Origin of the sequence: Kitasatospora sp. NPDC097643 (assembly GCF_040302625.1) — a bacterium.
Taxonomy (GTDB): Bacteria; Actinomycetota; Actinomycetes; order Streptomycetales; family Streptomycetaceae; genus Kitasatospora.
Map to the genome: position 1 here is coordinate 1 of NZ_JBEOSA010000060.1, position 55,455 is coordinate 55,455.

Annotated in this window: 50 protein-coding genes and 6 pseudogenes (1 of these 56 only partly in view); 29 read left to right on the top strand and 27 right to left on the bottom strand. The window is 72.8% G+C overall.

From position 1 onward, the window contains the following. Positions 1 to 116: 116 nt before the first annotated feature. Entirely contained in the window at positions 117 to 1,775 is a 1,659-nt protein-coding gene (locus tag ABTY15_RS30150; protein WP_350602221.1) for an APC family permease, read from the bottom strand. Positions 1,776 to 2,190: 415 nt separating this feature from the next. Between ABTY15_RS30150 and ABTY15_RS30155 the strand changes: the two genes are divergently transcribed. The 6 genes from ABTY15_RS30155 to ABTY15_RS30180 are packed head-to-tail and all read left to right on the top strand — an operon-like array spanning position 2,191 to position 6,727. Then, entirely contained in the window at positions 2,191 to 2,493 is a 303-nt protein-coding gene (locus ABTY15_RS30155) for an urease subunit gamma (protein ID WP_350602223.1), read from the top strand. Continuing rightward, positions 2,490 to 2,837 (top strand): urease subunit beta, encoded by a 348-nt coding sequence (locus ABTY15_RS30160; protein ID WP_350602225.1) that lies wholly within the window; start codon positions 2,490 to 2,492, stop codon positions 2,835 to 2,837. Before ABTY15_RS30155 ends, ABTY15_RS30160 begins: the two co-directional genes overlap by 4 nt. After that, entirely contained in the window at positions 2,830 to 4,578 is a 1,749-nt protein-coding gene (locus ABTY15_RS30165) for an urease subunit alpha (RefSeq protein WP_350602226.1), read from the top strand. The genes ABTY15_RS30160 and ABTY15_RS30165 overlap by 8 nt, the downstream gene beginning before the upstream one ends. Before the next feature lie 13 nt (positions 4,579 to 4,591). Further along, complete coding sequence (locus tag ABTY15_RS30170; RefSeq protein ID WP_350602228.1) at positions 4,592 to 5,260, top strand: urease accessory protein UreF; 669 nt, start codon at positions 4,592 to 4,594, stop codon at positions 5,258 to 5,260. Then, on the top strand, positions 5,250 to 5,930 hold the full coding sequence (gene ureG / locus ABTY15_RS30175; RefSeq protein WP_502893629.1) for an urease accessory protein UreG: 681 nt from the start codon (positions 5,250 to 5,252) through the stop codon (positions 5,928 to 5,930). Before ABTY15_RS30170 ends, ureG begins: the two co-directional genes overlap by 11 nt. An 11-nt stretch (positions 5,931 to 5,941) precedes the next feature. Then, complete coding sequence (locus tag ABTY15_RS30180) at positions 5,942 to 6,727, top strand: urease accessory protein UreD (RefSeq protein ID WP_350602229.1); 786 nt, start codon at positions 5,942 to 5,944, stop codon at positions 6,725 to 6,727. Positions 6,728 to 6,751: 24 nt separating this feature from the next. Here the strand turns inward: ABTY15_RS30180 and ABTY15_RS30185 are convergent, their stop codons facing one another. Together ABTY15_RS30185 and ABTY15_RS30190 are read right to left on the bottom strand one after the other, a co-directional pair. Beyond that, complete coding sequence (locus ABTY15_RS30185; protein WP_350602230.1) at positions 6,752 to 7,372, bottom strand: hypothetical protein; 621 nt, start codon at positions 7,370 to 7,372, stop codon at positions 6,752 to 6,754. A 32-nt stretch (positions 7,373 to 7,404) separates the two neighbouring features. Beyond that, a complete protein-coding gene (locus ABTY15_RS30190; RefSeq protein ID WP_350602232.1) occupies positions 7,405 to 8,340 on the bottom strand; it encodes a threonine/serine dehydratase in 936 nt (311 codons plus the stop codon). Between the two features lie 364 nt (positions 8,341 to 8,704). On the opposite strand from ABTY15_RS30190, the gene ABTY15_RS30195 reads away from it, so the two are divergent. After that, positions 8,705 to 9,607 (top strand): DMT family transporter, encoded by a 903-nt coding sequence (locus ABTY15_RS30195; protein ID WP_350602234.1) that lies wholly within the window; start codon positions 8,705 to 8,707, stop codon positions 9,605 to 9,607. Positions 9,608 to 9,720: 113 nt separating this feature from the next. Further along, positions 9,721 to 9,972, top strand: a complete 252-nt coding sequence (locus ABTY15_RS30200; protein WP_350602236.1) for a hypothetical protein — start codon at positions 9,721 to 9,723, stop codon at positions 9,970 to 9,972. 49 nt (positions 9,973 to 10,021) lie between these two features. Here the strand turns inward: ABTY15_RS30200 and ABTY15_RS30205 are convergent, their stop codons facing one another. Both ABTY15_RS30205 and ABTY15_RS30210 read right to left on the bottom strand, forming a co-directional pair. After that, a complete protein-coding gene (locus ABTY15_RS30205; protein ID WP_350602237.1) occupies positions 10,022 to 10,351 on the bottom strand; it encodes a hypothetical protein in 330 nt (109 codons plus the stop codon). Then, a complete protein-coding gene (locus ABTY15_RS30210) occupies positions 10,348 to 10,650 on the bottom strand; it encodes an SAV_915 family protein (RefSeq protein WP_350602238.1) in 303 nt (100 codons plus the stop codon). Before ABTY15_RS30210 ends, ABTY15_RS30205 begins: the two co-directional genes overlap by 4 nt. 236 nt (positions 10,651 to 10,886) lie before the next feature. Here ABTY15_RS30210 and ABTY15_RS30215 point away from each other — a divergent pair, with 236 nt between their 5' ends. The 3 genes from ABTY15_RS30215 to ABTY15_RS30225 all read left to right on the top strand — a co-directional run bounded on the left by ABTY15_RS30215 (position 10,887) and on the right by ABTY15_RS30225 (position 14,091). Beyond that, entirely contained in the window at positions 10,887 to 11,306 is a 420-nt protein-coding gene (locus tag ABTY15_RS30215) for a helix-turn-helix domain-containing protein (RefSeq protein WP_350602240.1), read from the top strand. A 1-nt stretch (position 11,307) separates the two neighbouring features. Then, positions 11,308 to 11,658, top strand: coding sequence for a DUF4180 domain-containing protein (locus ABTY15_RS30220; protein WP_350602241.1), 351 nt, complete (start codon positions 11,308 to 11,310; stop codon positions 11,656 to 11,658). 213 nt (positions 11,659 to 11,871) lie between these two features. Next, entirely contained in the window at positions 11,872 to 14,091 is a 2,220-nt protein-coding gene (locus tag ABTY15_RS30225; RefSeq protein WP_350602243.1) for an NADP-dependent isocitrate dehydrogenase, read from the top strand. A 115-nt stretch (positions 14,092 to 14,206) separates the two neighbouring features. Here ABTY15_RS30225 and ABTY15_RS30230 read toward each other — a convergent pair whose 3' ends face one another. Together ABTY15_RS30230 and ABTY15_RS30235 are read right to left on the bottom strand one after the other, a co-directional pair. After that, on the bottom strand, positions 14,207 to 14,845 hold the full coding sequence (locus ABTY15_RS30230) for a YdcF family protein (protein WP_350602245.1): 639 nt from the start codon (positions 14,843 to 14,845) through the stop codon (positions 14,207 to 14,209). Between the two features lie 73 nt (positions 14,846 to 14,918). After that, positions 14,919 to 15,941 (bottom strand): cytochrome c oxidase assembly protein, encoded by a 1,023-nt coding sequence (locus ABTY15_RS30235; protein ID WP_350602294.1) that lies wholly within the window; start codon positions 15,939 to 15,941, stop codon positions 14,919 to 14,921. Between the two features lie 199 nt (positions 15,942 to 16,140). Between ABTY15_RS30235 and ABTY15_RS30240 the strand changes: the two genes are divergently transcribed. Further along, positions 16,141 to 17,115 (top strand): NAD-dependent epimerase/dehydratase family protein, encoded by a 975-nt coding sequence (locus tag ABTY15_RS30240; protein ID WP_350602246.1) that lies wholly within the window; start codon positions 16,141 to 16,143, stop codon positions 17,113 to 17,115. A 48-nt stretch (positions 17,116 to 17,163) separates the two neighbouring features. On the opposite strand, the gene ABTY15_RS30245 is transcribed toward ABTY15_RS30240, so the two are convergent. The 6 genes from ABTY15_RS30245 to ABTY15_RS30270 form a co-directional block, all read right to left on the bottom strand. Further along, a complete protein-coding gene (locus tag ABTY15_RS30245) occupies positions 17,164 to 19,293 on the bottom strand; it encodes a serine/threonine-protein kinase (protein WP_350602248.1) in 2,130 nt (709 codons plus the stop codon). 208 nt (positions 19,294 to 19,501) lie between these two features. Further along, positions 19,502 to 20,503 carry a 2-hydroxyacid dehydrogenase gene (locus ABTY15_RS30250; protein WP_350602249.1) on the bottom strand — a complete coding sequence of 334 codons (1,002 nt, stop codon included), beginning with the start codon at positions 20,501 to 20,503 and terminating at the stop codon, positions 19,502 to 19,504. 176 nt (positions 20,504 to 20,679) lie between these two features. Beyond that, entirely contained in the window at positions 20,680 to 21,705 is a 1,026-nt protein-coding gene (locus ABTY15_RS30255; protein ID WP_350602250.1) for a 6-phosphofructokinase, read from the bottom strand. 361 nt (positions 21,706 to 22,066) lie between these two features. After that, positions 22,067 to 22,795 (bottom strand): type 1 glutamine amidotransferase, encoded by a 729-nt coding sequence (locus ABTY15_RS30260; RefSeq protein WP_350602251.1) that lies wholly within the window; start codon positions 22,793 to 22,795, stop codon positions 22,067 to 22,069. 46 nt (positions 22,796 to 22,841) lie between these two features. Next, complete coding sequence (locus tag ABTY15_RS30265; protein WP_350602252.1) at positions 22,842 to 24,104, bottom strand: MurT ligase domain-containing protein; 1,263 nt, start codon at positions 24,102 to 24,104, stop codon at positions 22,842 to 22,844. 251 nt (positions 24,105 to 24,355) lie between these two features. Continuing rightward, entirely contained in the window at positions 24,356 to 25,075 is a 720-nt protein-coding gene (locus tag ABTY15_RS30270; RefSeq protein WP_350602255.1) for a GNAT family N-acetyltransferase, read from the bottom strand. A gap of 313 nt (positions 25,076 to 25,388) precedes the next feature. Here ABTY15_RS30270 and ABTY15_RS39875 point away from each other — a divergent pair. The 3 genes and pseudogenes from ABTY15_RS39875 to ABTY15_RS30280 form a co-directional block, all read left to right on the top strand. Continuing rightward, positions 25,389 to 26,813: pseudogene (locus tag ABTY15_RS39875) on the top strand (amino acid adenylation domain-containing protein); the annotation flags it as partial. A 1,413-nt stretch (positions 26,814 to 28,226) separates the two neighbouring features. Then, positions 28,227 to 29,429, top strand: a complete 1,203-nt coding sequence (locus ABTY15_RS39880) for a thioesterase domain-containing protein (protein ID WP_502893630.1) — start codon at positions 28,227 to 28,229, stop codon at positions 29,427 to 29,429. A gap of 152 nt (positions 29,430 to 29,581) precedes the next feature. Further along, on the top strand, positions 29,582 to 29,848 hold the full coding sequence (locus tag ABTY15_RS30280) for a hypothetical protein (protein ID WP_350602257.1): 267 nt from the start codon (positions 29,582 to 29,584) through the stop codon (positions 29,846 to 29,848). A 22-nt stretch (positions 29,849 to 29,870) separates the two neighbouring features. Here the strand turns inward: ABTY15_RS30280 and ABTY15_RS30285 are convergent, their stop codons facing one another. The 3 genes from ABTY15_RS30285 to ABTY15_RS30295 form a co-directional block, all read right to left on the bottom strand. Further along, complete coding sequence (locus ABTY15_RS30285; protein WP_350602260.1) at positions 29,871 to 30,779, bottom strand: aminoglycoside phosphotransferase family protein; 909 nt, start codon at positions 30,777 to 30,779, stop codon at positions 29,871 to 29,873. Positions 30,780 to 30,986: 207 nt separating this feature from the next. Further along, a complete protein-coding gene (locus tag ABTY15_RS30290) occupies positions 30,987 to 32,420 on the bottom strand; it encodes a trypsin-like serine peptidase (protein ID WP_350602262.1) in 1,434 nt (477 codons plus the stop codon). A gap of 168 nt (positions 32,421 to 32,588) precedes the next feature. Beyond that, the gene (locus tag ABTY15_RS30295) at positions 32,589 to 33,014 is read right to left on the bottom strand and encodes an ArsI/CadI family heavy metal resistance metalloenzyme (protein ID WP_350602263.1); all 426 of its coding nucleotides are present in this window, start codon (positions 33,012 to 33,014) and stop codon (positions 32,589 to 32,591) included. An 89-nt stretch (positions 33,015 to 33,103) separates the two neighbouring features. On the opposite strand from ABTY15_RS30295, the gene ABTY15_RS30300 reads away from it, so the two are divergent. The 4 genes from ABTY15_RS30300 (at position 33,104) to ABTY15_RS30315 (ending at position 35,227) form a co-directional block, all read left to right on the top strand. Further along, positions 33,104 to 33,484 carry an ArsR/SmtB family transcription factor gene (locus tag ABTY15_RS30300; protein ID WP_350602265.1) on the top strand — a complete coding sequence of 127 codons (381 nt, stop codon included), beginning with the start codon at positions 33,104 to 33,106 and terminating at the stop codon, positions 33,482 to 33,484. After that, positions 33,481 to 34,236, top strand: a complete 756-nt coding sequence (locus ABTY15_RS30305; protein ID WP_350602267.1) for an aquaporin — start codon at positions 33,481 to 33,483, stop codon at positions 34,234 to 34,236. Before ABTY15_RS30300 ends, ABTY15_RS30305 begins: the two co-directional genes overlap by 4 nt. 129 nt (positions 34,237 to 34,365) lie before the next feature. Then, the gene (locus ABTY15_RS30310) at positions 34,366 to 34,722 is read left to right on the top strand and encodes an arsenate reductase ArsC (protein WP_350602295.1); all 357 of its coding nucleotides are present in this window, start codon (positions 34,366 to 34,368) and stop codon (positions 34,720 to 34,722) included. 25 nt (positions 34,723 to 34,747) lie between these two features. Next, positions 34,748 to 35,227 carry a GNAT family N-acetyltransferase gene (locus ABTY15_RS30315; protein WP_350602268.1) on the top strand — a complete coding sequence of 160 codons (480 nt, stop codon included), beginning with the start codon at positions 34,748 to 34,750 and terminating at the stop codon, positions 35,225 to 35,227. Positions 35,228 to 35,303: 76 nt separating this feature from the next. Here the strand turns inward: ABTY15_RS30315 and ABTY15_RS30320 are convergent, their stop codons facing one another. Continuing rightward, on the bottom strand, positions 35,304 to 35,846 hold the full coding sequence (locus ABTY15_RS30320) for a TetR/AcrR family transcriptional regulator (RefSeq protein WP_350602269.1): 543 nt from the start codon (positions 35,844 to 35,846) through the stop codon (positions 35,304 to 35,306). A 112-nt stretch (positions 35,847 to 35,958) separates the two neighbouring features. Here ABTY15_RS30320 and ABTY15_RS30325 point away from each other — a divergent pair, with 112 nt between their 5' ends. From ABTY15_RS30325 to ABTY15_RS30335, 3 genes are all read left to right on the top strand, one after another. Next, a complete protein-coding gene (locus tag ABTY15_RS30325) occupies positions 35,959 to 36,465 on the top strand; it encodes a carboxymuconolactone decarboxylase family protein (protein WP_350602270.1) in 507 nt (168 codons plus the stop codon). Then, on the top strand, positions 36,462 to 36,665 hold the full coding sequence (locus ABTY15_RS30330; RefSeq protein ID WP_350602273.1) for a hypothetical protein: 204 nt from the start codon (positions 36,462 to 36,464) through the stop codon (positions 36,663 to 36,665). The genes ABTY15_RS30325 and ABTY15_RS30330 overlap by 4 nt, the downstream gene beginning before the upstream one ends. 369 nt (positions 36,666 to 37,034) lie before the next feature. Further along, a complete protein-coding gene (locus ABTY15_RS30335) occupies positions 37,035 to 37,619 on the top strand; it encodes an NADPH-dependent FMN reductase (RefSeq protein WP_350602274.1) in 585 nt (194 codons plus the stop codon). Positions 37,620 to 37,713: 94 nt separating this feature from the next. Here the strand turns inward: ABTY15_RS30335 and ABTY15_RS30340 are convergent, their stop codons facing one another. Continuing rightward, positions 37,714 to 38,706: an ADP-ribosylglycohydrolase family protein gene (locus tag ABTY15_RS30340; RefSeq protein WP_350602275.1), complete on the bottom strand. Its 993-nt coding sequence runs from the start codon at positions 38,704 to 38,706 to the stop codon at positions 37,714 to 37,716. A gap of 303 nt (positions 38,707 to 39,009) precedes the next feature. On the opposite strand from ABTY15_RS30340, the gene ABTY15_RS30345 reads away from it, so the two are divergent. Beyond that, on the top strand, positions 39,010 to 39,774 hold the full coding sequence (locus ABTY15_RS30345; protein ID WP_350602277.1) for an alpha/beta hydrolase family protein: 765 nt from the start codon (positions 39,010 to 39,012) through the stop codon (positions 39,772 to 39,774). 51 nt (positions 39,775 to 39,825) lie between these two features. Here ABTY15_RS30345 and ABTY15_RS30350 read toward each other — a convergent pair whose 3' ends face one another. Beyond that, a complete protein-coding gene (locus ABTY15_RS30350; protein WP_350602279.1) occupies positions 39,826 to 41,376 on the bottom strand; it encodes a hypothetical protein in 1,551 nt (516 codons plus the stop codon). A gap of 314 nt (positions 41,377 to 41,690) precedes the next feature. Here ABTY15_RS30350 and ABTY15_RS30355 point away from each other — a divergent pair, with 314 nt between their 5' ends. Further along, the gene (locus ABTY15_RS30355) at positions 41,691 to 42,062 is read left to right on the top strand and encodes a hypothetical protein (protein WP_350602280.1); all 372 of its coding nucleotides are present in this window, start codon (positions 41,691 to 41,693) and stop codon (positions 42,060 to 42,062) included. Positions 42,063 to 42,179: 117 nt separating this feature from the next. After that, positions 42,180 to 42,962: pseudogene (locus ABTY15_RS30360) on the top strand (IS5 family transposase). Between the two features lie 7 nt (positions 42,963 to 42,969). On the opposite strand, the gene ABTY15_RS30365 reads toward ABTY15_RS30360, so the two are convergent. From ABTY15_RS30365 to ABTY15_RS30375, 3 genes and pseudogenes are all read right to left on the bottom strand, one after another. Continuing rightward, positions 42,970 to 43,542 carry an SMI1/KNR4 family protein gene (locus ABTY15_RS30365; RefSeq protein WP_350602281.1) on the bottom strand — a complete coding sequence of 191 codons (573 nt, stop codon included), beginning with the start codon at positions 43,540 to 43,542 and terminating at the stop codon, positions 42,970 to 42,972. Positions 43,543 to 43,637: 95 nt separating this feature from the next. Next, a pseudogene (locus ABTY15_RS30370) lies at positions 43,638 to 43,754 on the bottom strand (IS5/IS1182 family transposase); the annotation flags it as partial. 9 nt (positions 43,755 to 43,763) lie between these two features. After that, a complete protein-coding gene (locus ABTY15_RS30375; protein ID WP_350602282.1) occupies positions 43,764 to 44,138 on the bottom strand; it encodes a hypothetical protein in 375 nt (124 codons plus the stop codon). A gap of 44 nt (positions 44,139 to 44,182) precedes the next feature. On the opposite strand from ABTY15_RS30375, the pseudogene ABTY15_RS30380 reads away from it, so the two are divergent. Both ABTY15_RS30380 and ABTY15_RS30385 read left to right on the top strand, forming a co-directional pair. Next, positions 44,183 to 45,002: pseudogene (locus ABTY15_RS30380) on the top strand (IS5 family transposase). A 94-nt stretch (positions 45,003 to 45,096) separates the two neighbouring features. Beyond that, positions 45,097 to 45,888, top strand: a pseudogene (locus ABTY15_RS30385) (IS5 family transposase). Between the two features lie 5 nt (positions 45,889 to 45,893). Here ABTY15_RS30385 and ABTY15_RS39885 read toward each other — a convergent pair. The 3 genes and pseudogenes from ABTY15_RS39885 to ABTY15_RS30400 all read right to left on the bottom strand — a co-directional run. Continuing rightward, positions 45,894 to 46,081: pseudogene (locus ABTY15_RS39885) on the bottom strand (IS5/IS1182 family transposase); the annotation flags it as partial. A gap of 250 nt (positions 46,082 to 46,331) precedes the next feature. Further along, positions 46,332 to 48,200 (bottom strand): amino acid adenylation domain-containing protein, encoded by a 1,869-nt coding sequence (locus ABTY15_RS30395; RefSeq protein ID WP_350602283.1) that lies wholly within the window; start codon positions 48,198 to 48,200, stop codon positions 46,332 to 46,334. A gap of 86 nt (positions 48,201 to 48,286) precedes the next feature. Continuing rightward, entirely contained in the window at positions 48,287 to 48,967 is a 681-nt protein-coding gene (locus ABTY15_RS30400) for a hypothetical protein (RefSeq protein ID WP_350602286.1), read from the bottom strand. 159 nt (positions 48,968 to 49,126) lie between these two features. On the opposite strand from ABTY15_RS30400, the gene ABTY15_RS30405 reads away from it, so the two are divergent. Continuing rightward, the gene (locus ABTY15_RS30405) at positions 49,127 to 51,451 is read left to right on the top strand and encodes a tetratricopeptide repeat protein (RefSeq protein ID WP_350602287.1); all 2,325 of its coding nucleotides are present in this window, start codon (positions 49,127 to 49,129) and stop codon (positions 51,449 to 51,451) included. A gap of 55 nt (positions 51,452 to 51,506) precedes the next feature. On the opposite strand, the gene ABTY15_RS30410 is transcribed toward ABTY15_RS30405, so the two are convergent. Further along, positions 51,507 to 52,472, bottom strand: a complete 966-nt coding sequence (locus ABTY15_RS30410) for an FAD-dependent oxidoreductase (RefSeq protein WP_350602288.1) — start codon at positions 52,470 to 52,472, stop codon at positions 51,507 to 51,509. A 138-nt stretch (positions 52,473 to 52,610) separates the two neighbouring features. Between ABTY15_RS30410 and ABTY15_RS30415 the strand changes: the two genes are divergently transcribed. Next, the gene (locus ABTY15_RS30415) at positions 52,611 to 53,498 is read left to right on the top strand and encodes a LysR family transcriptional regulator (protein WP_350602290.1); all 888 of its coding nucleotides are present in this window, start codon (positions 52,611 to 52,613) and stop codon (positions 53,496 to 53,498) included. Between the two features lie 81 nt (positions 53,499 to 53,579). Here ABTY15_RS30415 and ABTY15_RS30420 read toward each other — a convergent pair whose 3' ends face one another. Continuing rightward, positions 53,580 to 55,455: the final stretch of an AAA family ATPase gene (locus tag ABTY15_RS30420; protein WP_350602292.1), read on the bottom strand. Its footprint extends 2,609 nt past the window's final position; only the last 1,876 of its 4,485 coding nucleotides appear in the window; its start codon lies off the right edge, out of view; it ends in the stop codon at positions 53,580 to 53,582.

Below are 55,455 nucleotides of genomic sequence, written 5' to 3' on the forward strand. Positions count from 1 at the left end.
GCTACGAGTACGAGGCGCTGGCCTTTCACGAGAGCGTGCCCGGCCACCACCTGCAGAGGTTGCTGTGCAACCGGCGGGCCCGCCCCTCAGGTGGTGGGGTGCCTCAGTGGGACAGGTCAGTGACCGCCCGCGTCGACCACCTGGACGCCCTCGACGTTGGCCTCGATGACGTCGGCCGGCAGGGCCACGCGGATCGCCCAGTAGTAGATGCCGAGGGCGAAGACCGCCACCGCACCCATGTCCCACCACATCGGGATGGCGCCGGTGCCGTCACCGAAGCCGCCCTGCCAGGAGATCAGGCCGAGGCCGATCAGGTAGACCGGCAGCCACTGGGCGGCGCGCCAGTCCAGGCGCGGGGCGTTCGGCAGGCGCTTCTTGATCGCCCAGGCGGCGTAGCTGCCGAGCAGGGCGTAGCCGAGGATGATCGCCCCGCCCAGGCGCTCCAGGATGTGCCAACCGGACCAGTAGATGATCAGGCTGGAGACCACGAAGGCGGCCGGCGAGATCACGCCGCCGAGCGGCAGCTTGTAGGAGCGCTCGCGCGCCGGCAGGCGGCGGCGCAGGGCGCCGAAGGCCAGCGGGGCACCGGCGTACATCAGGACGCTGGCGGAGGTGATGAAGCCGACCAGCTCCTGCCAGCTCGGGAAGGGCAGGAAGCAGATGACACCGGTGATGAAGGACATCACCAGGCCGAACCACGGCACGCCGCGCTTGTCCAGGCGCTCGAAGAGCTGCGGCGCGTAGCCGTTCTTGCTCAGGCCGTAGGAGATGCGGGAGGTGGAGGTGGTGTAGATCAGGCCGGTGCCGCCGGGGGAGACGATGGCGTCGAAGTACAGGACGTACGACAGCCAGCCGAGGCCGACCAGGGTGGCGAGGCCGGCGAACGGGCCCTCGATGCCGGGGAAGTCGAGCTTGTCCCAGCCGTTGATGAAGGAGCTGACCGGCAGCGCGCCGATGAAGGCGACCTGGAGCAGGACGTAGATCAGGGTGCCGATGGCGACCGAGCCGAGCACGGCGCGGGGGATGTCGCGCTTGGGGTTCTTGCTCTCACCGGAGATCTGGATGGCCTGCTCGAAGCCGAGCAGCGCGAAGATGATGCCGCTGGAGCTGATCGCGGCGAGCACGCCCTTGGCGCCGAACGGGGCGAAGCCGTGCGAGGTGAAGTTCGAGCCGTGGAAGCTGTTGATCGACAGCGCCAGGATCGTGAGCAGCGGGACGCCGATCTTGAGCCAGGTGGCGATCGAGTTGGTGGCCGCCAGCACGCGCACACCGAGGAAGTTGACCGCGACGAAGACGCCCATCAGCAGCACCGCGACGATGAAGCCGCTGGTGGTGAGGGTGCCGTTCTCGTTCAGGAAGCTCTTGGCGAACTCCCAGTGACCGGCGTAGCCGATCATCGCCTCGACCTCGATCGGGGCGACGGTGGCGGCCTGGAGCCAGGAGAACCAGCCGAAGGACATGCCCGCGAGCCCGCCGAAGACGTAGTGCGGGTAGCGGGCGGTACCACCGGCGACGGGGAAGAGGCCACCGAGCTCGGCGTGTACCAGGGCGAGGAGCACGATCGCGACCGCGCCGATGCCCCAGGAGATGATCGCGGCCGGACCGGCGGCGACGACGGCGTTCTTGGCGCCGAACAGCCAGCCGGAGCCGATGATCGAGCCGACCGAGGCCCACATGAGGCCGATGAGACCGACGTGACGGCGGAGCGACTGCTGGGCGGGGGCCTTGGAGTCGGATCCGGTGCTCGGCGGCGAGATCTGGTTGAGGGATGCCATGCGAAGTCTCTCTGTGGGTGGGGGCCCCGGCCATCGGAGCGCGAGAGTTGCCACACAGTAGGCGTATTCATAGGCCTCTGCACAGATCGCTTTGCTGAATGTTTACCTACATTGCCCCTACATCCGTGCAGGTAGGGGGCATTCAGTTCATACATGTGTTACGTAACTGGCGAGTAGCTTCAGTATTTGAGCGGCATTTGAGCTTCGTTCCGCGATCAGGCAATCTTGACGGTGAATAGGGTCATACAAATGACGTCAACCGCATAACGATGCCGACCTGGCCAGGTGAGGTGGCCTGCCGCGAGGGTTGTTCGTCCGCTACGGTATGCGCCACGAGTCCGCACCCACGGGCTCCGACCCCCGCGGCACAGCGTCGTGTCCGCGCGCTCTTACCTCCCCTCGAAGGTGCGCGCAGATGAAACTCACCCCCCATGAGCAGGAGCGCCTGCTCATCCACGTGGCCGCCGACGTGGCCCGCTCCCGTCGAGCCCGGGGCCTGCGGCTCAACCACCCCGAAGCGGTCGCCCTGATCACCTCCCACGTCCTGGAGGGCGCGCGGGACGGGCGGACCGTCGCCGAGCTGATGGAGTCCGGTCGCAAGGTGCTGACCAGGGACGACGTCATGACCGGCATCGCCGAGATGATCCCGGACGTCCAGGTCGAGGCGACCTTCCCGGACGGCACCAAGCTGGTCACCGTCCACGGGCCGATCCAGTGACGGGCGCGCAGGCCGACGCGCCCGGGCAGCCCTTCGCCCCGGGCCAGGTCCTCCACGGCGACGGCGAGGTCAAGCTCAACCTCGGACTGCCGGTCACCCGCCTGGGTGTCCTCAATGCCGCCGACCGACCGGTGCAGGTCGGCTCCCACTACCACTTCGCCGAGGCCAACCCCGGCCTGGAGTTCGACCGTTCGCTCTCCCGGGGCCTGCGGCTGAACATCCCCGCGGGCACCGCCGTCCGCTTCGAGCCCGGCATCCCGGTCGAGGTCGAGCTCGTCCCGATCGGCGGCCGGCGCGAGATCGCCGGACTGCGCGGCGAGACCGGAGGGCCGCTCGATGACTGACACGCCTTCGCTGCGGCCCGCGCTCGTCCTGACCCGCGAGCGCTACGCCGACCTCTACGGCCCCACCACCGGCGACCGGATCCGGCTCGGCGACACCAACCTGCTGATCGAGGTCGAGGAGGACCGCTGCCGCGGCGGCGACGAAGCCGTCTTCGGCGGTGGCAAGGTCATCCGGGAATCCATGGGCCAGGCCCGCACCAGCCGCGCCGAGGGCGCCGCGGACACCGTCATCACCGGCGCCGTGGTGCTCGACCACTGGGGTGTGGTCAAGGCCGACATCGGCATCCGGGACGGCCGGATCACCGCGCTCGGCAAGGCCGGCAACCCCGAGACCATGGACGGCGTCCACCCCGAGCTGGTGATCGGCCCGGAGACCGAGATCATCTCCGGCAACGGCCGGATCGTCACCGCCGGGGCGATCGACGCCCATGTGCACCTGATCTGCCCGCAGCTCGTCGACGAGGCGCTCGCCTCCGGCGTCACCACCCTGGTCGGCGGCGGCACCGGGCCCGCCGAGGGCTCCAAGGCCACCACCATCACCCCCGGCGGCTGGCACCTCGGCCGGATCTTCGCCGCGATGGACGACCTGCCGGTCAACCTCGGCCTGCTCGGCAAGGGCAACACCGTCAACCAGGCCGCGATGCACGACCAACTGCGGGCCGGCGCCCTCGGGTTCAAGATCCACGAGGACTGGGGCGCCACCCCGGCCGCGATCGACGCCTGCCTGCGGGTCTGCGACCGGACCGGTGCCCAACTCGCCATCCACACCGACACCTTGAACGAGGCCGGGTTCGTCGGCGACACCCTCGCCGCGATCGCCGGGCGGGGCGTCCACGCCTACCACACCGAGGGTGCCGGCGGCGGCCACGCCCCCGACATCATCACCGTGGTCGGCCAGGCCAACGTGCTGCCCAGCTCCACCAACCCGACCAGGCCGCACACCGTCAACACCGTCGACGAACACCTCGACATGCTGATGGTCTGCCACCACCTCAGCCCGCACGTCCCCGAGGACCTCGCCTTCGCCGAGTCCCGGATCCGGCCCTCCACCATCGCCGCCGAGGACGTCCTGCACGACCTCGGCGCCATCTCCATCATCAGCTCCGACTCCCAGGCCATGGGCCGGATCGGCGAGATCGTGCTGCGCACCTGGCAGACCGCGCACGTGATGAAGGCCCGGCGCGGCGCGCTGCCCGGAGACGGCCGCGCCGACAACACCCGGGCCCGCCGCTACGTCGCCAAGTACACCATCAACCCGGCCGTCGCCCAGGGCCTGGACGGCGAGATCGGCTCGGTCGAACCCGGCAAGCTCGCCGACCTGGTGCTCTGGTCGCCGGCCTTCTTCGGCGCCAAACCCGACCTCGTCATCAAGGGCGGACAGATCGCCCGGGCGCAGATGGGCGACGCCAACGCCTCCATCCCCACCCCCCAACCCGTGCTGCCCAGGCCGATGTTCGGCGCCACCGGGCGCTCCGCGGCGGCCAACTCGCTCAACTTCACCGCACCCGCCGCGATCGAGGACGGACTGCCCGCCCGGCTGGCCGAACAGCTGGGCGTGCGCAAGGAGTTCACCGCGATCCGGAACACCCGCGGCGTCACCAAGGAGCACATGGTCAACAACAGCGCCCGCCCGGACGTCCGGGTCGAGCCCGACACCTTCACCGTCACCATCGACGGCGAGCCCGTCACTCCCGAACCCGCCGTCGAACTGCCGCTCGCCCAGCGGTACTTCCTGTTCTGATGGCCGCCGCCCGATGACCCCGTCCGCCGCGTTCCTGCTGCTCGCCGACGGACGGTTCCCGGCCGGCGGACACGCCCACTCGGGCGGCGCCGAGGCGGCGGTCAAGGCCGGACGGGTGCACGACACCGCCAGCATGACCGCCTTCCTCACCGGCCGGCTGCACACCACCGGCCTCGTCGCCGCCGCCCTCGCCGCCTCCGCCGCCGCCGGGCAGGACACCCTCCTGCTCGACGCGGCGGCCGAGGCCCGGACCCCCTCACCCGCCCTGCGCGACACCAGTCGGCGGCTCGGCCGCCAGCTCCTCCGGGCCGCCCGCGCGGCCTGGCCGCACCCCGAACTCGACCGGCTCGCCGGCGAGTTCCCGCGCGGCGCGCACCAGAGCGTGGTCCTCGGCGCCACCGCCCGCGCCGCCGGACTCACCCCCGCCCAGACCGCGTCCGTCGCCGCGTACGAGAGCGTCAACGGACCGGCCACCGCCTGCATCCGGCTGCTCGGCCTCGACCCGTACGAGGTCGCCGCCGCGCTCGCCCGCCTCGCGCCCCGGCTCGACGCCGTGGCCGACGCCGCCCTCGACGCGGCCCTGCGCGGCGATCCCGACGAACTGCCCGCAGCCTCCGCCCCGTTGCTCGACGTCTACGCCGAGCAGCACCGCTCCTGGAAGGTGCGCCTCTTTGCATCGTGACCACGTCGACCCCGTCGACGCCCCGATCCGCCACACCTACACCGACCACGGCCACCGCCGCGCCCTGCGGATCGGCCTCGGCGGGCCGGTCGGCTCCGGCAAGACCGCCACCGTCGCCGCGCTCTGCCGACTGCTGCGCGAGGAACTCTCGCTCGCCGTCGTCACCAACGACATCTACACCACCGAGGACGCCGAGTTCCTGCTGCGCAACGCCGTCCTGCCGCCCGAGCGGATCACCGCCGTCGAGACCGGCTGCTGCCCGCACACCGCCATCCGCGACGACATCTCCGCCAACCTGGAGGCCGTCGAGGACCTGGAGAGCGCGGTCGGCCCGCTCGACCTCGTGCTCGTCGAATCCGGTGGCGACAACCTCACCGCCACCTTCAGCCGCGGCCTCGTGGACCACCAGATCTTCGTCATCGACGTCTCCGGCGGCGACAAGATCCCGCGCAAGGGCGGCCCCGGGGTCTCCACCTCCGACCTGCTGGTCATCAACAAGACCGACCTCGCCCCGCTGGTCGGCGCCGACCTCGACGTGATGGCCCGCGACGCCGCCGCGCAGCGCGGCCCGCTGCCGACCGTGTTCTGCTCCCTCACCTCGGCCGACGGCGTCAGCCCGGTCGCCGCCTGGGTGCGCGCCCGGCTGGCCGACTGGCGGCAGGCCGCGTGACGGACGGCTTCGTGGCGGACGGGTTTGTGACGGACGGCTTCGTGACGGCCGGCCGCGTGACGGGCGGCCTCACCGGCCGGGCCCGGATCCTCGCCGAGCCGGACGGGCGGGGCGGCACCGCCCTGCCCGTCCTGGCCGGCGGGGGGCCGCTCGCGCTGCGCCGCACCCGCGGGGTGGACGCGGGTGCCCATGTGGTGATCGTCGGCTCGATGGCGGCGCCCCTCGGTGGCGACCACCTCGCCCTCGCCGCCGAGGTCGGCCCCGGCGCGGCGCTCACCGTCACCAGCGCCGCCGCGACCATCAGCCTGCCCGGGGCGGCCCCCGGGCCCGCGTACTACGAGGTCGAGCTGACCGTGGGGGAGGGCGGCCGGCTCGACTGGCGGCCCGAACCAGTCGTCGCCGCGAGCGGTAGCCACCTCGTCCTGCACACCCGGATCACCCTCGCCCCCGGCGCCCGGCTGCGCTACCGCGAGGTCCAGGTGCTCGGCCGCCAGCACGACTGGTCGCGCGGCGCCGGCCCCGGACGCCTCACCTCCCGCCTCACCGTCCGCCGGGCCGGGCGGCTCCTGCTCGACCAGCAGACCGACCTCGGCCCCGGCGCCCCGGCCTGGGACGGCCCGGCCGTGCTCGGCCCGCACCGCGCCACCGGCCAGCTCCTCACCGTCGGCGACCCGGCGCCGGCGCCACCGGCCGCCGAGGCCGACGCCGCCCTGCTCACCCTCCCCGGCGAGTCCGCCACGCTGCTCACCGCCGCCGCCCCGGACGCCCTGGCCCTGGGCCGGCTGCTGGGCGGGTGATCCTGGGAGCCGCCGGTCCGGGCGCTACCCGGCGGGCGTGCGGAGGGTGGCCCGGGAGACTCCGGCGGCCAGCAGTTCCTCGATCACGATGCGGATCACCTCCCGGGCGAGCAGCGGGTAGACGCCGTCCTTGCAGTCCAGCCAGATTCGCGGTGGGGTGCCGTCCTTGTTCTCGATGCCGACGAAGTTCGGGTTGTAGAAGTCGCTTTCGGTGGCGAGGGCGGTGTCGTACTGCTCGCGGGTGAGCTCCCGGCCGTCATGGCTGGTGAAAGGCAGGCGCTTCCGGGCGGCCTCCAGGGCGGCGACGGTCCGACCCCGGTCCTCGGCCTGCACGGTGACGCTCCAGTCCTGCCAGAGGGCGTAGCAGCCGTCGTCGGAGGTGATGACGGGCAGGAGCCCGGGGTCGACGGTGATCCCCGGCGGAGGGTTCAGCGCCGCGACGGCCCGCCGCATCATCGAGGCGGCGCGTCCGTCGGCGGCGTAGGACCAGGCCTGGGCCACCCGCCAGGGCATCTGCGGGTCCGGGCCGCGCAGGGCCGCGTCGAAGTGCCGCTCCGCGAGGTCCAGTTCGTCGCCGTGGCGCTCGATGATCAGCAGGCCCTGCTCGAAGGAGGCCTCGGGGTCTGGGAACTGAGGTGACGTCATGCCTCCTGCATACCAGTGGTGTCCGACAACTCCTAGGCGTCGGAGGGCTGTTCGACGAGGTCGGACGGGTCGGTGTTGGCGCCGCAGAGCAGGACGGCGATGCGGTCGCCGTCGGTCCGGTCGAGGGCCGCGAGGGCGGTGGAGGCCGCGTACTCGACGGCGATCCGGCGGTCGTCCCAGAGGTGCTGCCGGGCGCGGACGATGGCTTCCTCGGAGACCAGGACCGACCGCACCCCCTCGTACGCGGCCGCGTGCACCGCCAGGGCGGTGGCGCGGCGGGCGCCGAGGGCGTCCTGGGCGACCGACGCCACCGGGACGTCGACCGGGTGGCCGGCGGCGAGCGCGGCGTTGAGCGCCCGGCTGCCCTCGGGTTCCACCGCCACCACGCGGATGCCGCGCTCGCGTGCCGCGACCGCCACCCCGGCGAACAGTCCGCCGCCGCCCACCGAGACCACCACGGTGTCCAGCCCGGGCACTTCGGCGTGGATCTCGTCCAGCACCGTCCCCGCCCCGGCGGCGATCAGCGGGTGGTCGTAGGCGTGCGAGGCCAGCGCCCCGCTGCCGGCCGCGAACTCCTCGCAGGCGGCGAGTGCTTCCGCGTACTCCCGGCCGGTCAGGCGCACCTCGGCGCCGTACGAGCGCAGCCGGGCCAGCTTCACCGGGGAGGCCGTCTCGGGCAGGAACACCGTGGCCCGGACGCCGAGTTCGCGCGCCGCCCAGGCGCAGGCCAGCCCGGCGTTGCCGCCCGAGGCGATGGTCACCCCGGCGTCCGGGAGGGTGCCCGCCTCGGCGTGCGCGAGCAGGAAGTTCTGGGCCCCGCGCGCCTTGAAGCTGCCGGTGTGCTGGAGGAACTCCAGCGCCAGCCAGACCCGCCGGCCCTGGTCGCCGCGGGTCACCGTCACCGGCCGCACCCGCCCGGCGATCCGGCGCTCGGCCGCCTCGACGTCGTCGTAGGTCAACTGCTGCATGGTGCTCGCCCCTTCGCCGCTGGACCGGGCCGCCTGTACGGGCCGCCTGTACCGGGCCGCCTGTACCGGGCCGCCTGTACCGGGCCACCTGTATCAGGCCACCGCCCGACGGTACGGGCTCCCGGGCGGCGAGGGGAAGATCACGATCGGCCCGCCCGCGGTCAGGGCCGGGGTCGGGGCCGGGGTCGAGGCCGGGCGTAGGCTGACCCTCATGCGTCACGTGATCCTTCCGCCGCCGGTCCGCTAGCGGGCGGCGTACTTCACGGACCCCGGAGCCGGGCGGGTGTGCCCGCCGCCGGGGCGATGACGGCCGCCCGCGTCACCCGCGGACCTCATCCGGCTTCTCATCGTGGAGTACCGACGCATGACCTCGTACACCGCCGTGCCGTTCCGGCGCGGCCTGTTGTCGATCTCGGCCGCCGCCGTCGCCTGGGGCGTGGGCGGGGCGGTGGCCGCCCTGCTGCTGCGGACCAGCGGCCTCGGCCCGGTGGCCGTCTCCTGTTGGCGCTTCGCCGTCGCGGCGCTCTGTCTGGCCCTGCTGCCGTCCGGGAACTCCGGGAACTCCGGGAACTCCGGGAACACCCGGCACTCCCGGAACGGGGCGCCGACCGCGCGCCGGGCCGCCGTGCTGACCGGGATCGGGCTGGCGGTCAGCCAGTGCGCCTACTTCGGCTCGGTGCGGTACGCCGGTCTGGGCCTGGGCACGCTGATCACCATCGGCGCCGGCCCGGTGCTGACCAGCCTCGGCGGGCACCTGCTGCTCGGCGAGCGCCTCACCGGCCGGGCCCTCGCCGCGATCGGGCTCGCGCTCGGCGGGCTGACGCTGCTGGTGGCCGCCCCGGCGGCGGGGCCGCGGCCGGCCCTCGGGGTGGCGCTCGCGGTGCTGGCCGGGGCCGGGCACAGCGGGCTGACGCTGTGGGCCCGGGGCGGTGGTTCGGCACGGGCCAGTACCGGGGCGTTCACCACCGGTCTGGTCTGTCTGCTGCCGCTGGCCGCCGTCCAGGGTGTGCTGCCGAGTGCGGGCGAGCCGGCGCTGACCGGGGGCGCGCTGCTGTTCCTCGGGACGGTGCCGACGCTGTTCGCCTACCGCTGGTACTTCGCCGGGCTGACCGCCGTCCCGGGTGCCACGGCCGCCGTGCTGGTGCTGCTGGAACCGGCGACGGCGGCCGTGATCGGGGTGCTGTTCCTCGGTGAACCGCTCACCGCGGGCCTGCTGGCCGGTTCGGCGCTGCTGCTCGCGGCGATCGCGGCACTGGCGCGGGGATAGCGCGAGGGCGGGGGCGGCGCGACGGCGGGGCGGCGCGAGGACGGGGGCTGGCTCGGCGGCTCCGGGGCGTGTCGGCTTCGCCGGCTCCTCGGCGCCGTGCTGTCGTTGGCCGCATGAGCACCTCACCTCTCGCCCGGGTGGCCCTGACGGCCACCACCGCCGTTCTTCTCACGGCTGCCTCCGCCGCCGTCCCCGCCTCGGCCGCGGTGACCGGTCTGCGTGATGTCACCGCCCAGCAGTGCCGGGACGCCGGCGGGTGGGTGGAGGGCAGCGGCTACTGCGTGGGTGCCCTCGGCGAGGACGTCTGGGGGCAGCCCATCGACGGGCAGGCGATCAATCCGGATCCCCGTCCGGGCGAGGAGTGAGGGCCGGCTGGACCGGCCCGCCGGGCTCGCCCGAACGGGGGACGGTGCCTCAGGGCACCGGCCGGAGCGTGGGCGGGCCCGGGGTGAGGGCGCGCAGCACCAGGTCGATCCGGACCCTGGCGGCCCCGGCCCGGTGCAGGGCGGCGGCGACCGCCCGTAACTCCTCGGGGCCGGTGCAGGCGAGGCGGAGTTCCAGGTCGGCGTCCCCGGCGAGGGCGAGCCCGCTCCGGACGGCCGGGAGCTCCGCCGCCAGCCGGTCGAAGTCGAGCGGGACCGGCCCGTAGCTGACCCGGGCGAGCGCGTGCAGCTCCCGGGCCGGTTCCGGGGCGTCCTTGCCCAGTCGTGCGCCCTCGCCCGGGACCAGGTGGAGGGCGGTCACCGGTGCTGGAGCCGGCCGACCGGCGGGAGCGCGGGGATCCGGGGCGAGCCGCCGACGGGCGGGGCGACCAGGCGCGGGTCGAGCACGAGGGTGTCGACGCCGAGCGGGGCGGTGAGCGCGCGCAGGGCGGTTTCGCCGAGTTCGGTGAAGGCCTGGTCCGGCCCGAGCAGGGCGGTCAGCGCTTCGGGGGTGGAGAAGCCGACGGCGCAGCGGCGGCCGTCGCGCAGGCGGAAGAGGCGGAGGACGGTGGCGCCGGTACCGGGGTCGGTGACCGGGACGTGCCAGACGACGCGGGCCATGCGGATGCTCCCGAGTGGGGTGGTGGTGCCTGCCGGACGTGCTGCTTCGACGCTAGGCCCGGTTCCGCGGAGTGGCGCCGCTCCTGACGCGGCGTTGACCGAATGCGGTGGTGCGTTGACGCACTTCTGACGCCCGGTTCACCCGAGTGGACTACTCCACTCCTCATCCTTCCCTAAAAATCCCTATCCGATGATAGTTTGGGTGCCGATAGGGAAGCTTGAGAGGGTGTTCGCAGGTGGCGCAGTACTACTCGGTGGAACAGGTGGCCGACCTGCTCGGCCTGCACGTCCGGACCGTCCGCGGCTACATCCGCGACGGCCGACTCGCCGCGACCAGGATCGGCAAGCAGTACCGCATCGCCCGCGCGGACCTGGAGCTCCTCACGGGCGCCCCGGTCGCCGCGCCGGGCCCGGCGCGCCGCCGGGCCGAGGTGTCCGCCGTGGTCCGGATCGAGGACGTCGACCGCGCGGCCGCGGACCGGATCTCCACCGCCGTCCTCGCGGCCATCGCCGGCCCGCGGGACGGCGGCCGCCCGCTGCACGTCGAGACCGTGCACGAGCAGGAACGGGACACCCTGCGGCTGATCATCCTCGGCGACCCGGCCGACACCGCCGGCCTGCTCACCATCGTCCACGCGCTGACCAGGGAGAACTGAGATGACCGACCGCCCGAGCATTCTGCGGGTGCCCGTCGAGGGCGCGCCGATCCGCACCGAGCGGGACGCCGTCGACCTGATCGGCGACGCCTTCGGCCACGGCGCCGAATGGGTCGTGCTCCCCGCCGCCCGGCTGCACCCGGACTTCTTCGCCCTGCGCACCCGGGTCGCCGGCGACATCGTGCAGAGGTTCGTCAACTACCGCGTCGGCCTGGTCGTCCTCGGCGACATCACCGCGCAGGTCGCCGCGAGCGACGCCCTGCGCGACTTCGTCCGGGAGAGCAACCGCGGCCGGCAGCTCTGGTTCCTGGCCGACGAGGCCGAGCTCACGGCCCGGTTCGCGACGGTCTGAACGCGGCTCCGTCCGCCCTCCGCCTGCGCTCCGTCTGCTCTCCGCTTGCCCTCTGCCCGCCCCGGGACCACCGTGGAGCTGACCCCCGTCGCGCCCGCCGGAACACCCGGCGCGCGCTCCGGGGCGCGCTCCGTGGTGGGGGGGAGGTGGAGCGAGGGGCCCGTGACGAGATATCTTGACGTCAAGACGTTGGAGACGTGAAGCGGAGTACCGATGACTGACTCGACCATCATCTATACGCACACCGACGAGGCTCCGGCCCTGGCGACCTACTCGTTCCTGCCGGTGGTCCAGGCGTACGCCTCGACGGCGGGTGTGCGGGTGGAGACCCGTGACATCTCCCTGGCCGGGCGCATCATCGCGACCTTCCCGGAGCGTCTCGCCGAGGGCCAGCGGATCGAGGACGCCCTCGCCGAGCTGGGCGAGCTCGCCAAGACCCCGGGCGCCAACATCATCAAGCTGCCGAACGTCTCGGCCTCCATCCCGCAGCTGAAGGCCGCGATCGCCGAGCTCCAGGCGCAGGGCTACGCGCTGCCGGACTACCCGGACGACCCGCAGACCGACGAGGACAAGGACGTCCGCGCCCGCTACGACAAGATCAAGGGCAGCGCCGTCAACCCGGTCCTGCGCGAGGGCAACTCGGACCGCCGCGCCCCGCTGTCGGTCAAGAACTACGCCAAGACCCACCCGCACCGCATGGGCGCGTGGTCGGCCGACTCCAAGACCAACGTCGCCACCATGGCCGAGAACGACTTCGCCAGCACGGAGAAGTCCGCGGTGATCGCCGCCGACGGCGCCCTGCGCATCGAGCTGGTCGGCGAGGACGGCACCACCACCGTCCTGCGCGAGAAGGTCCCGGTGCTGGCCGGCGAGGTCGTCGACGCCTCGGTGATGCGCGCCGCCGCCCTGAACGACTTCCTGGCCGCCCAGGTCGCCCGCGCCAAGGCCGAGGGCGTGCTGTTCTCGGTGCACCTCAAGGCCACCATGATGAAGGTCTCCGACCCGATCATCTTCGGCCACGTCGTGCGCGCCTTCTTCCCGAAGACCTTCGCCGCCCACGGCGAGGCGCTGGCCGCCGCCGGTCTGAACCCGAACAACGGCCTCGGCGGCATCCTCGCCGGCCTGGACAAGCTGCCGAACGGCGCCGAGGTCAAGGCCTCGTTCGAGGCCGAGCTGGCCGAGGGCCCGGCCCTGGCCATGGTCGACTCCGACAAGGGCATCACCAACCTGCACGTCCCCAGCGACGTCATCGTCGACGCCTCGATGCCGGCCATGATCCGCACCTCCGGCCACATGTGGGGCCCGGACGGCCAGGAGGCCGACACCCTCGCCGTCCTGCCGGACCACAGCTACGCCGGCGTGTACCAGGCCGTCATCGACGACTGCCGCGCCCACGGCGCCCTGGACCCGGCCACCATCGGCTCGGTGCCGAACGTCGGTCTGATGGCCCAGGCCGCCGAGGAGTACGGCAGCCACGACAAGACCTTCGAGATCGCCGCGGCCGGCACCGTCCGCCTGGTCGACGCCGAGGGCAACGTCGTGCTGGAGCAGGCCGTCCAGCCGGGCGACATCTTCCGTTCCTGCCAGACCAAGGACGCGCCGATCCAGGACTGGGTCAAGCTGGCCGTCACCCGCGCCCGCGCCACCGGCGACCCGGCCGTCTTCTGGCTGGACGAGGACCGCGCCCACGACGCCGTCCTGATCGAGAAGGTCAAGACCTACCTGCCGGAGCACGACACCACCGGCCTGAAGATCGAGATCAAGTCCCCGGTCGAGGCCACCAAGCTGTCGCTGGAGCGCATCCGCCGCGGCGAGAACACCATCTCGGTGACCGGCAACGTGCTGCGCGACTACCTGACCGACCTGTTCCCGATCCTGGAGCTGGGCACCAGCGCCAAGATGCTGTCGGTCGTCCCGCTGATGGCGGGCGGCGGTCTGTTCGAGACCGGCGCCGGCGGCTCCGCCCCGAAGCACGTCCAGCAGCTGGTCAAGGAGAACTACCTGCGCTGGGACAGCCTGGGCGAGTTCTTCGCGCTGGCCGCCAGCTTCGAGCACCTGGCCACCAGCACCGGCAACGCCCGTGCCCAGGTGCTGGCCGACACCCTGGACCGCGCCACCGGCACCTTCCTCAACGAGGACAAGTCGCCGAGCCGCCGCCTCGGTGGCATCGACAACCGTGGCAGCCACTTCTACCTGGCCCTGTACTGGGCCCAGGAGCTGGCCCAGCAGACCGCCGACGCCGAGCTGGCCAAGGCGTTCGAGGGCCTGGCGAAGGCGCTGACCGAGCAGGAGCAGGCCATCGTGGACGAGCTGATCTCCGTCCAGGGCTCCCCGGTCGACCTCGGCGGCTACTACCAGCCGGACCCGGCCAAGGCCGCGGCCGTGATGCGTCCGTCCAAGACCTTCAACGAGGCGCTGGCCAACCTCGGCTGACGCCGATCGGGTTGAGGCGTCAGGGAGGCCCCGGGTCCACGACGGACCCGGGGCCTCCCGGCGTTGTCGGCGGTCCACGACGGGCTCGGGGCTCCCCGCGTCGTCGGTCGTCCCGTCAGGTGCGGGCGAGCAGCAGCCCCGCTCCGGTCAGCAGCAGGACGGCGGCGCCGTTGGCCCACGGGAAGGCCAGCGCCGTCCCGGCGGCGTCGCGCAGCAGTGCGTACGGCCCGTGGGCGAGCAGCCCGTCCGCGCCGAGCACCCGGCCGGGGACGCCGGCCCGGCGGGCGGCGAGCCCGGAGCGGACGGCGTGGAAGCCGCTGGTGACGACCGTGCACCGGTAGCCGGGCCGCTCGGCGGCCATCAGCTCCGCGCTGAACCGCAGGTTCTCGATGGTGTTCCGGGCCCGCTCCTCGCGCCGGATCCGCTCGGCCGGGACGCCCCGGGCGGCCAGGTAGCGGGCCATCGCGGCGGCCTCGGTGCAGGTCTCGTGCCGGCCCTTGCCCCCGGTGACCACCAGCAGCGGCGCGTACCCGGCGGCCTCCTCGGCGGCGGAACGTTCCAGCGCAGCGTCCAGCCGGGCCGCCAGCACCGGTGCGGGCTCACAGCCGTCCAGCGTGCCGCCCAGGACGACCAGGTAGTCCGCGCCGGGCGGGACGGGCCGGCGGCGCTCCCAGTGGGCCCGGCCGAGGAAGCCGAGCAGCCAGAGCAGGGCGTACCCGCCGAGCAGGACGGCGACGATCATCAGGGCGTGCATGTTCTCGGAACGGATGCGGCGGAACCCCCGTTCCGATCGAGAACGGGGGTTCCGCGGGGGAGAACGCGCGTTCTCAGCCGGCTTCGGCCGCCGAGGCCGGTGCGGCCGGGGAGGCGGAAGGAGCGGAGGGGGCAGCGGGGCCCGCCGGGCGCTGGTCCCGCTTGTGCAGCGAGGCCAGGTAGGCGTTGTACGCCTCCAGCTCGGCGTCGCCACTGCGGTCCTCGGCGCGGTCCCGGCGGCGGGCCTGCCGCTGCTCGGAGCCCATCCACTGGTACACCAGCGCGATCAGCACGATCGCGGTCGGGATCTCGCCGAACGCCCAAGTGATGCCGCCGGCCAGCTTCTGGTCCTCCAGCAGGTCGGTGCCGGGCGGCGAGCCCGCCGCCGTGAAGGTGGTCACCAGCGGGTGGCCGGCCATCATCACGGCCACGCCGAAGAAGGCGTGGAACGGCATGCCCATGAACAGCTCGATGATCCGCATCACATGGCCCGGGCGGTGCGGGCCCGGGTCCACGCCCATGATCGGCCAGAAGAAGGCCAGACCGGTCATGAGGAAGTGCACCATCATGAAGATGTGCCCGGCGCGGTACTGCATCAGGAAGTCGAACAGCGGGGTGAAGTAGACCCCGTACAGGCTCGCGATGAACAGCGGGATGGTGAACGCCGGGTGCGAGATCACCCGGACGTACCGGCTGTGCAGCAGCGCCACCAGCAGCTCGCGCGGGCCGCGCGGGCGGCCCTTGCCCGCCGGGCGCAGCGCGCGCAGCGCCAGCGTGATCGGCGCGCCCAGCAGCAGCAGGATCGGCGTCAGCATGGAGAGCACCATGTGCTGGATCATGTGCGCGCTGAACAGCACCATGCCGTAGTCGTTCAGTCCGGTGCAGGTGACCAGCAGCATGCTGCCGACACCGGCCGCCCAGCCGACGATCCGGCCGACCGGCCAGCGGTCGCCGCGCCGGTACAGCCGGACCACGCCCGCCGCGTACAGCCCCAGGGCGACCAGGCCGCCGAGCAGGAACACCCAGTCGGGGGACCAGGTCCAGGCGTTCGAGAAGGAGAACGGGCCTAGCTGGGTCATCCCGCCGTGGTGGTGCATTCCTGACATTCCGTCGCCCATCGGCGAGTCCTGCTTTCCGTCCTCGTGGCCCCTGGAGCGGGTCCGGTTCGCCCGTTTTGCTTGGCATACAGCCTAGGTGGGCCTTACCCGGCGCCGTGCCCCGCCCCCTCCGTACGGGTGGCAGCCCGGTGGCGCCACGGTGGATAGACTGACCGGCCGGTCGGTCCGGAGGGTGGCGATGGCACAAGAGCAGGTGGTCCGCACCACGGTCGCGCTGACCGGCGCGACCGGCTTCATCGGCTCCGCGGTGCTGACCGCCCTGGTCGCGCGCGGTGCCCGGGTCCGGGCGCTGACCCGCCGGGCTAGGGGCGAGCAGGTCGCGGACGGGCGCGGCGGAGCCCGGTGGATCCCCGGCGACCTCGCCGACGAGGGGGCGCTGGCCGCGCTCTGCGAGGGCGCCGACGTGCTGCTCCACCTGGCTTCTCGGGTCGCCGGCACCACCGCGGAGTGCGAGGCGGTGAACCTCCACGGCACCGCGGCGGTCACGGCCGCCGCCGCCCGGGCCGGGATCGGCCGGATCGTCCACCTCTCCACGGCGGCCGTCTACGGCGTGGGACCGCACGCGGGCATCACCGTCGACGAGGTGCCGCCCGCCCCGCTGTCCGAGGCCAGTCGGACCAGGCTGCTCGGCGAACGCCACGCGCTGGCCGCCGGCGCCGTCGTGCTGCGGCCCGGCCTGGTGACGGGGGAGGGGGACCGCTGGGTGGTGCCCGCGCTGGCCGAGCTGGTCCGCCGCGTCCCGGCGCTGTGGGAGGGCGGCGAGGCCCGGCTCTCCCTGGTCGACCGCACCGACCTGGCCCGCCTGATCACCGCCCTCGCCCTGGCCGACCACGCCGTCCCGCCGGGCGTCCACCACGCGAGCCACCCCGAGCCCGTCCGCGCCGGCGACCTGCTCGCCGAGCTCGCCGCGCACGGCCTGCTGCCCGCCCTGTCCGGCCCCGCCGTCCCCTGGGCCGAGTGCCGTCGCCTGCTCGCCGCCGCCCCCGGTCGCATCTCCGAGCGCCAGTTCGCCCTGATCGCCCTCGACCACTGGTACCGCAGCGCGGAGATCTGGCACCTCGCCGCCTGCCCGTCCGGCCCCGGCCCGCTCACCCGCCTCCCCGCCGCCGCCCCCTGGTACCGCGGCCATCTCGGTCTCCCCGAGCCCGCATGACAGCCGGGTGACGACCGTGGGGAGGCGGGGGAGCGGAACGGGAGTGGACTACTTCAGGCCGGCCATCATCCCCTTGACGGCGTCGGTCACCGCACCGGTCGCGGCGGCGTCCAGGGGCTTCCCCTCCGCGTAGAACGCGCTGGCCATGACGAAGAGGTTCCCGTCGTGGACGAGCAGGAGGTCCGACACGGTGGGGTAGTTGCCGCCCTTGTGCTCCACGTCCTGGAGCGCCTCCTCGCCCAGGGAGACGTGGGTCTGGACCACCTGGCCACCGGTGGGGGGCTTGCTGGCGTCCCGCCACCGGGCCTGGGCCGATCCCAGGTCCGGGTGGACCTCGGCGGTCACGTGCAGGCTCGCGAGGCCCTTGTTGAACGAGAAGGCGCAGTTCAGCTGGGTGCCCTGGTGGGCCGTCCCCCGGTTCATGACGTCGGAGCCGTGCTGCGGGGTGTCGTCGACGGCGCCGAACGCCTTCGTCAGCACGCCCGGGTCGATCCGGTCGCAGAGGTTCGCCACGGGCTGGTACGGGCCGGCGACGGCGACCGGGGAGGAGCTCGACGGGCTCGCCGACGGTGTGGTCGCGGGCGACGTCACCGGGGCGGCGCCCGCTGCGCCCTCCCTGGTCAGCCTGCCGGCGACCGTCTTACCGTTGCGCTCGTTCCAGCTCACCCCGAGCGAGCCGTCGTCGTTGAGGTCGACGGTCACGGTGCCGTCGAAGAACCTCGGACAGTCCGCGTCGTCCGCGTCGAGCAGTTTCGGCGCGAGCACGAGCTTGCGGTCCGTCACCTTCTGGCGCTTGTACTCCAGGCGGCAGATCCCCCGCCCGACCGGAACGGAGGAGGGGAGGAGCGAGGCCCCTGCCGACAACGGGACGTCCTGCCCGGGGTCCGGCACCCGGAAGCTGAGGCCGCCGTCCAGCCCGGCACCGTCCGTGATCTCTCCGAACCACTCGCCCCGGAACGCCGTGGGCACGGGTCCGGGTCCGGAATCCCTGGTCAGCAGGACCACTGCCGTCGCCGCCACGGCGCCCGCCGTCAGCAGCGCGACGGCGGTCAGGAGCACCCGGCGCCGGTGCTTGGGCGGCGTCGGCGCGGAGCCGTCCGGCGAGGCGGCCAACCGCACTGTGCCTTCAGGTGCCGGGCCCGCCGGTGCCGGGCTTTCCGGCACGGGAGGTACCACCACCGGTACGGGCGGTTGCGCAGGCGGTACGGGCGGCGGCGGGGGCGGTACGGCTGCCGTCACGCTCGCCGTCACGCTCGCCGGAGCGCCCGCCTCGGGGGCGGCGTCCAGGTTGAGCAACTCCACCGTGCGGCGGCTGATCCTGCTCAGGACCGGAGCGGACAGCCAGTCGGCGCCGACCAGTTCGGCCGCACCGCGCGGGGCGAACCGGGCGGCGAGCTGCCCCGGGGTCGGCCGGGCGGCCGGGTCCTTGGCCAGGCAGGCCTCCGCCACCGACCGCAACTCGCCCTGGAGATCGCCTAGTTCGGGCTCGCCGTGGGCGACCTTGTAGAGCATGGTGGCGGCACTGTCCGCACTGAACGGGCCCCGCCCGGTGGCCGCGAACGCCAGCACCGTCCCGAGCTGGAACACGTCCGACGGCGCGTCCAGTCGGTGCCCCTGCACCTGCTCCGGCGACATGTAGCCGGGCGAGCCGACCACGATGCCGGTGCTCGTCAGCGAGGCGGTCGCGGTGCCGTCCATCGCCCGCGCGATCCCGAAGTCGATCAGCACCGGGCCGTCCGGCGACAGCATCACGTTCGAGGGCTTGAGGTCGCGGTGGATCAGCCCCAGCCCGTGCACGGCCGTCAGCGCTTCCGCGAGTCCGGCCACCAGCGCCCGCACGCCCTGCTCGGGCAGCGGGCCGAACTCCGCCACCGCCTCGGACAGGCTGAGTCCGGCGACGTACCCGCTGGCCACCCACGGCCGGGCCGACTCGGTGTCCGCGTCCAGCACCGGCGCGGTCCACGCGCCGCCCACCTTGCGTGCCGCCGCCACCTCGCGCCGGAAGCGGGCCCGGAACTCCTGGTCCGTCGCCAGCTCCGGGCGCACCACCTTCACCGCGACGGTCCGCCCACCCGCCGTACGACCCAGGTACACGCACCCCATACCGCCCGCGCCCAGCCGTCCCAGCAACCGGTAGGCACCGACCGCCGACGGATCCTCAGGCAGCAACGACTCCACGGCCCACCACTCCCCCCAGATGGCCCCATCCCGCCGGCACCCGCCGGACGGCCGCGACGAGCTTAGGGCCTGTCCGGCGGATCTTGCCACGCCCACGGCGTCGGGGCACGCGCTCCCCCGGCCTCCGGCCGGGAAGATGCCCCCGATGCGGGCACCCCAATGCCGCGGTTCGACCCGGCGACAGTCCGCCGGCCCGGCCCGCTCCGGATCAGGTCGTCCGGGCGGGGACGAGGGTGTTCTCGTTGGTGTGGCCGGCGGCGAAGTCGTCGATGTTGCGGGCGGTGGCGTCGATGATCTGGGCGACGGCGGTGCGGGTGAAGTAGGCCTGGTGGGAGGTGACCAGGACCTGGGGGAAGGTGACGAGGCGGGCGAGGACGTCGTCGGTGATGCCCTGGAGGGAGCGGTCGGTGAAGAAGACGTCGGTCTCCTCCTCGTAGACGTCCAGGCCGACGCCGGAGAGCCGGCCGGCGCGCAGGGTCTCGACCAGGGCGGCGCTGTCGACGAGGCCGCCGCGGCTGGAGTTGACGAGGATCGCGTCGTCCTTCATGCGGTCCAGTGCGGCGGCGTCGATCAGGTGGTGGGTGGCCGGGAGGAGGGGGACGTGCAGGCTCACCAGGTCGGCGCGGCCGAGGAGTTCGGGCAGGTCGGTGTAGGTCATGCCGAGGTCGAGGCAGGCCGGGTCGGGCACCAGGTCCCAGCCGAGCAGGGTGGTGCCGAAGCCGTGCGCGATCCGGGTGAAGGCGGCGCCGATCTTGCCGGTGCCGATGACGCCGACCGTCATGCCGTGGACGTCCCGGCCGAGCAGGCCGTCGAGCCGGAAGTCGAAGTCGCGGCTGCGCCGGGCGGCCCGGACGATGTGCCGGTTGACGGCCATGGCCAGCGCCCAGGCGTGTTCGGCGACGGAGTACGGGCTGTAGGAGGAGACGCGGGCGACGGTCAGGCCGAGTGCGGCGGCGGTGTCGAGGTCGATGTTGTTGAAGCCGGTGGAGCGTTGGGCGATCAGCTTGGTGCCGCCGGCGGCGAGGACGGCGATGGTCTCGGCGTCCAGGACGGCGTTGACGCTGCTGCTGACGGCCGGGTAGCCGGCGGCGAGTGGCGCGGTGTCGCGGTTGAGCGTCACGTCGAGGCAGCGCAGTGCGTGCCGGCCGGTGAAGGCCCCTTCCAGCAGCGGCCGTTCGTCGGCCTGCACCCCGTACGCGAGGATCTCCATCGGCTGGTCCTTCCGCTCGTGGCCACCTGTGGCCCGCCCGTGGTCCGGTCCGCTCCACGGGTCACGCTAGCGGGGCGCCCTCGCGGACGCCCGTCGGACGCACGGAAGCCCCCGGCCGCGTGGGCCGGGGGCTTCCGGGAGGGGTGCCGAGGGGGCGGAGAGGGGGCGGAGAGCGGTCAGAGGACCGTCTCGGCCTCCAGGTAGCGCTCCTGCGGGACGGTCTTCAGCTCGGCGACAGCCTCGGCCAGTGGCACCAGGTTGATGTTGGTGCCCTGCAGCGCGGTGATGTGCCCGAACGCGCCCTTGTGGACGGCCTCGACGGCGTGCCAGCCGAAGCGGGTGGCGAGCACCCGGTCGTAGGCGGTCGGGGTGCCGCCGCGCTGGGTGTGGCCGAGGATGACCGGGCGGGCCTCCTTGCCGAGCCGGTGCTCCAGCTCGCGGGAGAGCTGGGTGGCGATGCCGGTGAACCGCTCGTGGCCGTAGATGTCCTTGGTGCCCTCCTCCCAGTGCATGGTGCCGGGCTCGGGCTTGGCGCCCTCGGCGCAGACCACGATGGCGAACTTCTTCTGCCGGTCGAAGCGTTCGCGGACGACGGCGGTGAGCTTCTCGATGTGGAACGGCCGCTCGGGGACGACGATGGCGTGCGCGCCGGCCGCCATGCCCGCGTTGAGCGCGATCCAGCCGGTGTGCCGGCCCATGACCTCGACGACCATGACCCGCTGGTGGGACTCGGCGGTGGTCTTCAGCCGGTCCAGCGCCTCGGTGGCGACCGAGACGGCGGTGTCGAAGCCGAAGGTCACGTCGGTGGCGGCGATGTCGTTGTCGATGGTCTTCGGCACGCCGACGACCGGCAGGCCCGCGTCGCTCATCAGCTTGGCGGCCTTCAGGGTGCCCTCGCCGCCGATCGGGATGACCGCGTCGATGCCGAGGTCGGCACAGAGCCGCTTGGCGCGCTCGACGCCGTCCCGCAGGTGGCTGGGCTGCACCCGGGACGAGCCGAGGATCGTGCCGCCCTGGGCGAGGATGCCGCTCACCGAGTCGAGGGTGAGCGGCCGGTGGACGCCCTCCAGAAGACCGCGCCAGCCGTCCTGGAAACCGATGATCTCGTCGCCGTGGTCGACCACCCCCCGGTGGACCACGGACCGGATCACGGCGTTCAGGCCGGGGCAGTCACCGCCGCTGGTCAGCACTCCGATACGCATTAGCTTTGCAACTCCCGAGCAGAACCGAGGAACGGCCGGACTACAGGCTGGGACGACGAGCCGTCACCGTAGCGGGGTGTTCCCACACCGCGATGGCGGGGAGGTGGCCGCGGGGTGAAGGACCGGCCGATCCGGACAGAACGTCCGAAACCGGCCGTGTAGTCGAGCATACGGCGCCTGCGTCCGGCCGGGCAGGAGCCGACGCGGGAGCGGCGCCGTCGGCGCCCCCGCGCGGAATTGCAGCCTGCTGCCGAGGAGGGTGTGCAGCCGGCAGCCCCATTCTGGTACGTCCCGGCCCGTCCGCGGACCGGGTGACCGCATCGCGGGCACCCGGCGGGAGCGCGGAGGGGCCGGGGGCGTACTAGGCGGGGCGCGTCGTGGCGGCGATGCGCTCGGCGCGCAACGCGTCGTACCAGGTGGTGTCGGCCGGCGGCAGGGCGTTGACGTCCAGCGCCAGCTTGATCAGCATGTCCGCGACGGCGGGGTTGCGGGCCAGCACCGGGCCGTGCAGGTAGGTGCCGAACACGGTGTCCCGCCAGGCGCCCTCGGTGCCGTCCCCGGTGCCGTTGCCCTGGCCGGCGGTGACGGTGGCCAGCGGCGAGACGCCCTGGCCGAGGTGGGTGACGCCCTGGTGGTTCTCGAACCCGGTCAGCGGGGGCAGGCCGAGCCGCGGGTCGACGTCGGCGAGGACGTCGCCGACGCAGCGCTCGCCCTCGCCGCGGGTGGACCAGACGTCGAGCAGGCCCAGGCCCGGCTCGCGCTCGCCGAGGTCGTTGATGAACTCGTGGCCGATGATCTGGTACCCGGCGCACACCGCGAAGATGATCGCACCGTTCTCGGCGGCCCGGACCAGACCGGTGTCGGCGCGCAGCCGCTCGGCGGCCAGGCGCTGCGGGCGGTCCTCGCCGCCGCCGATCAGGTAGATGTCACCGCTGGTGGGGATCGCCTGGTCGGAGCGGACGTCGATCCGGGTCACGTTGAGATGGCGCTGGCGGGCCCGGCGCTCCACGACCAGGGCGTTGCCCCGGTCGCCGTAGGTGCTCAGCAGGTCCGGGTAGACCCAGACCACGCGCAGGCTGCTCTCACTCATCCTCGAAGGCCTTCCGTCACGATCAGATGGAGGTGCGGGCGCGGCATCAGCCGGCCACGGCCTTCCGCAGCTGCTGGAAGGCGGTGTAGTTGGCGATGGCCTCGATCCGGCCGGGCGGGGCCATCCGGACGGCCTGCTCCAGCGTGTCCACCACGTGGAACTGCAGTCCTGCGACCTCCAGGCGGACGGCCAGGTCCAGCTTGCGCTGGCCCATCACGAACACCGGGTGGCCGGCGAGCCGCTCGTAGTCGACGTCCCACAGCCAGGAGGTGTCGGTGCCGTCGGCGTCGAGCGCGTTGACGGAGAGGATCACCGGGGCGGGCGGGCCGTCGATCAGGGTGAAGGTCTCCAGCCAGCCGGCCGGGTTCTTGGCCAGCAGCAGCCGGATGTCCCGGCCCTGGTACTGGACGACGTCGTAGCGGCCGGCCACCGCCGTCACCGAACGCATCCGCTCCAGCGCGACCTGCGGGGAGACCCCGAACACGGCGGCGACGGCGGCCGAGGTGGTGGCGTTGGCCAGGTTGGCGCGGCCGGGCAGCTGGAGCTGGATCGGCCAGGCGCCGCGCTGCGGGTCGATCACGTGGGTGCCCTGGAGCGCCCAGTGCGGGTTGGGGCGCCGGAAGCCGCAGTCCTGGCAGAACCAGTCGTCGCCGGGGCGCTGCATCACGCCGCCGCAGGCGGGGCAGGACCAGGCGTCCTCCTTCCAGGCCTGTCCGGCGGCCACCCAGACCACCTTCTTGCAGGAGGAGGCGGCCCAGGTCACCAGCGGGTCGTCGGCGTTGGCGATGACCACGGCCTCGGTGTCCTGGAGGCCCTCGCGCCACTTCTCGGCCATCATCCGGGTCTCGGCGGCGCGGTCGAGCTGGTCGCGGGAGAGGTTGAGCAGGGCGATCGCCTTGGGGCGGGTGTCGCGGGCGACCGTCGCCAGGTACTTCTCGTCGACCTCGATCACGCCGAAGCGGGCGTCCGAGCCGCCGGCCAGGGCCGAGGTGATGCCGGCCGGCATGTTGGCGCCCAGGGCGTTGGAGACCACCGGGCCGGCGGCGCGCAGCGCCTCGGCGATCAGGCGGGTGGTGGTGGTCTTGCCGTTGGTGGCGCTGACCAGCACCACGTCGAGGTGGTCGGCGAGGGTGGCGAGCAGGTCGGGGTCGAGCTTGAGGGCGACCTTGCCGCCGATCACCGAGCCGCTTCCGCGTCCGGCCTTGCGCGACACGGCGGCGGCGACCCGGCCGGCCGTGACCGCGATCTTGGCGCGGGCCGGCAGCGAGGCGTCGCGTGCGCCTGTGGGCTCCGATTCGGTGCCTGCCATGCTCAGTGGTTCCTCCTTGCTGCGGCACCACCCGGTGGCCGGATAACGGGCCGTCGGGCGGCGGGGACGGGGCCAGCCTACCGACTCCGACGCCCGGCTCGACGCTCCGGACCCCATGCCGCCTGCTGCGACGCGGCCGGAGAGGCCGCTGATGCTCCGTCAAGGAGGGCGGTGTACGGACAGCCCTTCACCGTCCGGGACGTTCCGACGGGCCCCGCCGGTTCCCAGGTAAGGATGTGGTGAAGAAATGATCAGCGGATCGGCTGGGTGCAGGCCTCTCCGGCCGTCAGGGTCGCGGTGATCACCAGGGTGCCGTCCTCGGCGCGGAACTCCAGCGGCGCCGCCAGCCGGCGCATCGCGGCGATCAGCCCCGTGTTGGAGGCCTGCGTCACTGCGTACACCGTGCCGACCCCGGCCGCCCGGGCCGCCGCGGTCAGTCGGCGCAGCAGGGCCAGCCCGAGCCCGTGCCGCTGCCAGGCGTCCTCGACCAGCACCGCCAGCTCGGCCTCGCCGTCGTCCCACATCAGGTGCCCCAGGGCGAGGACCCGCCCGTCGGCGGCCGTCACGGCGAGGCTGTGGCCGTGCCGGGCGTCCAGCAGGTGGTCCAGGTAGCGATCGGCGTCGCGGACCGGCCCGTGGTAGCGCATCCGCAGCGAGGCGGGGGAGCAGCGGTGGTGCAGCGCCAGCGCCGCCGCCTTGTCGGCGGGCCCGGCCGTGCGCAGCACCAGCTCGGTCCCGTCCGGCAGGGACAGCCGGGACGGGACGTCGACGACCGGTGCGGCCGGGGCCGGCGGGCGGACGGCGGGGGCCTGCGGGCGGACGGTCGCCGGGTGCGGGCGGGCGATCCGGTACGGGCCGCCGGTGAGCGCGGGCAGCCGGGTGGCCTGGCCCTCGGGCGCCGCGCACCTGCGGTCCGACCTGCGGAAGGGTCGGTGCCAGAGCCGTTCGGGGCGAGTGCGGGGTGCCGTCATGGGGCCGACGCTATCGACACCGCGCTTCCGGCCGGTTACGTGATCGTGAACGCACGAATGACTGGGGCGGTTCCGGCGGACGGCAGGGGCGGGTGGGGTGCCGGATCGGGACGGACGCGGGGCGCTCGACCGGGACCGGTCGGGCCCGGAACCGGGACCGGTGGGGTGCTCGGCCGGGACGGGCTTCGGCGCAGGTCCAGACCGGTGCCTCAGGCGGTCGGGACAACGGGCGGCCGAACGTGGTGGTCATGCCCGGCGCTCCTGGAGAGCGGGAGCCCGGCGACCGTATGTCGACGCACCAAAGGCTTCTCCCATGCGAATCACCCCGTCCGCCCAGTCCAACCAGTCCGATCAGGTCAACCAGCCCGACCAGTCCGACCAGTCCGACCGGGCCACTGTGTCCGCCCCGTCCGCGCAGCCCGCCCCCGCCCTCCCGCACGCCCGCCGCGCCCCGGTCGGCGTCGCACTCACCGGCCTGCTCGACCGCCAGGTGCGCACCCACCCGGCGTCCCCGGCCGTGCTGGGGGAGAGCCGCAACCTCACCTTCCTGGAGCTGGCCGCGGACGCCCGCCGGCTGGCCGCCGAGCTGCGCCGCCGCGGCGCCGGCCCGGACGGCTGCGTCGGCCTGTTCGTCGAGCCCTCGGTGGAGCTGGTGGCCGGGGCCTGGGGCGTCCTCTACGCGGGGGCCGGCTACCTGCCGCTCTCCCCGGAGTACCCCGAGGACCGGCTGCGCTACATGATCGAGGACAGCGGCACCCGGGTCGTCGTCACCCAGCAGCACCTGCGGGAGCGGCTGACGGCGCTGGCCCCGCCCGGCACCGCGGTGGTGACCTTCGAGGACGCGCCGGTCGGGGATGTACCGGCCGAGGGCGCGCCGGTCAGGGGCGCATCGGCCGAGGACCGGCCGGAGGCCCCCGCCGACGACGGGCCGAAGCCGGCGTCGCTGGCCTACGTGATCTACACCTCCGGCAGCACCGGCCGCCCCAAGGGCGTCATGATCGAGCACCGCGCCGTGGTCTCCCAGCTGCGCTGGATGCTCACCGAGGGCCACCTGGACCCGGACGTCACCGTGCTGCAGAAGACCCCGATGAGCTTCGACGCCGCCCAGTGGGAGATCCTCGCCCCGGCCGTCGGCGCCCGCGTGGTGGCCGGCTCGCCCGGCCTCTACCGCGACCCGGAGGCGCTGGTCGCCACCGTCCGCCGGTACGGCGTGACCGCGCTGCAGTGCGTCCCGACCCTGCTCCAGGCGCTGCTCGACACCGAGGGCTTTACCGACTGCACCAGCCTGACCAGGCTCTTCTCCGGCGGCGAGGCGCTCTCGCTGCGCCTGGCCCGCAGCCTCGGCGGCGCGCTGCCGCAGGCCTCGCTGGTCAACCTGTACGGCCCGACCGAGTGCACCATCAACGCGACCGCGCACCTGGTCGACCCGGCGGTGATCGGCGACGGCGCCGGTGCCGTCCCGATCGGCCGCCCGGTCGACAACACCCAGTGCTTCATCCTGGACGAGGAACGGGCGCCGGTCGGCCTCGGCGCCGTCGGCGAGCTGTTCATCGGCGGCGTCCAGCTGGCCCGCGGCTACCTGCACCGGCCGGAGCTGACCGAGGAGCGGTTCGTGCCGTCCCCGTTCGCGCCGACCGAGCGGCTGTACCGCACCGGCGACCTGGCGCACTGGAACGCCGACGGCACCATCCAGTTCGCCGGCCGCGTCGACAACCAGGTCAAGCTGCGCGGCTACCGGGTCGAGCTGGACGAGATCGCCCGCGCGATCGAGGAGCACACCTGGGTCCGCCGCGCGGCCGCCGTCGTCGCCGCGGACGACCGCACCGGCCACCAGAACCTGGTCGCCTGCGTCGAACTCAACCCGCGCGAGGCCGCGTTGATGGACCAGGGCAACCACGGCGGCCACCACCAGTCCAAGGCCAGCCGGCTCCAGGTCAAGGCCCAGCTCTCCGATCCGGGTCTGCGCGACGCCGACGACCTGACCGGCCGTGAGCGGGTCGAACTGCCCGGCCGGCGCGAGAGCGAGACCCAGCGTCGGGAGACCTTCGCCCGCAAGACCTACCGCTTCTACGACGGCGGCCCGGTCACCCGGGACGACCTCACCGCACTGCTCGCCCCGCGCCCGGCCGCCCCGTTCGGCCGAGACCTGGCGCTGCTGACCTTCCCCGAACTGGGCCGCATCCTCCGCTGGTTCGGCCAGTTCCACAGCGAGGAGCGGCTGCTGCCCAAGTATGCCTACGCCTCGCCCGGCGCCCTGTACGCCACCCAGCTGTACCTGGAGACCGGCGGCCTGGACGGGCTCGCGGCCGGTCTGTACTACTACCACCCGGTCGAGCACGCCCTGGTCCGGATCGGACCGGCCGAGGAGCGCGCGGAGGCGTACCTGACGCTGCACTTCAGCGGCAGGACCGCTGCCATCGCGCCCGTCTACAGCAACAACATCCAGGAGGTGCTGGAGTTCGAGACCGGCCACATGCTCGGCGTCTTCGAGGAGGTGCTGCCCGAGTACGGGCTGGACGTGCGGCCGCTCGGCTTCCACCCGGCCGTCAAGGAGCGGCTGGACGTCGCCGAGGAGGACCACTACCTGGGCAGCTTCGTGATCGGCCGCAACGCGGGCCGGCCGCACGCGGACCCGACGGAGCTGTACGTCCAGGCCCACGGGGACCGGGTGGACGGCCTGCCGGCCGGCCTCTACCGGTACGTCGACGGCGAGTTGGCGCCCGTCTCGGCGGAGGTGGTGGAGTCCCGGCACGTGATCGCGATCAACCAGGCCGTCTACGCCCGGGCCTCCTTCGGGATCACCGCCGTCAGCCGCGCGGGGGCTGTGGCCGGGGCCGGGCCGGCCGGAGGGGAGTGGCTGGAGTACATCGTGCTGGGCACCAAGCTGCACCACCTACAGCGCAACGGCCTGGGCTTGGGCTTCATGTCCTCCGGCTACAGCTCCAAGTCCGGCCACCCGCTGCCCGCCGCACGCCGCTTCGACGCGATCCTCGCCGCGCACGGCCTCGCCACCGGCCCGTCGTACTTCTTCCTCGGCGGCCGGGTGAGCGAGGAGCAGATCCACAGCGAGGGCATGCACGAGGACACCGTGCACATGAAGGGACCGGCCGAGATCATCAAGGACGAACTGGCCAACCTGCTGCCCGACTACATGCTGCCCAACCGGGTGCTGGTGCTGGACTCGCTGCCGCTCACCGCGAACGGCAAGGTCGACCTCAAGGCCCTCGCCGCCTCCGACGCCGTCCGCACGGCCGAGGTCCGCAGCGAGTACGTCGCCCCGTCCACCCGGCACGAGCGGTGGCTGGCCGAGGCGTGGGGACAGGCGCTGAAGTACGAGGACGTCTCGGTGGCGGACGAGTTCTTCGCCGTCGGCGGAAACTCGCTGGTCGCGGTGGCGCTGGTCAACCGGATCAACCGGGAGTTCGGGATCGCGCTGCCGCTCCAGGTGGTCTTCGAGCGCCCGAAGCTGGCCGACCTGGCCGCGCGCATCGAGCGGGCGGAGACCGGTGACGGCGGTGTCGCCGAGCCCGGCTCGCGGCTGGTCCCGCTGCACCCCGGTGCCGGCGAGCGCCCGGTGTTCTGCTGGCCCGGCCTGGGCGGCTACCCGATGAACCTGCGCCTGCTCGGCCGGGAGGCCGCCGACGGCCGCGCGTTCTATGGGATCCAGGCGCACGGCATCAACCCGGGCGAGACGCCGTACCCGACCATCCGTGAGATGGCCGCGGCCGACGTCGCCGAACTGCGGCGGATCCAGCCCGAGGGCCCGTACACGCTGTGGGGCTACTCCTTCGGCGCCCGGGTCGCCTTCGAGGCGGCCTGGCAGCTGGAGCAGGCCGGGCAGCAGGTGGAGAACCTGCTGCTGATCTGCCCCGGCAACCCGGAGGTCCGGCAGGCCGACGGCCGGCGGTGGGGGCGCGAGGCCTCGTACGCCAACCCGGCGTACGTGACCATCCTCTTCTCGGTGTTCGCCGGCGCGATCAGCGGGCCCGAGCTGGAGCGCTGCCTGATCGAGACGGCGGACGAGGACGACTTCGTCGCCTCGATCCACCGGCTGCTGCCCCAGCTGGACGAGGAGTTGATCCGCCGGATCACCCGGATCGTCGGCGAGACCTACGAGTTCGAGTACAGCTTCCGCGAGCTGGCCGAGCGGCGACTGGACGCACCGGTCACCGTCTTCAAGGCCGCCGGGGACGACTACTCGTTCATCGAGGGCAGGACGGGTTACTCCGCCGCCCCGCCCACCACGGTCGACCTGGCCGGGGACCACTACGGCGTGCTGAAGGAGCACGGCGTGGGCGAACTGGTCGCGGCGATCCGGGCCCTGGAGCGCACCGACCGGACGGAGGCCGCGTGACGGCCGCCTGATGCGGACACGCTCACGGATGGCCCAGGATCCGTGAACACCTGAACCCCTTCGGATAGGGATGGCTCGGCTCTCCGCCGATCCCACCTCACTCCGAAGGGGTTCCCGTGTCCGTTCGCTCCCTGTCCGTTCGCTCCCTGTCCGTGTGGAAGAAGTCCGCCCTCGGGGCGGCGTGCTGCGCTCTGCTGCTCGCCGCCCCGCTCGCCCTCGCCCAGCCCGCCGCCGCCGACGGCCCCAAGACGCCCCAGGAGGCCGCCGCCTGTAGGTCGGTGGTCGGCACCCTGCTCGGCGGCTTCGGCTCGATGCTCGCCAACACGGCCTGCGTCGTGCAGCCGGGCGACGCGAACGGGTCAGGGGGCAAGGGAGGGTCGACCGGCTCGGGTGGGTCGGCCGGCTCGGGCAAGGGCTGAGCTTCGAGTAGGGGCTGGGCGGTCAACTCCCTTCCAGCGCCGCGGTGATCTGCCGACGGGTGTTCGCCGCGATGCGGGGGCTGGTCGCCGCGTACGTGGCGTGGGCGTTCAGCCCGGTGGTGAGCGCCCAGCCCCGCCCGCGCAGCCAGGTGGCGTCGTCCACCCCCAGCGCGGCGCGGAACGTCCGCCGGGTGTCGGCGGTCAGCAGCGTCCAGGCGATCACCAGGTCGCAGGCCGGATCGCCGACACCCAGCCCGCCGAAGTCGATCACCGCCGACAGCCGCCCGTCGCGGGCCAGCAGATTGCCGGTGTGCAGGTCCCCGTGGAACCACACCGGGGGCTTGTCCCAGCCGGGTGCCGCGAGGGCGGCGTCCCACAGGGCGGTCAGCGCTCCGGCGTCGAACTCGCCCTTGACGGCGTCGATGTCGGCCCGGGTGCCGGCGTCCCGCTCGGCGAGCGGGGCCCCGAGGAACCCGTTGTGCTCCCCGGGCGCCAGCGACTCCTCCGGCGGGATCCCTTGCAGGGCGGTCAGGAAGCCGGCCAACTGCCGTGCGGCGTCGTCGAGATCGGCGAGTGCGTCGAGACCGCTGGGTGCGGCGAGACCGTTGGGTGGGTCGGCCGCCGGGACCGCTCCGTCCAGCCAGCGCGCGACCGACCAGTGCCACGGATACCCCGCCGCCGGCTCCCCGACGGCCACCGGGACCGGTATCGCCAGGGGCAGCTCCGGCGCCAGCCTCGGCAGCCAGGTGTACTCCTTGGCGGCCTGCCCGGCGGCCCAGTCCCCCCGGGGTAGCCGAACGGACAGCTCCTCGCCCAGCCGGAAGATCACATGATCAGACCCGCCCGGCTCCACCCGCTGCAAGGACAGCCCCGCCCACTCCGGGAACCGCCCCGCCAGCAGCCTGCGCACCAACCCGGCACCGATCTCCACGCCCACCCCCTCGCCCAAGGTTCGTGCACCATCCCATCAGGGGAGTCGCCGGTCTGTCCAAGGGTTTTCGGCGCCTCGGCGAGCGGTGGTGCGTCCCGGCTGGACAGCCCCCGGGCGCGTAGCGGCGGGATGCGGAACCGGCCCCACCGCGCAGCGCGGTGGGGCCGGTCCGTGGAGGTGCGGGTCGGTGGAGGTGCCGGTGCCGCGTCAGCCCTTCTTGGAGATGAAGTTGTACGCGGAGGCGGCCACGTCGTCGAGGTACGGGCCCATGGAGAACTTGCTCCCCGTCTGCGCGTAGGAGACGAGAGAGACGTTGCTGACCAGGGTGGGCTTGCCGTCCTTCACGACCGTCCAGCCGCCACCGCTGGAACCGCCCGTCATGGTGCAGCCGATGACGAGCATCGGCGGCCGGGCCGGGTCCATCGACCAGCGGGTCGGCTTGCCACCGTCGCACTGCTCCATCTCCCGGCCGTCGAACGGCGGGTTGGACGGGTAGCCGTGGGCGCTGAGGATCAGCTGGTCACGAGGAGCGTTGAACCAGAGGGGCAGCGCGCCGCCGACCGTCTCCTCCAGGGACTTCCCGGTGTCGTTCTCGGGCTTGACCCGGATGATCGCGAAGTCGTCCTGGGAGGCCTTGGTGGCCTCGTGCGCGCCTCCGTCGACCTTCCAGGTCGGGGAGGTGACGTAGTTCACCGCGTCCCACATGCCGTACGGCGCGGTCTGTGACACGTCCGCGTTCTTGCCGTTGCTGAAGGCCCCGCTGGTGTTGAAACCGGGGAAGAAGGTGATGTTGCTGTAGTACGTGCCGCCCTTGCCCTGGTGGACGCAGTGGCCGGCGGTCCACACCAGGTTGCTCTTCCCGGGGTGGGCCGGGTCGACGACCACGGTCCCGGAGCACGAGTGCGTGTACGGCTCGCCGTTCTGGGGCTTCGCTTCGCCGGGGTTCGAGTAGAGGATCTTCCCGTTGACGGCCATGTTCTTGGCGTACGGGTGCGGCACGGGCTGCGCGTTGATGGTGTTGGGCAGCGGGTCGTTGCCGTTGTCGTTCGGCGCCTGGGTGGGCGGGGCCTGGGTGGGCGTCGGCTGCGGCGCCGGCGCCTGGGTGGGCGGGGCCTGGGTGGGCTGGGCCTGGGTGGGCGTCGGCTTGGGCGCCGGAGGCTGGGTGGGCTGGTTCTGCGTGGCCGTCGGCTGCGGCGCCGGGGCCTTGGTGGTGGTCGGCTGCGGGGCCGGTGCCTGGGTGTTGGGCTGGCCGGTCGGCTGCGGGGCCGGGGCCTTGGTGGTGGTCGGCTGCGGCGCCGGCGCCTGGGTGTTGGGCTGGCCGGTGGGCTGCGGGGCGGGCGGCAGGACCGGATCGTCCGGCTTGGCGTCGAGGATCTTCTCCAGCGTCCAGTAACCCTTGGCGACGGCCGGGAGGGCGTAGTCGTTCGCCCACTTCTCCCAGTCCTCGAAGCTCCACTTCTTGAGGTCGGCGAGGTTGGCGGGCAGCCCCAGGTCGACACCGTTCTTGGCCGCTCCGGTGGCCGCGGTGGCGTCCGGGCTGTTGTCCGGACCGCAGGCCGAGGTGGCGAGCAGAGCGAGAGTGAGCGCGGACGCGCCGACGGCGGCCCGGACGGTGCGCCCGGCCCTACGAGTTGATGACATGAATTTTCAAGTCCCCCTGTGTACTGACCCGGCGTCGAGGAACGGACGCCGAGGTGTTGCGCCCAGGAGTATGGCACTACTCGTCAGAACACCTGTTCCCGCATCCATCCGGATCACGGGATCTGCACAACCGTGCGACGGGGTGGTGGGTGCGTCGTGAGGCGCGACTCATGGACGTGACCGATGGGCGCAGCAGGCCGCCGGGGTGTCGGCGGGCTTGGCGGGGGTGTCGGCGTCGGCCTTGACGACGTAGACCTCCCAGGGCTCCCGGCCGGGGCCGTGGACCCAGACCTTGTCCTGGAGGGCGTAGCAGCAGGACGTGTGGTTCTCCTCGAAGGTGGCCAGGCCGGCTTCCCGGAGGCGGGTGGTGGCGGTGACCTCGTCGGTGGAGGCGACCTCGATGCCGAGGTGGTCCAGGCGGGTGTCCTGGTCGCTCTCGCCCTCGATGAGAACGAGCTTGAGCGGCGGCTCGGCGATGGCGAAGTTGGCGTAGCCGGGGCGGCGCTTGGCGGGTTCGGTGCCGAAGAGCCTGGAGTAGAAGGTGATGGAGCCTTCGAGGTCGGCGACGCGCAGGGCGAGTTGGATGCGGGACATGGCGGTTCCTTCCTGATGCGCTTGCTGTATCGATGGATGTCGATACAGTCGACCTTGCCGCTCGTATAGATGGCTGTCAACATAGACGCATGTCGAATTTGGAACTGCCGGTGCTCGGCCAGGACGGGACGGCGGTGGAGTGCTGCTCGCCGATGGTCCGGGAACCGCTGGGTCAGGAAGCCGCCGTCGACCTGGCGCGGATGTTCAAGGCGCTGTCGGACCCGGTCCGGCTGCGGCTGCTGTCGCTGATCGCCTCGCACGAGGGCGGTGAGGCGTGCGTCTGTGATCTGACCGGCCCGTTCGACGTCTCGCAGCCGACCATCTCCCACCACCTCAAGGTGCTCCGCGAGGCCGGGCTGGTCGGCTCCGAGCGGCGCGGCACCTGGGTGTACTACTGGGTCCTGCCCGCCGCGCTCGCCCGGCTCGCCGCGCTGCTGGAGGCGCCGGCCACCGCGGGAGGTGCCGGATGACCGGGATCGCTCCGCTGGGTCGCCGCGCCGCCGTCGAGTTCGTCGGGACCGGTGCGCTGGTCGCCGTGGTCGTCGGCTCCGGCATCCAGGCCGTGAAGCTCTCCCAGGACGTCGGCGTGCAGTTGCTCGCCAACTCGCTGGCCACCGTCCTCGGCCTCGGCGTGCTGATCGCCCTGCTCGGCCCGGTCTCCGGCGCCCACTTCAACCCGGTCGTCACGCTCGCCGCCTGGTGGACCGGCCGCCCCGGGAGCGAGGGGCCGGGCCTGCGCGAGGTCGCGGCGTACGTGCCCGCGCAGGTCGCCGGGGCGATCGGCGGCGCGGTGCTGGCGGACGCGATGTTCGCCGAGCCGCTGGTGCACTGGTCCGGCCACGACCGCTCGGCACCGCACCTGTGGCTGGGCGAGGTGGTGGCCACCGCCGGGCTGGTCCTGCTGGTCTTCGGCCTGGCCCGGGTCGGCCGGGCGCACCTCGCGCCGGTCGCGGTCGCCGCCTACATCGGCGCGGCGTACTGGTTCACCTCCTCCACCAGCTTCGCCAACCCCGCCGTGACCATCGGCCGGACCTTCACCGACACCTTCGCCGGCATCGCCCCCGGCTCGGTGCTGCCGTTCGTCGCCGCGCAGCTCGTCGGCCTCGCGGTGGGCGTCGTCCTGGTCGCCGCGCTGTTCGGCCGCCCGGGGCCGGCTGGTGAGGACGTCACCGTCCCGCACGGTGAGCACCACCACGACCGCCCCGCTGTCGTCGGCCACTGATTCCTGTTGTCCCTCGTTCCTGTTGTCCCCCGTCCGGAGGGAGCACCCGTGAGCAACCCTGCCGTGCCGTCCGTCCCGTCCGTCCCGTCCGTGCTGTTCGTGTGCGTGCACAACGCCGGCCGCTCCCAGATGGCGGCGGCCTTCCTCACCCATCTCGGCGGCGACCGGGTCCAGGTTCGTTCGGCCGGTTCCGCCCCCGCCGAGACCGTCAACCCGGCCGTGGTCGAGGCGATGAAGGAGGCCGGGATCGACATCTCGGCCGAGGTGCCGAAGGTACTGACCGCCGAGGCCGTGCGGAGCTCCGACGTGGTGATCACCATGGGGTGCGGCGACGCCTGCCCCTACTTTCCCGGCACGCGGTACCTGGACTGGCAGCTGACCGACCCGGCCGGGCAGGGCGTCGAGGCCGTCCGCCCGATCCGCGACGAGATCGAGCGGCGCATCCGCGGCCTGCTGGCCGAGCTGGGCGTCGAGGCTGCGGCGTGAGCCCGGCCGGGGGACCGTCGCGGCGATGCTGCCCGCGCACGCCGAGCAGGTCCTGGAGATCTACCGGCTGGGCATCGACGGGGGCAACGCCACCTTCGAGACCGTCGCCCCCGACTGGGCCGCCTTCGACGCGGCCAAGCTCCCCGGCCACCGTCTGGTCGCGCTCGCCGGAGCGGACGACGCCCGGGTCCTCGGCTGGGCCGCCGTCGTCGCCCCGTCCAGCCGCTGCGCGTACGCGGGTGTGGTCGAGCACTCCGTCTACGTCCACCCCGACGCGCGGGGCCGGGGAGTGGGTGCGGCCCTTCTGGACGCGCTGATCGCCTCCACCGAGGCCGCCGGGATCTGGACCGTCCAATCCGGCATCTTCCCCGAGAACACCGCGAGCCTCGCCCTCCACGCCCGTGCCGGATTCCGGGTCATCGGCACCCGTGAACGCATCGGCCGGCTCAACGGCGTCTGGCGCGACGTCACCCTCGTCGAGCGCCGCAGCCCCGTGGTGTCCTGAGGGCCGCCGCCCGTCCCGGGGCGGGTCGGGCCGCCCGCCGCTGAGGCCGGGTCAGGCCGTCCGCCCTCGGGTCGGGTCAGGAGGCCAGCAGGGCCTCGGCGATGCTGCGGGCCCGTACGGCGGCGTCCGGGGTGCCCTCGCGCAGCGCGGTGACGATGGCGCCGTCCATCAGGAGGGCGAACTGTCGTGCGCGGACGCCTGGTTGGGGGACGTCCGCGTCCCGCATGAGCTGTTCGACGAGGGTGATGACGCGGGTCTTGTGCAGGGCCGCCATCCGCCGCGCCGGGCTCGCCGGGTCCGCGATCTCGGTCATCGTGTTGATCGCGACGCAGCCGCGGTAGTCCTGCGCCGAGAACCGTTCGAAGAGCGCGTCGAAGATGTTGAGCGGGTGCCCGCCGTGGGCCGCGACCCGTTCCGAGAGCCAGCTGCGCCAGCGTTCGTCCCGCCCCTCCAGGACCGCGACGACCAGGGCCTCCTTGCCGGTGAAGTGCCGGTAGAAGGAGGCCCGGCCGACACCGGACTCGGAGAGGATGCGCTCCACGCCGACCGCGCGGATGCCGTTCGCGTAGAAGAGGGACTCGGCCGTGCTCAGCAGGCGCGCCCGTGCGTTGACTGCCATGTACTCGATCCTAACCACCCTTGACGCCAAACGGCACCAGTCGGTACCGTCCTGCATGTCGGTACCGATCGGTACCGTTTTCGCGAAGCTGACACACATGCCGGGGGGCGTCATGCAAGCATCCGTGGACAAGGGCGAATTGCTCGATCGCGTGCAGAAACAGCTGGGTCGGGTGCCGAACCTCTACGCCTCGATGGCCGAGGCGCCGGCCGCCCTGGAGGGCTACCTGGCGTTCCGCGACCAGCTGGCCCACGGCGTGCTGCGGGCCCGGATCAGGGAGCAGCTCGCCCTCCTGGTCGCCCAGGAGAACGACTGCACCTACTGTGTCAGCGCCCACTCCTTCCGCGGCGGCAAGATCGGGCTGAGCGACGAGGAACTGCTCGCCACCCGTGACGCCTCGGACGCCGACCCGCACACCCAGGCCCTGCTGACGCTGGCCCGCGAGCTCATCCGCACCCGGGGGCGGATCGGCGACGAGACCCGCGAACTGCTCGCCGCCGCCGGCGTGACCGACGCGGAGGCCGGTGAGGTCGTGGCGCACGTCGCGCTCAACACGCTCTCCAACTACTACAACCACCTGGCCCGTCCGGAGCTCGACTTCCCCGAGGTGAAGGCATGAGCGAGGACTGGAGCGAGGCGGCGGTCGAACTGAACGCCGGCTACACGGTGGTGGACGCGGGCGGGGCTTCGGTCTCCTCCGTTCCCCAGGCGCTGGTGGCCCTCCAGGGCGGCTTCGCCAAGCTGCGCCTGCCCGGCACCGGGACCGTCCAGGTGGTCTCGGCCCCGGCGGTCCGGCTGATCACCTTCCGGTCGGCCTGACCGCTCGCGCACCCCAGGCGGTCGGCCCGACCGCCCCTCCTACCTGCGGCTGCACGGCCGCCCGGGTCGGGACGCCCCGCAACGTCCAGGTCATCGATGTCATCGCCGGCGTCGAGCCCACCGATGTTGCGCGGCCGCCCGGTTCGGGACGCCGTGCGGCCGCCGGCTCCCTCGCAAGGATCGCGCGCCTACGTACCTGCGCACCTGCGTGCCTACGTACCCACGCACCTGCGCGCCTACGTACCTGCGCATCCACGCACTCACGCACCACCGCACCATCGCAGCAACGCACTCACGCACTGAGCGATGCGTCCACGCACGCACTCGTGCACTCACGCACGCTCACTTACCTGCCACGGAGCACTCACCATGAGCACGTCCAAGATCTTCGCCATCTCCGGTTCCCTGCGCGCCACTTCGCACAACACCGCGCTGCTGCGCGCCGCGCAGAAGCACAACCCGGGCGGCATGGAGATCGAGATCTACGACGGTCTGCGCGACATCCCGCCGTACGACCTGGACCTCGACACCCCCGAGCTGCGCCCGGCCGTCGTCAACGAGCTGCGCCGCAAGGTCGCCGAGGCGGACGGCCTGCTGATCGCCACCCCGGAGTTCAACTACTCGATCCCCGGCGTGCTGAAGAACGCGATCGACTGGATCAGCACCGACTGGACGAAGACCGAGGGCCTGCCGCTGCGCCACAAGCCCGCCGCGATCCTGGGAGCCGCCCCGACCAACTTCGGCTCGGTCCGAGCCCAGCTGGCCCTGCGCCAGGTGTTCGTCTGGACCGAGACCGACGTGGTCGTCAAGCCCGAGCTGGTCGCCTTCCGCTCCCACGAGCGCTTCGACGACGCGGGCGAGCTGGTCGACGAGGTCACCATCGGCATCCTCCGTGACGTGCTCACCGCCCTCCAGGTGAAGATCGACAACGCCCGGGCCCGCCAGGCCTCCTGAGTATCCGTCAGATGCGCGCACGGCTCCGGCCGGCGGGTCCACGCCCGCCGGCCGGAGCCGGCCTCGTTCCTCGTCACCCGTCACCCGGCGGACGTTACCGGGACGGCTCCGCGGCGCCGATCTCGGCCGTGGCCTCGGCCACCCACGCGGGGAGCGGTTCGCGCCGGGCCAGCCACTCCGGTGGTACTTCCGCCAGGCCGGTGCGGGCCGCGACCACGCCGCCGGTGATCGCGCACGTGGTGTCCACGTCGCCGAGCCCCTCCGCGGTGGTCCACAGCGCATCGGTCAGGCTGTCCAGGTGGTGGGCGGCGGACCACAGGGCGAACGGCACGGTGTCGCCCGCCGTGATCCGCTGGCCGTTGCCCAGCAGGTCGGCCGCCCGCCACGGCTCCGTCCCGGCGGACAGCGCCGCCGCCCTGCGCAGCCCGTCCCGGACCGCGCCCTGCGGCGTACGCTCGGCCACTTCCGCCAGGAACTCGGCTCCGGCGGGTGCGTGGGCGTGCGTGGGGCCGGCGTGCGTGGGACCGGCGGTTGGTGAGTCGCCCCGGCCGCGGGCGGCGAGCGCGGCGGCCACGGCGACCGCCACCGCCCCGGCCACTCCCTCCGGATGCGCGTGCGTGACCTCGGCCGAGAGCGCCGCCTGCTCCGCGCCCTCGTCCAGGTCCGCGCAGAACCAGGCCCCCAGCGGCGCCACCCGCATCGCCGCACCGTTGCCCAGGCTCCCCTGCCCGTTGAACAGGTCCAGCGCCAGCATCCGCCAATTCGCGGGCGCCGCAGCGAGCTTGGGCAGCAGCTGGTGCATGCCGTGCCCGTAGCCGCGGTACGCGTCGGCCCGGTACGTCGCGCCGAAGGCGTGCGCCAACCGCTCCTGGTGCACCGCGTCGAACGCCGTGAGGATCCCGTACACCGACAGGGCCATCGCGGTGTCGTCGGTCCAGTGCCAGGGCGACTCCTCCGGCACCCGCCGCGCCCTGATCTCCTCGAAGGCCGTCCGTGCCGGCCTGAACAGCGGAAACCACCGCTCCCCGAATCCGTCCCCGAGGGCCAGGCCCTCCAACGCGTCACGAGCGGCAGTGAATGAACTCATCCGCACATCCTCCCCACCGTCCCGCCTCCCACGCACCTGCATTTGCCGGGCCCAGTCCGGGAGATGGGGGATGGGAGATGGGGGATGGGGGATACCGGAGGTGATTGCGGGGCGGGGCGAAAAATGGGTGGGCAGATCACGGGCGGGGTGCTAGCTTGCAGCTGACCGCGACACCGTTGGAGGAGGTGAGACCCGTGAATTCCATATCCACGTGGGTGCTCCCCCTGCCGTCACGGTCTGGCGATTGACGTAGGTGTCGCCGGGAGCGCCTTGACAACCAGGCACTCTCGAAAGGCAACACCTGTGCACTCTCTCAATTTCACCGCTGAGTCTTCGTCAAACGGCGTGATCGAGCGCGATTTCACCGTGGGCGATGTCCCCGGAGTTCTCTGGTCGCCGGCTTCCGGCGCCGAGCGCGCGCCCCTGGTCCTGCTGGGCCATGGCGGCGGCAACCACAAGAAGCATCCCGCGATGGCCGGCCGCGCCCGCCTGCTGGTGACCAGCTGCGGTTTCCACGTCGCCTGCATCGACGCGCCCGGGCATGGAGACCGACCGCGTACGGCGCACGACGAGCAGGAGATCGCCGCGCTGTTCGCGGCGCGGGCGGCGGGCGAGCCGGAAGGCCCGATCGTCGTCCGCTACAACGCCCACCTGGCGGAGCTCGCCGTGCCCGAGTGGCGGGCGACTCTGGACGCCTTGCAGGAGCTTCCGGAGATCGGCGCCGGCGGGCCGGTCGGCTACCTCGGCATCAACATGGGCACCGCGATCGGGGTGCCGCTGGTGGCGGTCGAACCCAGGATCACGGCCGCGGTGTTCGGGCAGCACTGGCCCGACGTCCTGGCCGAGAAGGCGAAGCAGATCACCATCCCGATCGAGTTCGACCTCCAGTGGGACGACGAGCACATACCGCGCGAGGCGGGGCTCGCGTTGTTCGACGCCTTCGCCTCGACGGAGAAGACACTGCACGCCAACGCGGGCCGGCACAAGGAGCTGCCGAGGTTCGAGGCCGAGAGCGCGGTCCGGTTCCTCGCCCGGCACCTCGGTCCGGCGGTGGCCGTGTCGGTCTGACCTGAGTGGTCACGGTGTCCGGCCGGCCGACCGGCCGGACACCGAAACCACTCAGGCGGCCACGCGGGGAAGGCCGATGAGGTCGAGGAGTTCGTGGAGGCGTTCGGCGGGGAGGGCCGGGTTGGCTGCGGCACCCTCGGCGACGTCCGGGTCGGCCAGGAGCGAGTCGGCCAGGAACGAGTCGGTCACGAGGGAGCCGGTCAGGAGGGAGGAGAGCAGATGGAGGGGAAGCAGCGGATTGGCGGCGGCGGCCCGACGGACGGGCGGTTCGGGGTCGCTGAGCAGGTGGACGGGTGGCTGCGCCAGGGCGGTGTCGGCGGCGGCCAGGGCGCGGACCTCGGGGTCCTCGTGGTCGAGGAGGTGGTGCAGGCCGGTGCGGGGTAGCCGGGGCAGGGTGCGCAGGTAGCGGCGGTTGCGCGGCCGGGCGAGGAAGGCGTCGAGGACGATCGCGGGCGGCGCGAGCGGGTGGTTGCAGGCCAGGAGGTGGCGTACGTCGGAGTCGGGGTCGGCGGCCAGACGGTGCACCAGCTCCTCCGGCAGCCGGGCGCAGGTCGCGGCGACCCGGCGCAGCACCGGGTGTTCGGACCGGGCGCACGCCTCGTACCAGCCGTTCTCCGGCTCGACGATCATCTCGTCGACGGGGCCGACGCACTCGGTCGTGCAGCCGATCACGCGGTCGATGGCGTCGCGCTGCGCCCAGGTCCGCGGCAGCGGCTGGAGCCGGGCCCGGGTGCGCACGGCACCGTCGGGGTCCCGGGCCAGCTCGGCCAGCAGCGCCGGATCGAGGTCGGCCCGGGCGGCCACTCGCGCGCGGACGTCGGGATCGGGGTCACGGGCGAGCCGGGTGATGATGTCGGCCGGGGTGTGGACGTTGCGGGCGAGCGACCGCAGGTCGCGCTGCTCGGCGAGGCATCGTTCGGCAACGGCATGGGAGACGGCGTAGTTGATGAGCAGGACACCCCGGTGGTGGCAGTCCTGCTCCGGCAGGTCCGCCTCCATCGCCGCCGCGTCCAGCACCCGGTTCTCGGCGCGCGCGGCCTCGCGCACCGCGGGGTCCGGGTCGGTGAGGAGGGCGTCGCGCTGCGCGGGAGTGAGCCAGAGCCACAGGCCGCGGGCCTCGGCCCGGAGTTCGGGGTTCGGGTGATCGGGCAACCGGCGCCAGAACGACCGTGGGATCTGCCCGGAGAAGTGCAGTTCCTGTCTGATCTCGCCCGCGGTGAGCAGCTGCTCCCCGTCGTAGTCGGCGGTCCGGGCGGTCAGCAGGGTCTCCAGGACGCCGTCGGGCAGCGGCTCGGCCCGGGCCGACCGGGGGCGTGGGCCCGAGGCGAGGGCGGCGCGAACCCGTGCGTCCGGGTCGTGGACCAGCCGACCGCGTTGCGCCGGTGCCACGTGCCGGTTCCGGGCGAAGGCGCGGCGAACGGCCGGTTCGGGGTGCGCGACCACCGCTGCCACGACCTCCGGGGGAAGCCCGCGTTCCTCACAGAGCACCCTCCATCCGGCGCGCCCCTGCGGGGTCAGCAGCCGCAGCAGTACCTCGGAGGGGGCAGCGGGGTTGGCGGCGACGCCTCGCAGCCACGGTCCCGGGAGCACGGGGGAGATCATCGGGAAATCATCGCAGCCACCGAGACCCCGCGTTGACGACGTCGGCGGTGTCGGCACACTGACGGCGTGCCCGACGAACCGACCCGTGGCCAGGCCCGAATCGGCCTGGTGATGCCCGCCCTGACCGTCACCGCCGATGCGCGGACACGGTCACCTTCCTCGGCCTGGGGCACGCCTTCGCCGCCCTGGCCACCGGGAACGTCCTGCTGCTGGGATTCGGGGTCGCCCAGACGACCGGGATACCGGCCGCCCGCCCCTCCGAGGGCCTTGCGGCCTTCTTCAGCAGTCTTGCCCCGCCCGGATACGGTGACGGCATGACGATGATCCTGCGGCACCCCCGACCTGGAGTCATGTGGGATTGGTGGGCAGTGGACGCTCAGGGCTTCCTCGTGCAGTTCAGCTGTGGGCCTGCTCCTGAGCATCTATTGGCGCGTGCGGATCGTGTCGACGCCGCGGCTGCGTGGGTCGAGGAGAACTGCCCCGGTTGGTTCGACGATGCTCCCCCATCGCTTCACGCCTTCAGCTGCGACGGCGAGCTGCCGGTCTACACCCGCAACAGCGTCCCGGACTCCCCATTGCGGCTGTCCGACGCTCCGGCAGCCATCGCAGACGTTGCGGCCCTGGTTGAACTGCGCAGGGCAGTGGGCGATGTCTGGACGGTTCACCTCGACGAGGGATGGGTCTAGGCAGCCCGGCTGGAGTCACCTGGCTGACCAGATGAAGATGGCAGCGAGGTGGCGTCCGGCGAGGTAGACGTCGTTTCTTTTGGTGCTTCGGAGTCGTTTGGCCGGTCGTGGAGAGTCTTGTTGAGCGCACTGGTCCCGGACGAGCTGTGGGATGTGTTTCGGAGGGTGGTGCCGCCGACGGTCGTGCACCGGCCGCAGGGCGGGGGCCGACGGCGAGCCGGGGACCGGGAAGTGCTCGCTGCGATCGTGTTCGTGGCGACCTCGGGCTGCACCTGGCGCCAGCTCCCGCCGATCTTCGGGGCCTGCTGGCAGACGGTCTACCGGCGCTTGGCGCAGTGGAGCCGGAACCGCGTCTGGGCTCGGCTCTACCAGGTCGTCCTGGACGAGCTCGGCGCCCAGGGAACGCTGGACGGGTCGCGATGCGCCATCGACTCGGTGAGCATCCGCGCCCTCAAAGGGGGACTCTGACCGGACCGAATCCGACCGACCGCGGCAAGAACGGATCGAAGATCCACCTGATCTGCGACCGCAACGGCCTGCCGATCTCGCTCGCCATCTCCGGAGCCAACCTCCACGACAGCCAAGCCCTCGAACCGCTTGTGCGCGGCATCCCGCCCATCCGTTCTCGGCGCGGACCGCGCCGACGCCGGCGACAAGGGCTACGACTACGACCACCTGCGGCAATGGCTGCGTGGACGCGGCATCGTCCCGCGCATCGCCCGCCGCGGCGTCGAGTCTTCCCACCGACTGGGCCGCCACCGCTGGGTCGTCGAACGCACCATGTCCTGGCTCTCCGGATGCCGCCGCCTGCACCGCCGCTACGAGCGCAAGGCCGAGCACTTCCTCGCCTTCGCCGGCATCGCAGCGATGTTCATCTGCTTCCGCCGCCTGCTGGTCTGATTGGCGTTCACCAGGCCATAACGCTGGGTCGGATCTTGGGCAGGGCCCACGGTTCCAGTGCGCCGCTGACCAGGTCGGCCAGGAACTGAACGGCGCCACCGGTGTAGTGCCACCACGCGGAGCTCCGAGAGGCGACGGTGACCGTCCAGTCCTGGGGCCCTGCCGGGCTGGTGGTCCACAGGAAGAAGTCCCCCTGATTCGATCCAGCCCATGGGAGCAAACCGCCCGGGGTGGGATAGGTGTGGAGCGGCACAGCCAGGTCGGCTTCCTCGCACCACTCCTCGATGGTCTCCAACGTCTCGCGTGTCCCCTGCACCCACGCGTGCTCACCACCAGGATCCGGACCACCGACGCCAAGGAAGTCGCCGAGCACGAAAGGCGGGTAGAGCTCGCACAGGAGCCTGAAATCGGCCGGCAAGGGCACGCCCAGACCGGCTTCCACGACCTGCCAGCTGATGCTGCTGGGCTTCGGAAGGCGCAAGGCGGCCAGACCCGGTACCACGTGTTCAAGCTCCCCGACCATCTCTACGGGGTCGGTCATACGCCGGACCGGTGCCTGGGTACCAGCAAAATCGTCCATGCGATCAGACTGTCAGAGCGACATCCCACCATCCGGAGCGGCCCCACCTGAAGCCAAAGGAAACGACGCCTTATAGGCGTCGCGGTTGAAGGCGGTGGACGGCCACCGCGCCGGCCGCACCGAATACGGTGGGCAGCCTGGTCAGCCGGCTGTGGGATCACTGCCCGGATCCCGCGTCGGCGAAGGTGGGCGCGGATCGTACGGGACGAGTAGTTGGACGGTCATTCGTCGTCGAGCCGCTGGAGAACTTGTGTGAATTCGCCGTCGTCGAGGAGTCCGGCCAGCACCTGAGTCATGTTGTCGATGCCAGGATCCCGGACGATGAGGCCATCGGTGCACCAGAAGTAGCGGCCGCCCAGTGCCTCGCCAGTTCGGGACCACCTCTCCATGATGCGTTCGACCTCGGCAAGCGTGAACACAGTCGCGCTCCAGCGTGAGCCGTCCGCTGTCAGCCGGACTTCGACGTCGACGTTGCAGACGGCGTCCAGAGGTTCGCCCACGCTAGGCAGGAACGACGCCTCGAACCGATCTGTTCGGACGCGATACCAGGGCTCGTCCCGTCCCTGCTGAACGGCTTCGGGCCCAGTGTTGGTCATTCAGGGAGTATGTCGATCCAGTCCAGACTGCTCAACTGGGTACTCTGTCAAGCTTCAGCGTCGTCCCCGCGAACCTTGTCCCCGACGAGCTGTGGGATCGGATAGCCCCACTGTTACCGGCACGGCCCGCCCGACGGCACCGCCACCCCGGGCGGCTCCCGGTGCCTGACCGGGTTGCGCTGGCCAGCATCGTCTACGTCCTGCGCAAGGGCGTTGCCTGGCGCGACGTTCCGAGCGAGGTGGTGGGTTGCTCCGGGGTGACGGCCTGGCGCAGCCAGCGGGACTGGACCGAGGCTGGCGTCTGGCCTCGTCTGCGCGCCGCACTATTGAACCAACTGCGCCGAGCCGACTTGCTGGACTTGGATGACTGTGCCGTGGACGGCTCGCATGTCCGGGCCCTCAAGGGGGGATCACGTCGGCCCATTGCCCGTCGACCGCGCCCGGCTCCAAGCACTACCTGATCGTCGACCGCCACGGCACCACGCTGGCCGTCACGCTCACCGGCGGCAACCGACACGACATCACGCGGCTTCTAACGCTGCTGGACGCGGTCCCACCGATCCGCGGCCGGTGGGGACGGCCCCGCCGCAGACCCCGGCGACTGTACGCCGACCGGGATACGACTTCGACAAGTACCGCCGCCAACTGTGGAAGCTTGGCACCAAGCCGATGATCGCCCGACGCGGCATCGCTCACGGCTCCGGACTTGGCAAAATGCGCTGGGTCGTGGAGTGTGCGTTCGCCTGGTTGCACCAGCTCAAGCGCCCACGCATCCGCTACGAGTGCCGGGCGGACCTTCACCAGGGACTGCTCGAGCTCGCCCGCTCGATCATCTGCCTGTGGCGGCTCTCGCGATCATTTTGAAATGATCAGTAGGAGGTACTAACAGAACGGTACGGTGCCCATGTCTGTGCGTCTGCGGTCTCGTTGAGTAGGGCGTGGGAAGAGACCGCCGTGGTTGGTGTCGGACGACCTGTGGGGCCGGATCGAGCCGCTGCTGCCGGTGCGGCAGCAGCGGCTTCGCAAGGTCGGCCGTCCGCCGCTGGACGACCAGGGCTGCTTGCAGGGGATCCTGTTCGTGCTGGACACGGGGATCCAGTGGGCGTGGCTGCCGCAGGAGCTCGGTTTCGCTCGGGCATGACCTGCTGGCGCCGGCTACGTGACGGGCATGCGGTGGGGGTGTGGGACCGGCCGCACCAGGTGCTACTGACCGAGCTGCACCGTGTCGGCGAGCTGGACTGGTCGCGGGCGGTGATCGACGGCTCGCACCGACAGGCCCGTCGTGGCGGCCCCAAACGGGACCGAGTCCGGTCGACCGCGCCCGACCGGGCTCGAAGCATCACGTGATCACCGACGGCCAGGGCACGCGACTGGCGATCACCTTGACTGGTGGCAACCGCCACGACGTCACCAGCTCCTGCCGCTCCTGGACGCCATTCCTCACATCCGTGGCAGGACCGGCCGTCCGCGCCACCGGCCTCGTCAGCTGTTCGACGACCGTGGCTATGACTTCGACAAGTAGCGTCGCCTGCTGTGGAGGCGGGGCATCAAGCCGGTGATCGCTCGCCGAGGTGTGCCGCACGGCTCCGGCCTCGGAGCCGTGCGGTGGGTCGTCGAGCGGACCAACGCCTGGATCCATGGCTTCCGCCGCCTGCGGATCCGATGGGACATCCGCGGCGACATCCACGAGGCCTTCCTCAAACCGGCCTGCTGCGTGATCACCTACCGACGCGTCCGAGCCTTGTGTTAGCTCCTCTTGTCGGCCAGGACGATCTCCGAGGTGGTCCTGGGCCGGCCGATCGGCCGGGGCATCCGCAGGCGGGACATGAGCTGGGGAATGCGGGTGCGTCACCGGCCTGGCCGGGCGTGATGACGTAGGCGAGCGGACGGCACCGGTCGGCGGCGAGACGGACCTTGGTGGTCAGTCCGCCGCGGGAGCGTCCGGGAGCATGGTCGTCCGGCTCGCCGGCCGGGGCCCCATTCGACGGGCCTCGGCGGCGGGCTGGTGGGCGCGGACGATGGTGGAGCCAACCACCACGACCCAGTCGAGATCGCCTTCGGCATCGGCCTGGGCGAGCAGGGCGGTGAAGACTTTCTCCCAGGTACCGTCAGCGGCCGAGGGCCTCCTGCCGGCCCCGCGCCCTTCCGTGAATCTGCGGTGAGGGCGAGGGGCGCGGCGCTGCTCTGGTGGGGTCAGGTCCGGGTGGGCCAGGGGTAGCCGAGGTTCTGGGCGAGTTGGCGGGGGCCGCCGCAGACCTGGCTGTAGGTCTTGGGGTCCTCCTCGGTGAGTCGGTGGAGGGCGGCGGCGGCCTGGGTCTCGGGCGGGGTGCCGTCGTCGGGGATGATCCAGCGGAACTGGAGGCGGCCGGCGGGGCGTTCGGGCCGTTCGGGGCGATCGGAGGCCGGCCCGGGGGAGTACCAGAAGGTGACCACGGCGGTGTCGGGGTTGTTGATGTCGGTGGTGACCCAGCCGGGGCCGGCACCCCATCGGCCGAGCAGTTCGGGCTGCTCGTCCAGGCCGGCCCGGATCAGGCGGGCCACGGTGCGGGCGGGCCAGGACCACGAGTGGTCGGCCTCGGCACGGGCGAGCTCCGCGTCGTAGGCGGCGGCGTCGAAGTGGTGCGCGGGCAGCGCGGGGTCGGGTTCGCGGGAGTCGGAGGTGGACCACGGTCGGCGCCAGTTCTCCCACACCACCTGGTCCCCGTCCCTCCGGATGGTGACGTACAGCGCGCCGCAGCACCCCTCGGTGCAGCCGGCTTCGGCGAGTCGCACCTCGCGGGGCTCCGGTTCGGCCCGTAGCCGGTCGTCGCCGAACAGGTACTCGGGGTCGTCGGCGGCGCCACGGCCGAAGAGGGCGGGGACGATCGGGCGGCCGTCGACCAGGATGCGGGCTTCGACGAGGGCTCGCTCCGCCGGGTCGCCGGTGACCACCTCGATGCGCAGCCGGCCGGGCGGGTCCGCACGGTGCCGGAACGGCTGCCGTCCGGAGCGGCGGAGCCAGTTGGCGCGCGGCCGTTGCTCCGGGTGGCGTGCGGCGCGGTCCACCGCCGCCGTCCACCGGGGTGTGGCCAGCAGCCGGCCGAGGGCGTCCAGCAGGGCGGTGCGCTGCCCGGGCGGCCAGTCCAGCAGCACGCCGGTGCCGCTGCTGAGGTCCTGGGCGAGGGAGAGCAGGGTGGCTGCGTGGTCGAGGCCCGGTGGCAGCAGGCCGGTGCGGCCGACGACCCGCTCGTACAGGCCCTGCACGTCCTGGCAGTCGAGGAGGTTGGCCGGGTCGTCGCGTGAGCTGCCCATTCGGACGAGCAGCCGGCCGGCTTGGGCGAGCAGGCCGGCGACGGCGGGGTGCCGGTCGAGCAGCGCGGGCAACCGGGAGGCCTCCGCGATCCGCCGGGCGGTGGCGCCGCTGACCAGGTGGGGCGGGGCGGTGAGGGCGAGCAACTCGGTGTGGACGGACTTCCGGTCGTCGGCCCACAGGGCGCGGACGAGCGGCCGCAGTTCGGCGTGGTAGGTGTTGACGGCGAGCCAGAGGACGGCGGCGGCCCGGCGGTCCAGGGCATCGAGGGCCTGCACCGCCGGGCCGTTCAACTCCCGGAACAGGCCGAGAACGGAGAGGTCCGGGATGTCCTCGGCCTCGCCGAGGCGGGCGAGCAGGGCGAGGCCCGCGGTGACGGTGAACGAGCTCGTGCCGGTCCGGATCAGCTGCCGGGCCAGGGCACGCGCCGCGTCCCACCGCCCGGTCGCCAGCGGCAGGTCGGCGACGACGGCGCGGACCAGGTGTCGGTGGCGGTCCTGGAGGCCGAGCCGGACGAACCGGCGGTGCAGGTCGGCGGCGTCGACCGGCAGCGGGTCGAGGGCGGCCTCGATCGCGCTCCTCACCTCGCGGTGGGGGAGCGGATCACCGCTCGCCTGCGGCGAGTGCGGCGGCGAGTGCGGCGCGGAGCTCGGTGGGAGCCGGTAGCCGTTGCCGGGCGGCACCCCGTCGGGGGACTCGCCGAGCAGCCGCAGCGCGTGCTCGTACAGGGCGGGCGGGAGTCCGAGCGCGTCACGCTCGTCCTGGGCGCTCACCGGGCGGTGTGGGACTCGATTCCGTAGGTCATGTGCCCCAGCCTGCCAGCCGCTTCGCGCGCTGTCGAAGGATTTTCCACGGCGGATCAGTCGACCTTCCACTGGTGGGCGTAGGTGATGTGGAGCATGGACGGGATGCCTTTGGCCGCCGAGGAGAACTGGTTGCCGTTGTGGCGGAGCGTGATGCAGTAGTGGCTGCCCGGGGACCTCCCGTGGTGGTGCTGGAAGGCGGGCGCCTCGCGGCTGAGGGAGTGCAGCCAGGATCCCGTCCAGCGGAAGGCGGTGGCGCTGCCGGTGACGACCAGGGTGTGGGCCGCGCCCGCGAAGCGGAGTTCGTCCAGCCAGCCGGTGAAGTTGCGGCGGTCGTGGTCGATGGCCTCCTCGGGCGGGAAGTCGGTGGCCGGGACGTCCGCGGTGTGCGGGGTGCCGGTGCCCAGCCGGGCGCGGATCTCCTTCCAGCGGGACGGCGGCAGGCCGAGGCTGTGGTGGACCAGCAGGAGGTCCAGCCGGCCGTCCGGGCCGATGTCCCAGGGCAGGCCGGCCGGGCCGTCGGCGGCGCGCAGCGGCAGGTGGACCAGCGACCGCCGGGACCGGGCGGCCAGCGCCCAGGCGGCGGCGAGGTCCTGGGCGCCCTGCCGGTCGAGGTACATCTGCATCGACCAGTCGCCGTCGTACAGCACGGCCCGGCCGGCCTGCGGCGCAGCGGTGACGACCCGGTACTCGTCCCGCCCCAGCCGGACACGGTGGATCTTGGTTCGCAACTTCACCGCGCCGTCCTACCGGACGCGGGGCCCGGCTGTCACACCCGTTTCGATCGGGGCGTTGCCGGGAGGCTTCGGGTGAGGACGGGATTCTCGCGGGAGCGGCGCAGTAAGGTCATTGATGCATCATCAACTCTGATGATCAGAGCGAGACTTGGGGGAGACGTGACGGGCGGAAGTCAACGCGCCGACCGGGACGCAGGCCAGGTCTTCAACAAGATCACCGGCGGGGTCTTCTTCTCAACCGTGATCCAGGGCCGCAACATCACCGTCCAGCTGCCGCCCACGGTCGCCCCGGCCCTGGCCGGCCTGCCCGCGCCCTCGCCGGCCTTCGTCGGCCGCGACGCCCAGATCGAGCGACTGATGCAGGACCTGGCCCCCGCCGGCAGCCCGAGCGACGGCCCGAGCGACGGCGAGAGCGCGACACCCCCGACCCGGGTCAGCGCGGTGTGCGGCCTGGCCGGCATCGGCAAGACCGAACTGGTCGTGCACACCGCCGCCCGGGCCCTGAAACAGCCGGACTGGTTCCCCGGCGGGGTGCTGTTCACCGACCTGGCGGGCTACGACCACGAACGCCGCCGGTCGCCCGAGCAGGCCCTGGGCGGCCTGCTGCACTCCCTCGGGATCCCCGGCCCCTACCCGGAGGACCTGGAGACCCTGCAACGCGTGTACCGGAGCGCGCTCGCCGCCTACGCCGCGCAGGGCCGACGGATCCTGGTGATCATCGACAACGCCGCCACCGCCGAGCAGGCGCGCGCCCTGCTGCCCACCGACGGCGGCACCGCGGCCCTGGTGACCTCCCGCCACCTCCTCGACGGCCTGGACGCCCGCCTGCACGACCTCGGCGCCCTCGACGCACCCGCAGCCGTCGCCCTGCTCGACCGAACGCTGCGCCACGCCCGTCAGGCCGACGCCCGGATCGCCGAGGAGCCGCAGGCGGCCGCCGCGGTCGCCCAACTGTGCGCGGGCCTTCCGCTCGCCCTGCGCATCGCCGCCGCCCACCTGGTGGCCGCGCCCGCCAAGCCCGTCGCCGAACTGGCCGACTCCCTCCGGGCCGAACACACCCGCCTGGACCGACTCCAGCGCCCGGACCGGGCCGTGCGGGCCGCCTTCGACCTGTCGTACCGGCTGCTGGACGACGAACCGGCCCGGGTGTTCCGACTGCTGCCCCTCAACCTCGGCCCCGACGTGTCCACCGAGGCCGTTTCCTACCTCACCGGTGCGGACCGCACCAGGACCGAGGAACTCCTGCAACACCTCGCCGAGGCACACCTGGTGGAGCCCGGTCGGGTCTGGGGCCGCTGGCGGATCCACGACCTGGTCCGGCTGTACGCCGAGGAGCACGGCCGGCTCCACGCGGACGCCGACCGGCGCGAGGAGCGTCAGACCCGGTTGTTCGAGTACTACGACCTGTTCGCCGGCGCGGCCAACAGTTACGTGACCTCCCCGTACGGCTTCGGCCCCCCGCTGATCTTCAGCGGCCGCGAGGAGGCGGCCGCGTGGCTGGACGCCGAGCACGCCAACCTGATCGTCGCCGCCACCGCCGGTCCCGGCCTCGGCCACCCCGAAGTCGCGGTGGGGATCGCGCTCTCCCTGACCGACTACCTGGAAAGCCACTTCCGGGTCGACGAGTGGATCGCCGTCAACCGGATCGCCCTGGCCAGCTGCCGTGAACGCGGCGACCGCGAGAACGAGGGCCGGGTGTGGGGCAACCTCGGGCTCGCCCTGGCGGCGGCGGGGCGACGCGAGGAGGCCGTCGACGCCCACACCCGGTCCGTCCGGATCTTCCACGAGCTGGGCGAGCGCTACCTCGAAGGCCGGGCGTGCGGAAACCTCGGCATCGCCCAGCAGGAGGCCGGGAGCTGTGACGAGGCCATCGAGACGCTCACCCGGGCCATCGACCTCTTCCGCGAGACCGGTCACCTCGATGACGAGGGCACCGGGCTGACGAACCTCGGGCTCGCGCTGCACGGGGCGAAGCGCTACGAGGATGCCGTCGATGCCCACACGCGAGCCATCGCGATTCTCCGATCGCTCCGTCACCGCCCGGGCGAGGTCGCCGCGTGGCACAACCTGGCGGGCAGCCTGAGAGCGCTGGGGAGGCTCCCGGAAGCCCTCAACGCCCACCTCCAGAGCCTGCTCATCTGCGACCAGCTCGATGACCTCCAGGGCACCGGGGAGGGGGTGCTCGACATGGCGTACACCCTGGAGGCGATGGGCAAGCGCAAGGACGCCCGCAACGGCCTGCAACGGGCCGCCGAGATCTTTCGCGAGACCGGCGACCGCCGCAGCGAGGCCGGGGCGATACTCGCCCTGGGGTCGGCGCTGCTGGCGGAACGCCGGGTGAAGTGGGCCGTCATCCTGTGCGACGCCGCCCTCCGCCTCTATCGCGAACTCGGGGACCAGGAGGGCGAGAACGCGGCACTGCGCGAGCTCGGCAGAGCCCGGGAGCAGCAGGCCAGATGGTGGACCCGTCCGCCCTGGTGGTGACCCGGCCCGGCCCACGCCGGCGCCGACACCGACGCGGGCACAAGGCCGGTGGCCGTCAGGCCGCCGGGGTGACGAGCGCGGCGGCGGTGTCGGCGCAGCCCCAGCCGAGGGTGACTCCGGCGCCGCCGTGGCCGTAGTTGTGCACCACCCGAGTGCCGGGCAGGCTGTAGGTGTCGACCTGGAGGCGGACGCCGCCCTGGCGGGCGGGGCGAAGGCCGACGGGGTGGCCGATGATCTCGGCTCCCCGCAGTTCGGGGACGTGCGCGGTGCAGCGGGCGAGGATGGCGCGGGCGGTCGCCGGGTCGGCGGTGGTGTCCCAGCTGCCCTGGTCGAAGGTGCCGCCGAGGACGACGTCGGTGTCGCGCGGGTGGACGTAGGTGTACCCGGCGGGGTCGTCCTGGACCCGGAGGGAGTCGCGCAGCCCGGGGTTGCGGACCAGGACGAGCTGTCCGCGTATCGGCTGCATCGCGTGGTCGCCGCAGAGCCGGTGGGCGCCGAGCCCGCTGGCGTTGACCACCGCGTCGGGCTTCCAGGCGTGTACCTGGTGGAGGGAGTTGAGGCGCTGGCGGACGAGGTTGCCGCCGGCGTCCAGGAAGCGGCCGAGCAGCCACGGCAGGTAGACGGGCATGTCGACGGTCGGGGCGGTGAACTGCCAGCCGCTCGAGTAGGCGGGCCCGAGTTCGGACGGCTCCAGTCGGCGCAGGTCCGGGACGACGGCGCCCCACCACGGTACGGCGGGGTCGGCGTCCGGCCGCTGGGCCAGCATCCGGGTGCGTCTCATGGTGACGCCGGGTACCTGGTCCGAGGCCTGGCGGGTGAACTCGGCGAAGGTGAGCGCGGACCAGTTCGCCACCCGGCTGCTGTCCTCCATGCCGACCGGGTACCAGACGGCCGCGGCCACGGACGAGGTCGTCGACCCGGGGTCGTCGGCGGTCACCACGGTGACCTCGAACCCCTTCTCCTGGAGCCTCAGGGCGGTGGTCAGTCCGATGACCCCGGCTCCGATGACGGCGATGCGCACGCTGAACTCCTGTTCCCCATGGGCGGCTTGGTGGCCCCCGGCGGGTGGTGGCGGGATGAGTCCAGGGAAACGGCCGGGCTGGCAATTCGTCAAAGTCGGAATCTGTTCGTGGCGATAGGCTGCGCTTATGATCGGCTGATGGACCTGCGCCGGATGCACTACTTCGCCGTGCTCGCCGAGGAGTTGAACTTCACCAGGGCCGCCCGGCAGTGCGGGATCTCGCAGCCCGCGTTCAGCCAGCAGATCAAGGCGCTGGAGCAGCAGCTCGGCGCCCGGCTGATCGAGCGCAGCAGCCACAAGAAGTGCGCGCTCACCCCGATCGGCGAGGTGGTGGCCGAGGAGGTCCGGCTGGTGTTGCAGCAGGCGGCGTCGGCCACCGACCGGATCGCGGCCGTGATCAAGGGGCGACAGGGACAGCTCAGGCTGGCCTACACCCGCTCCGCCCGGGGCGGTGTCTGCGACGACCTGGTGACCGCCTTCCGCGAGCGCAACCCCTTGGTGGACGTCGCGTTGCAGACCGGGTGGACCGCCCACAACGTTGCCGAGCTCCTCGCCGGGCGGCTGGACGCGGCCTTCGTCCGGCCCCCGCTCAACATCCCGGAGCTCGCCTGCCAGGTGATCGCCGAGGAGGAGCTGCTGCTGGCCGTCCCGGCCGACCACCCGCTCGCCCACGTCCGGGCCCGGATCAGTCGGCGCCGCATCAGGGACGAACCGGTCGTCCTGTGGCCGCGCGAGAACGGCCCCGGCATGCACGCGCTGATCACCGGTCAACTCTGGCCCGACCGGGTGCCGCACATCGTCCGGGAGGAACCCGACGACGAACAGCTCCTGCTCGCCGTGGCGTCCGGCTACGGCATCGCCCCCATCCCCGAGGGCCGGGCCCGGGTGTTCCGGATCCCCGGCATCCGCCTGCGACGCCTCTCGGCCCCGATCCCGACCGTCACCCTGGGCCTGGCCTACAACCCCAGGACCGCACCCCCGGTCGTGAGGCTCCTGCTCGCGATGACCGCCCCGTTCCCGCAGTGACCCGCGCCGGCCGCCCCCGGCCACGACGTCTCCACGGGGCAGGGCCCGTACAAGACCCCGGGTGGTGCGGCGACGGTGCCGTCAGGAGTGGGCCAACCGCTCGACGATCCGCGGGCCCGACGCCGCGCCGCCGACGCTGAGCAGCAGCGGAGCGAGGCCCAGCAGGTCGGCGGACAGGTCGTCGCGGTCGGCATGCTGACCATGGTGCAGCCAGGACCGGACGATCTTCCAGCGGTCGGCCGGGTCGAGTTCCGTCCAGCGGCCGGCGGCGCGGGCCCAGACCACCGCGCGCAGGCCCGCCGCCGTGGGACCGGCGGCGCCGAGTTCGGCGGTGACGAGCTCCGCCCAGTGGGCGAGGGCCGCCGCGGGCAGGGCGACGGCCAGACCGGCGAGCGCGCGGGAGTGGTCCGCGGTGTTGGGGATCCAGGGCAGCAGTTCGAGGGCGGTCTCGCCCCTGCCGAGCTCGGCGTACCGGACGGCTGCGGCCGCCAGGAGGTGTCCCCGCCCGGCGGGGGAGACGGGTTCGGCGTGCTGCCAGCGTTCCCACGGTGTGTGCCGACCGAAGCGGAGCAGCCGGTCCAGGTCCTCCAGGCTGAAGGCGGCCAGCAGCCGGGACACCGCGACCGCCCACAAGTCGCCCTTGCGGAAGGCGGATTCGCCGTCGAGGAGCCCGGACGGCAGCAGCAGGTCGAGGTGGATGCGCCGGATGTCCTCCGGGACGGCGAGCAGGAAGAGCCGGCCCAGCCGGGAATCGATCTCCAACACGTCGTGCGGGACGTGTTCGGTCTCCAGGACCTTTCCGGGGTCCTCGTGGCGGGCCGCTTCGAGTTGGACGGCGTTTCCGAGGTTGGTGCGCACCCGAGCCTTCGCCCACGCGCCCGGGACGTACTGGACGGTGCATTCGGCCCGTGCGGCGGCCACGGCGGCCAGCGCGTCGGGCAGGGCGGGCGGTAGCGTGGAGAGGCGCCGGGCGGCGGCGCGTACGCCCTTGCCGCCGTCCCGTGCGGCGATCCTGGTCAGGTGGTCGAGCAGGACGTCGTCGAGTTCGGGATGGTCGCCCGGCAGGCCGATCGCCCGGGAGACGGCCTCCTCGAGCTCGGCCGTCGTGAGCTCGCTCCCGGGGATGCGGGGGAGCAACGCTCGGAGCGTCTCGACCGCGAAGTAGCGGTGCTGGAAGGTCCACAGCACGTCCGAGGTCTGCTCCGCGGTGATCGCCGAGGCCGGCGCGACCATCAGCGCGGCGCAGTGCAGCGCCTCCGGTGCCGGCGTGGCGGTGATGTCGGTGGCGGGTGCGGGCGGAGTTCGCAGGGCCGTCGCCAGGACCGCGGTCGTGGTGTTCGCGGTGGAGCCGACCCGGGCCAGGTCGAGGGCCTCCGCCGCCTGGTCGGGGCCGTGGGTGGCGAGCGCGGCGAGCAGGGGCCGTTCCGCGGCGAGGGAGGCCTGCGGCTCACCGTCCGCGGCGCGGGTCCGCGCCAGCAGCTCCCTGAGCCGTTCGGTGTCCAGATACTGGGCTGCTGCGGCGCCCACGTCCTCCAACAGGCCTGGCAGGCCGTGGTGTTGCGCGGCGAAGCGCATGACGAAGTCCGTCCGCGCGGCCGCGGCGGCGACCCCCAGGAGCTCCCGTCGGTTGGCCCGCTGCGGATCGTCGGTCAGGCACCGGCAGAGCTCCGTCAGGATGGTCTCGTGGGCCGGCCCGTCGAGACGGGACAGGAGCCGGGTGAGCGCCGTCGGGGCGAGGTTGTGGACACCCATGGACGTGATCGAGGAGGCGGTCTGCTCGGACAGGTCCGGCTCGTAGGGCATGAGCCCGGTCCAGAGGGCGAGCGCCGGCTCCGCCAGGACCTGCCAGTCCTTCCGGCTGCTGACCAGAGCGAGTGCCCGGTCGTAGTGGAACCGTGCGGCGTCCTCGTCCTGTTGGTCGATGCTGTGTTCCGTCTCCCGTCGGGCCTGTCTGCTC

Bases quoted from the DNA above. Each gene is read 5' to 3' on its own strand.
- ABTY15_RS30330 (WP_350602273.1), top strand. From the start codon at position 36,462: ATGAGCGAGGACTGGAGCGAGGCGGCGGTCGAACTGAACGCCGGCTAC.
- ABTY15_RS30325 (WP_350602270.1), top strand. From the start codon at position 35,959: ATGCAAGCATCCGTGGACAAGGGCGAATTGCTCGATCGCGTGCAGAAA.
- ABTY15_RS30255 (WP_350602250.1), bottom strand. From the start codon at position 21,705: ATGCGTATCGGAGTGCTGACCAGCGGCGGTGACTGCCCCGGCCTGAAC.
- ABTY15_RS30295 (WP_350602263.1), bottom strand. From the start codon at position 33,014: ATGTCCCGCATCCAACTCGCCCTGCGCGTCGCCGACCTCGAAGGCTCC.
- ABTY15_RS30240 (WP_350602246.1), top strand. From the start codon at position 16,141: ATGGCACAAGAGCAGGTGGTCCGCACCACGGTCGCGCTGACCGGCGCG.
- ABTY15_RS30210 (WP_350602238.1), bottom strand. From the start codon at position 10,650: ATGGCCCGCGTCGTCTGGCACGTCCCGGTCACCGACCCCGGTACCGGC.
- ABTY15_RS30270 (WP_350602255.1), bottom strand. From the start codon at position 25,075: ATGACGGCACCCCGCACTCGCCCCGAACGGCTCTGGCACCGACCCTTC.
- ABTY15_RS30185 (WP_350602230.1), bottom strand. From the start codon at position 7,372: ATGACGTCACCTCAGTTCCCAGACCCCGAGGCCTCCTTCGAGCAGGGC.
- ABTY15_RS30155 (WP_350602223.1), top strand. From the start codon at position 2,191: ATGAAACTCACCCCCCATGAGCAGGAGCGCCTGCTCATCCACGTGGCC.
- ABTY15_RS30170 (WP_350602228.1), top strand. From the start codon at position 4,592: ATGACCCCGTCCGCCGCGTTCCTGCTGCTCGCCGACGGACGGTTCCCG.
- ABTY15_RS30335 (WP_350602274.1), top strand. From the start codon at position 37,035: ATGAGCACGTCCAAGATCTTCGCCATCTCCGGTTCCCTGCGCGCCACT.
- ABTY15_RS30250 (WP_350602249.1), bottom strand. From the start codon at position 20,503: ATGGAGATCCTCGCGTACGGGGTGCAGGCCGACGAACGGCCGCTGCTG.
- ABTY15_RS30225 (WP_350602243.1), top strand. From the start codon at position 11,872: ATGACTGACTCGACCATCATCTATACGCACACCGACGAGGCTCCGGCC.
- ABTY15_RS30260 (WP_350602251.1), bottom strand. From the start codon at position 22,795: ATGAGTGAGAGCAGCCTGCGCGTGGTCTGGGTCTACCCGGACCTGCTG.
- ABTY15_RS30200 (WP_350602236.1), top strand. From the start codon at position 9,721: ATGAGCACCTCACCTCTCGCCCGGGTGGCCCTGACGGCCACCACCGCC.
- ABTY15_RS30265 (WP_350602252.1), bottom strand. From the start codon at position 24,104: ATGGCAGGCACCGAATCGGAGCCCACAGGCGCACGCGACGCCTCGCTG.
- ABTY15_RS30165 (WP_350602226.1), top strand. From the start codon at position 2,830: ATGACTGACACGCCTTCGCTGCGGCCCGCGCTCGTCCTGACCCGCGAG.
- ABTY15_RS30415 (WP_350602290.1), top strand. From the start codon at position 52,611: ATGGACCTGCGCCGGATGCACTACTTCGCCGTGCTCGCCGAGGAGTTG.
- ABTY15_RS30340 (WP_350602275.1), bottom strand. From the start codon at position 38,706: ATGAGTTCATTCACTGCCGCTCGTGACGCGTTGGAGGGCCTGGCCCTC.
- ABTY15_RS30230 (WP_350602245.1), bottom strand. From the start codon at position 14,845: ATGCACGCCCTGATGATCGTCGCCGTCCTGCTCGGCGGGTACGCCCTG.
- ABTY15_RS30300 (WP_350602265.1), top strand. From the start codon at position 33,104: ATGTCGAATTTGGAACTGCCGGTGCTCGGCCAGGACGGGACGGCGGTG.
- ABTY15_RS30305 (WP_350602267.1), top strand. From the start codon at position 33,481: ATGACCGGGATCGCTCCGCTGGGTCGCCGCGCCGCCGTCGAGTTCGTC.
- ABTY15_RS39880 (WP_502893630.1), top strand. From the start codon at position 28,227: ATGCTGCCCAACCGGGTGCTGGTGCTGGACTCGCTGCCGCTCACCGCG.
- ABTY15_RS30195 (WP_350602234.1), top strand. From the start codon at position 8,705: ATGACCTCGTACACCGCCGTGCCGTTCCGGCGCGGCCTGTTGTCGATC.
- ABTY15_RS30355 (WP_350602280.1), top strand. From the start codon at position 41,691: ATGACGATGATCCTGCGGCACCCCCGACCTGGAGTCATGTGGGATTGG.
- ABTY15_RS30315 (WP_350602268.1), top strand. From the start codon at position 34,748: ATGCTGCCCGCGCACGCCGAGCAGGTCCTGGAGATCTACCGGCTGGGC.
- ABTY15_RS30310 (WP_350602295.1), top strand. From the start codon at position 34,366: ATGGCGGCGGCCTTCCTCACCCATCTCGGCGGCGACCGGGTCCAGGTT.
- ABTY15_RS30365 (WP_350602281.1), bottom strand. From the start codon at position 43,542: ATGGACGATTTTGCTGGTACCCAGGCACCGGTCCGGCGTATGACCGAC.
- ABTY15_RS30150 (WP_350602221.1), bottom strand. From the start codon at position 1,775: ATGGCATCCCTCAACCAGATCTCGCCGCCGAGCACCGGATCCGACTCC.
- ABTY15_RS30375 (WP_350602282.1), bottom strand. From the start codon at position 44,138: ATGACCAACACTGGGCCCGAAGCCGTTCAGCAGGGACGGGACGAGCCC.
- ABTY15_RS30290 (WP_350602262.1), bottom strand. From the start codon at position 32,420: ATGTCATCAACTCGTAGGGCCGGGCGCACCGTCCGGGCCGCCGTCGGC.
- ABTY15_RS30190 (WP_350602232.1), bottom strand. From the start codon at position 8,340: ATGCAGCAGTTGACCTACGACGACGTCGAGGCGGCCGAGCGCCGGATC.
- ABTY15_RS30220 (WP_350602241.1), top strand. From the start codon at position 11,308: ATGACCGACCGCCCGAGCATTCTGCGGGTGCCCGTCGAGGGCGCGCCG.
- ABTY15_RS30320 (WP_350602269.1), bottom strand. From the start codon at position 35,846: ATGGCAGTCAACGCACGGGCGCGCCTGCTGAGCACGGCCGAGTCCCTC.
- ABTY15_RS30235 (WP_350602294.1), bottom strand. From the start codon at position 15,941: ATGCACCACCACGGCGGGATGACCCAGCTAGGCCCGTTCTCCTTCTCG.
- ABTY15_RS30350 (WP_350602279.1), bottom strand. From the start codon at position 41,376: ATGATCTCCCCCGTGCTCCCGGGACCGTGGCTGCGAGGCGTCGCCGCC.